Origin of the sequence: Sphingomonas sp. Leaf407 (genome assembly GCF_001425385.1) — a bacterium.
Taxonomy (GTDB): Bacteria; Pseudomonadota; Alphaproteobacteria; order Sphingomonadales; family Sphingomonadaceae; genus Sphingomonas.
This window is the reverse complement of the sequence record NZ_LMQO01000002.1, coordinates 1-56,435: the sequence shown is the minus strand read 5'-3', so window position 1 is coordinate 56,435 and position 56,435 is coordinate 1. Positions and strand designations below refer to the sequence as shown.

The 56,435-nt window shown below is 68.4% G+C and carries 51 protein-coding genes, 2 tRNA genes and 2 pseudogenes (1 of these 55 running past the window's edge); 29 read left to right on the top strand and 26 right to left on the bottom strand.

Going from position 1 to position 56,435, the window contains the following annotated elements; translation table 11 throughout:
* Positions 1-708: the 3' portion of a TonB-dependent receptor plug domain-containing protein gene (locus ASG37_RS06775; RefSeq protein ID WP_082448055.1), read on the top strand. Its footprint begins 2,166 nt before the window's first position; 708 of the gene's 2,874 nt are visible here — the last part of the coding sequence; the start codon falls outside the window, past its left edge; the stop codon is at positions 706-708.
* 244 nt (positions 709-952) lie between these two features.
* Here ASG37_RS06775 and ASG37_RS17625 read toward each other — a convergent pair.
* Together ASG37_RS17625 and ASG37_RS06765 are read right to left on the bottom strand one after the other, a co-directional pair.
* A pseudogene (locus ASG37_RS17625) lies at positions 953-1,039 on the bottom strand (ATPase); the annotation flags it as partial.
* Positions 1,040-1,367: 328 nt separating this feature from the next.
* A tRNA-Ser gene (locus ASG37_RS06765) sits at positions 1,368-1,458 on the bottom strand.
* A gap of 90 nt (positions 1,459-1,548) precedes the next feature.
* On the opposite strand from ASG37_RS06765, the gene ASG37_RS06760 reads away from it, so the two are divergent.
* On the top strand, positions 1,549-2,406 hold the full coding sequence (locus ASG37_RS06760) for a peptidylprolyl isomerase (RefSeq protein WP_082448052.1): 858 nt from the start codon (positions 1,549-1,551) through the stop codon (positions 2,404-2,406).
* 71 nt (positions 2,407-2,477) lie between these two features.
* On the opposite strand, the gene ASG37_RS06755 is transcribed toward ASG37_RS06760, so the two are convergent.
* The 6 genes from ASG37_RS06755 to sdhC form a co-directional block, all read right to left on the bottom strand.
* Entirely contained in the window at positions 2,478-3,122 is a 645-nt protein-coding gene (locus ASG37_RS06755; RefSeq protein ID WP_055757516.1) for an NTP transferase domain-containing protein, read from the bottom strand.
* Entirely contained in the window at positions 3,112-4,023 is a 912-nt protein-coding gene (locus ASG37_RS06750) for an XdhC family protein (protein ID WP_055757514.1), read from the bottom strand. Before ASG37_RS06750 ends, ASG37_RS06755 begins: the two co-directional genes overlap by 11 nt.
* 66 nt (positions 4,024-4,089) lie before the next feature.
* Complete coding sequence (locus ASG37_RS06745) at positions 4,090-4,659, bottom strand: ATP-dependent Clp protease proteolytic subunit (protein WP_055757512.1); 570 nt, start codon at positions 4,657-4,659, stop codon at positions 4,090-4,092.
* A 407-nt stretch (positions 4,660-5,066) separates the two neighbouring features.
* A complete protein-coding gene (gene sdhA / locus ASG37_RS06740; RefSeq protein ID WP_055757509.1) occupies positions 5,067-6,872 on the bottom strand; it encodes a succinate dehydrogenase flavoprotein subunit in 1,806 nt (601 codons plus the stop codon).
* Entirely contained in the window at positions 6,872-7,258 is a 387-nt protein-coding gene (gene sdhD, locus ASG37_RS06735; protein ID WP_055757507.1) for a succinate dehydrogenase, hydrophobic membrane anchor protein, read from the bottom strand. The genes sdhA and sdhD overlap by 1 nt, the downstream gene beginning before the upstream one ends.
* Complete coding sequence (gene sdhC, locus ASG37_RS06730) at positions 7,258-7,668, bottom strand: succinate dehydrogenase, cytochrome b556 subunit (RefSeq protein WP_055757506.1); 411 nt, start codon at positions 7,666-7,668, stop codon at positions 7,258-7,260. The genes sdhD and sdhC overlap by 1 nt, the downstream gene beginning before the upstream one ends.
* A gap of 273 nt (positions 7,669-7,941) precedes the next feature.
* On the opposite strand from sdhC, the gene ASG37_RS06725 reads away from it, so the two are divergent.
* From ASG37_RS06725 to ASG37_RS06715, 3 genes are all read left to right on the top strand, one after another.
* Positions 7,942-9,258: a methyl-accepting chemotaxis protein gene (locus tag ASG37_RS06725; protein WP_235525133.1), complete on the top strand. Its 1,317-nt coding sequence runs from the start codon at positions 7,942-7,944 to the stop codon at positions 9,256-9,258.
* Between the two features lie 240 nt (positions 9,259-9,498).
* Positions 9,499-10,194 (top strand): SDR family NAD(P)-dependent oxidoreductase, encoded by a 696-nt coding sequence (locus tag ASG37_RS06720; protein WP_055757502.1) that lies wholly within the window; start codon positions 9,499-9,501, stop codon positions 10,192-10,194.
* The gene (locus tag ASG37_RS06715) at positions 10,191-11,126 is read left to right on the top strand and encodes a 50S ribosomal protein L11 methyltransferase (RefSeq protein WP_055757501.1); all 936 of its coding nucleotides are present in this window, start codon (positions 10,191-10,193) and stop codon (positions 11,124-11,126) included. Before ASG37_RS06720 ends, ASG37_RS06715 begins: the two co-directional genes overlap by 4 nt.
* Positions 11,127-11,432: 306 nt before the next feature.
* Here the strand turns inward: ASG37_RS06715 and phhA are convergent, their stop codons facing one another.
* On the bottom strand, positions 11,433-12,302 hold the full coding sequence (gene phhA, locus ASG37_RS06710; protein WP_055757498.1) for a phenylalanine 4-monooxygenase: 870 nt from the start codon (positions 12,300-12,302) through the stop codon (positions 11,433-11,435).
* 21 nt (positions 12,303-12,323) lie between these two features.
* Between phhA and ASG37_RS06705 the strand changes: the two genes are divergently transcribed.
* Positions 12,324-12,980, top strand: coding sequence for a TIGR02117 family protein (locus tag ASG37_RS06705; protein WP_235525132.1), 657 nt, complete (start codon positions 12,324-12,326; stop codon positions 12,978-12,980).
* Entirely contained in the window at positions 12,971-13,726 is a 756-nt protein-coding gene (locus tag ASG37_RS06700; RefSeq protein ID WP_055757494.1) for a hypothetical protein, read from the top strand. Before ASG37_RS06705 ends, ASG37_RS06700 begins: the two co-directional genes overlap by 10 nt.
* A gap of 526 nt (positions 13,727-14,252) precedes the next feature.
* On the opposite strand, the gene ASG37_RS06695 is transcribed toward ASG37_RS06700, so the two are convergent.
* The gene (locus ASG37_RS06695) at positions 14,253-14,498 is read right to left on the bottom strand and encodes a hypothetical protein (RefSeq protein ID WP_055757492.1); all 246 of its coding nucleotides are present in this window, start codon (positions 14,496-14,498) and stop codon (positions 14,253-14,255) included.
* A 14-nt stretch (positions 14,499-14,512) separates the two neighbouring features.
* The gene (locus ASG37_RS06690) at positions 14,513-15,538 is read right to left on the bottom strand and encodes a glycerophosphodiester phosphodiesterase (protein WP_235525131.1); all 1,026 of its coding nucleotides are present in this window, start codon (positions 15,536-15,538) and stop codon (positions 14,513-14,515) included.
* A gap of 74 nt (positions 15,539-15,612) precedes the next feature.
* Between ASG37_RS06690 and ASG37_RS06685 the strand changes: the two genes are divergently transcribed.
* The 5 genes from ASG37_RS06685 (at position 15,613) to zapE (ending at position 21,428) form a co-directional block, all read left to right on the top strand.
* Positions 15,613-16,134 carry a 2Fe-2S iron-sulfur cluster-binding protein gene (locus ASG37_RS06685; RefSeq protein WP_055757490.1) on the top strand — a complete coding sequence of 174 codons (522 nt, stop codon included), beginning with the start codon at positions 15,613-15,615 and terminating at the stop codon, positions 16,132-16,134.
* A complete protein-coding gene (locus ASG37_RS06680) occupies positions 16,131-17,108 on the top strand; it encodes an FAD binding domain-containing protein (RefSeq protein ID WP_055757488.1) in 978 nt (325 codons plus the stop codon). Before ASG37_RS06685 ends, ASG37_RS06680 begins: the two co-directional genes overlap by 4 nt.
* The gene (locus ASG37_RS06675) at positions 17,105-19,324 is read left to right on the top strand and encodes a xanthine dehydrogenase family protein molybdopterin-binding subunit (protein ID WP_055757486.1); all 2,220 of its coding nucleotides are present in this window, start codon (positions 17,105-17,107) and stop codon (positions 19,322-19,324) included. The genes ASG37_RS06680 and ASG37_RS06675 overlap by 4 nt, the downstream gene beginning before the upstream one ends.
* A 144-nt stretch (positions 19,325-19,468) precedes the next feature.
* A complete protein-coding gene (locus tag ASG37_RS06670) occupies positions 19,469-20,248 on the top strand; it encodes a succinate dehydrogenase iron-sulfur subunit (protein ID WP_055757485.1) in 780 nt (259 codons plus the stop codon).
* A gap of 73 nt (positions 20,249-20,321) precedes the next feature.
* Positions 20,322-21,428 (top strand): cell division protein ZapE, encoded by a 1,107-nt coding sequence (zapE, locus tag ASG37_RS06665; RefSeq protein ID WP_055757482.1) that lies wholly within the window; start codon positions 20,322-20,324, stop codon positions 21,426-21,428.
* A 121-nt stretch (positions 21,429-21,549) separates the two neighbouring features.
* Here the strand turns inward: zapE and hrpB are convergent, their stop codons facing one another.
* The 3 genes from hrpB to ASG37_RS06650 form a co-directional block, all read right to left on the bottom strand.
* Entirely contained in the window at positions 21,550-23,982 is a 2,433-nt protein-coding gene (gene hrpB, locus ASG37_RS06660; RefSeq protein WP_055757481.1) for an ATP-dependent helicase HrpB, read from the bottom strand.
* A 230-nt stretch (positions 23,983-24,212) separates the two neighbouring features.
* Positions 24,213-25,007 (bottom strand): aldo/keto reductase, encoded by a 795-nt coding sequence (locus ASG37_RS06655; protein WP_055757479.1) that lies wholly within the window; start codon positions 25,005-25,007, stop codon positions 24,213-24,215.
* 149 nt (positions 25,008-25,156) lie between these two features.
* Complete coding sequence (locus tag ASG37_RS06650; protein WP_055757477.1) at positions 25,157-27,523, bottom strand: FtsK/SpoIIIE family DNA translocase; 2,367 nt, start codon at positions 27,521-27,523, stop codon at positions 25,157-25,159.
* A gap of 134 nt (positions 27,524-27,657) precedes the next feature.
* Here ASG37_RS06650 and ASG37_RS06645 point away from each other — a divergent pair, with 134 nt between their 5' ends.
* Complete coding sequence (locus ASG37_RS06645; protein WP_055757475.1) at positions 27,658-28,875, top strand: UbiH/UbiF/VisC/COQ6 family ubiquinone biosynthesis hydroxylase; 1,218 nt, start codon at positions 27,658-27,660, stop codon at positions 28,873-28,875.
* Here the strand turns inward: ASG37_RS06645 and ASG37_RS06640 are convergent.
* The gene (locus ASG37_RS06640; RefSeq protein WP_055757474.1) at positions 28,872-29,645 is read right to left on the bottom strand and encodes a crotonase/enoyl-CoA hydratase family protein; all 774 of its coding nucleotides are present in this window, start codon (positions 29,643-29,645) and stop codon (positions 28,872-28,874) included. The genes ASG37_RS06645 and ASG37_RS06640 overlap by 4 nt on opposite strands.
* 201 nt (positions 29,646-29,846) lie before the next feature.
* Between ASG37_RS06640 and ASG37_RS06635 the strand changes: the two genes are divergently transcribed.
* Positions 29,847-32,645 (top strand): hypothetical protein, encoded by a 2,799-nt coding sequence (locus tag ASG37_RS06635; RefSeq protein ID WP_082448050.1) that lies wholly within the window; start codon positions 29,847-29,849, stop codon positions 32,643-32,645.
* 146 nt (positions 32,646-32,791) lie between these two features.
* Here ASG37_RS06635 and ASG37_RS06630 read toward each other — a convergent pair whose 3' ends face one another.
* Positions 32,792-33,631 carry a zinc-ribbon domain-containing protein gene (locus tag ASG37_RS06630; protein ID WP_082448170.1) on the bottom strand — a complete coding sequence of 280 codons (840 nt, stop codon included), beginning with the start codon at positions 33,629-33,631 and terminating at the stop codon, positions 32,792-32,794.
* 191 nt (positions 33,632-33,822) lie between these two features.
* On the opposite strand from ASG37_RS06630, the gene ftsE reads away from it, so the two are divergent.
* From ftsE to ASG37_RS06610, 4 genes are read left to right on the top strand one after another with little or no spacing between them, the layout of a single operon-like run.
* Positions 33,823-34,527 (top strand): cell division ATP-binding protein FtsE, encoded by a 705-nt coding sequence (gene ftsE / locus ASG37_RS06625; RefSeq protein ID WP_055757470.1) that lies wholly within the window; start codon positions 33,823-33,825, stop codon positions 34,525-34,527.
* Positions 34,524-35,408 carry a cell division protein FtsX gene (locus tag ASG37_RS06620; protein WP_055757468.1) on the top strand — a complete coding sequence of 295 codons (885 nt, stop codon included), beginning with the start codon at positions 34,524-34,526 and terminating at the stop codon, positions 35,406-35,408. The genes ftsE and ASG37_RS06620 overlap by 4 nt, the downstream gene beginning before the upstream one ends.
* Positions 35,405-35,944, top strand: coding sequence for a YdcF family protein (locus ASG37_RS06615; protein ID WP_055757467.1), 540 nt, complete (start codon positions 35,405-35,407; stop codon positions 35,942-35,944). Before ASG37_RS06620 ends, ASG37_RS06615 begins: the two co-directional genes overlap by 4 nt.
* Positions 35,941-36,651 (top strand): lysophospholipid acyltransferase family protein, encoded by a 711-nt coding sequence (locus tag ASG37_RS06610; protein ID WP_055757465.1) that lies wholly within the window; start codon positions 35,941-35,943, stop codon positions 36,649-36,651. Before ASG37_RS06615 ends, ASG37_RS06610 begins: the two co-directional genes overlap by 4 nt.
* Before the next feature lie 189 nt (positions 36,652-36,840).
* Here the strand turns inward: ASG37_RS06610 and ASG37_RS06605 are convergent, their stop codons facing one another.
* Entirely contained in the window at positions 36,841-38,931 is a 2,091-nt protein-coding gene (locus ASG37_RS06605; protein ID WP_055757463.1) for a malate synthase G, read from the bottom strand.
* Positions 38,932-39,039: 108 nt separating this feature from the next.
* Here ASG37_RS06605 and ASG37_RS06600 point away from each other — a divergent pair, with 108 nt between their 5' ends.
* From ASG37_RS06600 to ASG37_RS06585, 4 genes are all read left to right on the top strand, one after another.
* Positions 39,040-39,966 carry a LysR family transcriptional regulator gene (locus tag ASG37_RS06600; RefSeq protein ID WP_055757461.1) on the top strand — a complete coding sequence of 309 codons (927 nt, stop codon included), beginning with the start codon at positions 39,040-39,042 and terminating at the stop codon, positions 39,964-39,966.
* A gap of 23 nt (positions 39,967-39,989) precedes the next feature.
* Entirely contained in the window at positions 39,990-41,057 is a 1,068-nt protein-coding gene (hppD, locus tag ASG37_RS06595; protein ID WP_055757459.1) for a 4-hydroxyphenylpyruvate dioxygenase, read from the top strand.
* Positions 41,058-41,238: 181 nt separating this feature from the next.
* A complete protein-coding gene (gene hmgA / locus ASG37_RS06590) occupies positions 41,239-42,522 on the top strand; it encodes a homogentisate 1,2-dioxygenase (protein WP_055757457.1) in 1,284 nt (427 codons plus the stop codon).
* Positions 42,519-42,878, top strand: coding sequence for a Rieske (2Fe-2S) protein (locus ASG37_RS06585; protein WP_055757455.1), 360 nt, complete (start codon positions 42,519-42,521; stop codon positions 42,876-42,878). The genes hmgA and ASG37_RS06585 overlap by 4 nt, the downstream gene beginning before the upstream one ends.
* 218 nt (positions 42,879-43,096) lie before the next feature.
* Here ASG37_RS06585 and ASG37_RS06580 read toward each other — a convergent pair whose 3' ends face one another.
* Positions 43,097-44,134 carry a patatin-like phospholipase family protein gene (locus tag ASG37_RS06580; protein WP_055757454.1) on the bottom strand — a complete coding sequence of 346 codons (1,038 nt, stop codon included), beginning with the start codon at positions 44,132-44,134 and terminating at the stop codon, positions 43,097-43,099.
* Between the two features lie 197 nt (positions 44,135-44,331).
* On the opposite strand from ASG37_RS06580, the gene ASG37_RS06575 reads away from it, so the two are divergent.
* A complete protein-coding gene (locus ASG37_RS06575) occupies positions 44,332-44,949 on the top strand; it encodes a YbhB/YbcL family Raf kinase inhibitor-like protein (RefSeq protein WP_055757452.1) in 618 nt (205 codons plus the stop codon).
* Positions 44,950-45,276: 327 nt separating this feature from the next.
* Here the strand turns inward: ASG37_RS06575 and pdeM are convergent, their stop codons facing one another.
* Together pdeM and ASG37_RS06565 are read right to left on the bottom strand one after the other, a co-directional pair.
* Positions 45,277-45,939, bottom strand: coding sequence for a ligase-associated DNA damage response endonuclease PdeM (gene pdeM, locus ASG37_RS06570; RefSeq protein WP_055757450.1), 663 nt, complete (start codon positions 45,937-45,939; stop codon positions 45,277-45,279).
* Between the two features lie 329 nt (positions 45,940-46,268).
* Entirely contained in the window at positions 46,269-48,713 is a 2,445-nt protein-coding gene (locus ASG37_RS06565; RefSeq protein ID WP_082448048.1) for a ligase-associated DNA damage response DEXH box helicase, read from the bottom strand.
* Between the two features lie 73 nt (positions 48,714-48,786).
* Between ASG37_RS06565 and ASG37_RS06560 the strand changes: the two genes are divergently transcribed.
* Entirely contained in the window at positions 48,787-49,269 is a 483-nt protein-coding gene (locus ASG37_RS06560; protein WP_055757448.1) for a hypothetical protein, read from the top strand.
* Positions 49,270-49,307: 38 nt separating this feature from the next.
* Positions 49,308-50,645, top strand: coding sequence for an oligosaccharide flippase family protein (locus tag ASG37_RS06555; protein ID WP_082448046.1), 1,338 nt, complete (start codon positions 49,308-49,310; stop codon positions 50,643-50,645).
* Between the two features lie 98 nt (positions 50,646-50,743).
* Here the strand turns inward: ASG37_RS06555 and ASG37_RS17620 are convergent, their stop codons facing one another.
* Both ASG37_RS17620 and ASG37_RS06550 read right to left on the bottom strand, forming a co-directional pair.
* Positions 50,744-50,887: a hypothetical protein gene (locus tag ASG37_RS17620; RefSeq protein WP_156349057.1), complete on the bottom strand. Its 144-nt coding sequence runs from the start codon at positions 50,885-50,887 to the stop codon at positions 50,744-50,746.
* Between the two features lie 182 nt (positions 50,888-51,069).
* A tRNA-Gly gene (locus tag ASG37_RS06550) sits at positions 51,070-51,144 on the bottom strand.
* 151 nt (positions 51,145-51,295) lie between these two features.
* Between ASG37_RS06550 and ASG37_RS06545 the strand changes: the two genes are divergently transcribed.
* Genes ASG37_RS06545 through ASG37_RS06530 form a run of 4 tightly spaced genes read left to right on the top strand, consistent with a single transcriptional unit; the run spans position 51,296 to position 53,412 of the window.
* Positions 51,296-52,204: a tetratricopeptide repeat protein gene (locus ASG37_RS06545; protein WP_414887937.1), complete on the top strand. Its 909-nt coding sequence runs from the start codon at positions 51,296-51,298 to the stop codon at positions 52,202-52,204.
* Positions 52,201-52,818 (top strand): LON peptidase substrate-binding domain-containing protein, encoded by a 618-nt coding sequence (locus tag ASG37_RS06540; RefSeq protein WP_055757443.1) that lies wholly within the window; start codon positions 52,201-52,203, stop codon positions 52,816-52,818. Before ASG37_RS06545 ends, ASG37_RS06540 begins: the two co-directional genes overlap by 4 nt.
* A gap of 13 nt (positions 52,819-52,831) precedes the next feature.
* Positions 52,832-52,999 (top strand): Trm112 family protein, encoded by a 168-nt coding sequence (locus ASG37_RS06535; protein WP_082448044.1) that lies wholly within the window; start codon positions 52,832-52,834, stop codon positions 52,997-52,999.
* Complete coding sequence (locus ASG37_RS06530; protein ID WP_055757439.1) at positions 52,996-53,412, top strand: hypothetical protein; 417 nt, start codon at positions 52,996-52,998, stop codon at positions 53,410-53,412. The genes ASG37_RS06535 and ASG37_RS06530 overlap by 4 nt, the downstream gene beginning before the upstream one ends.
* Here ASG37_RS06530 and ASG37_RS06525 read toward each other — a convergent pair.
* The 4 genes and pseudogenes from ASG37_RS06525 to ASG37_RS06510 all read right to left on the bottom strand — a co-directional run.
* A complete protein-coding gene (locus ASG37_RS06525) occupies positions 53,407-54,012 on the bottom strand; it encodes a hypothetical protein (RefSeq protein ID WP_055757437.1) in 606 nt (201 codons plus the stop codon). The two genes, ASG37_RS06530 and ASG37_RS06525, sit on opposite strands and share 6 nt — an antisense overlap.
* A gap of 428 nt (positions 54,013-54,440) precedes the next feature.
* Positions 54,441-55,685, bottom strand: coding sequence for a dicarboxylate/amino acid:cation symporter (locus ASG37_RS06520; protein WP_055757435.1), 1,245 nt, complete (start codon positions 55,683-55,685; stop codon positions 54,441-54,443).
* Between the two features lie 119 nt (positions 55,686-55,804).
* Entirely contained in the window at positions 55,805-56,227 is a 423-nt protein-coding gene (gene ribH / locus ASG37_RS06515) for a 6,7-dimethyl-8-ribityllumazine synthase (RefSeq protein WP_055757433.1), read from the bottom strand.
* Position 56,228: 1 nt separating this feature from the next.
* Positions 56,229-56,435 (bottom strand): annotated as a pseudogene (locus ASG37_RS06510) (3,4-dihydroxy-2-butanone-4-phosphate synthase); the annotation flags it as partial.

Sequence of the window (56,435 nt, the reverse complement as noted above, 5' to 3'; positions counted from 1 at the left end):
TCGCTGACGGTCGATTATTTCAACATCGACCTGCGCGATTCGATCGACGCCTTCCCGGCACAGACGCTCATCAACAAATGCGTCGACCAGCCGACGCTCACCAACATCTTCTGTCCGCTGATCCAGCGCGATGCCAACAACAACCTGTTGTCGGTCATCACCCAGAAGCTGAACCTCGCCAAATATCTGACGCGCGGCATCGATCTCGGTCTGCAATATGCCACGTCGCTCGACCGGCTCGGCATCGCCGGCGTGTCGGGCAGGCTGTCGGTCGATGCGAACTATACCCGGCTGCTCAAGCGCGAATACACGCTCGATCCGACCGATCCGACGACGACCACCGAATATCGCGGCGTGTTCGGATCGCCGACGTGGAAGGGCGTGGTCCGTACCGCCTATACCGCCGACACCTGGGGCGCGAACTGGACGCTGCGGCATTTCTCGCCGATGCGCGCCAGCAGCGCGATCACCGAAGAGACGCATGAGCAGGTCTATACGCCCGACGTGTTCTACAACGACTTCTCGGCATGGGTCCGGCTGTTGCGGGGCGTCGACCTGTCGGGCGGCCTGAACAACGCCTTCGACCGCAAGCCGCCGCGTATTCCCGGTGCCGAAGCGGGCGGCGCGAACTTCGAACTGGGGTATCAGGCCGGCGTCTACGACGTGATCGGTCGCACCTTCTTCGTCGGTGCGCGGATCCATTACTGACCTGACGGCGGCGGACCGGTTCCGCCGCCGCCGGTGCAGGCCGTCATGGGACGGCGGCCTGCATCGTCGGTTTCCCTCTGCCCTGTCCCGATGCGTGGAGCGGTGCGTCGCTTCGCATCACCCCCGCCACCGCCAGCGCCTGCCGGAAGGCGTCGGGAATGGCGAAGCGATAGCAGGCGAGCGTCTGCGCGAGCCGTTCGGGACGGTCGATTCCCGACAGGACACTGGCGACGCAGGGATGCGCCAGCGGAAAGAGCGGTTGTCCGCCCGAGCGTGCGAATGGCAGATAGCCGAACTCGTCGAGGACCACGACCTTGAGCCGGGATAGCCGGGCCGCAAGCGCACCAGTCTCGCCGAGGCGGATCAGGGACCAGCCTCCGCCAATCCATCTGCTCCACTCATCAGCGGGAGGTTGGCGCATGGCCACCAACGCTACCGCTGCGCCCAACGACGCCGGGCCGAATGGCCGCTGCCGTTTCCCCAGCGGTCGATCGCGCTCGCCACGTGGCAACAACAACGAACAGAAGCATGGCCGCTATTCGATGTTGCGATCGAGCTTGTACGGCAGGCAAGCCAACGCACGATGTAGGGATAAACGTGGGAGCGGATAGCTCGCACTGACAAAAATCAAGCAATTGCAGCGCTTTACAGCACGGTCTTGGCGGAGCGGGAGGGATTCGAACCCTCGATACGGTTTTGCCGTATACTCACTTTCCAGGCGAGCGCCTTCGACCACTCGGCCACCGCTCCGCATTGCCGGAAGAATGGCTCCCTAGGGGGCTTGGCCGCGTCGTGCAAGGGCGGTTGATGGGCGCGCGTCGCCATGGCAGGATCGGCCCCATGTCAGCCCTGCTCGCTCTCGCCGCCCTGCTTCAGGCCGCCCCTGCCGCCCCCGCCCCCACCCCGGCCGATCCGGTCGCGGCCGACTGGCGGGCGATCCCCGACGACGAACTGCTGGTGATGACGCTGGCGGGCGACCGGCGGATCGTGATCCGCCTCGCCCCGCGCTATGCGCCGGTGCATATCGCCAACGTGCGCCGGCTGGCCGCCGCGCATTGGTGGGACGGCACCTCGGTCTATCGCATCCAGGACAATTACGTCGCGCAATGGGGCGACGTGACCGAAAAAAAGCCGTTGCCCACCGGCGTTGTCGCCAATCCCCCGGCCGAATATGACAGCGCCCGCTACGACGCGGTGACGGCCATGACCCGGCGCGATCCCTATGCGGCGAAAAGCGGCCATAGCGCCGACGGATGGCCGGTGGCGGGCGACGGACAGCGCGGCTGGCTGGCGCATTGCTACGGCATGGTCGGTGTCGGGCGCGACATGGCGCCCAGCACCGGCAGCGGCGCGGAACTTTATGCGGTGATCGGCCATGCGCCGCGTGCGCTCGACCGCAACGTCGCGCTGATCGGGCGGGTGGTGGAGGGGATGGAATATCTTTCCTCGCTGCCACGCGGCACCGGCACGATGGGCTTCTACGCGCCCGACCAGACCCCGACGCCGATCGTCTCGATCCGCCTGGCGAGCGATCTGCCCGCCGCCGCACGGCCGCGCTTCGAATATCGCGCCGCCGACAATGCCCGCTATGCGCGCTGGATACAGGGGCGCGAGAACCGCGAGCCGCCGTTCTTCATGGTGCCCGCCGGCGGGGCCGACATCTGCAACGCGATGCCGCCGGTCCGCCGGGTGCCGTAACGGGCGATCCAGAATATCTGGATCGGATCGGAGCGGGCCGGCACCGTATCCGCGCGAGCGGATCAAACGCCCTACCGCAACTGCTCGTCGCGCCACCATGGCTCGGCACGCGGCAGGGTGATCGCATCGTGCTCGCCCGGCGCTTCGGCGATAGCGCGCAGCCGGTCGAGGTCCTCGGGCGTGTCGATGTCGATCAGCTCGGCCGGCGCGGTTACGACATGCCGCCCGGCCCGCACCAGATCGCGCGCGCCGGCATCGCCCTCCAGCGATTCGAGAAAGTCGAACCGCCCCTTGCCGAACACGGCGGGCGGGCACGGCTTCACCCCGTCGCTCGACGCCACCACCGCATCGTCGCCGATCGCGCCGTCGAGCAGGCGATAGACATGCGCGGCGGTGATGCGCGGCATGTCGGCCAGTGCGATCACTACCCCCTGCGCGCCCAGCTCGCGCGCGCGCCTGAGGCCCAGCTTCACCGATCGCGACATGCCCGCCGCCGGGTCCTCGTTCACGATCACCTCGAACCCGCGCGAGCCGAAGTCGAGGCTCGTCCCGTCGATCACTGCGATTCGGCCGAGGAACGGCATCGCCTCCAGCGCGGTGACGACATGGAACGCGACCGGCTTGTGGAGGAACGGTTGCGCCAGCTTGTCGGCATCGCCGAACCGCCGCGATCGCCCGGCGGCCAGCAGGATCAGGGCGGTGTCCTCAGCGCGCATGAAAGCTCCTCACCATGGCCGCCGCGATCGACAGCGCGATCTCGGCCGGGCCGATCGCCCCAATATCCAGTCCCACCGGGCCGTCGATCCGCGCCAGATCGTCCGGGCCGATCCCCGCCGCCGCCAGCCGTTCGATCCGCGCGGCATGGCTGCGCCGCGACCCCAGCGCGCCGACATAGCCGGTCGGGGCCTTGAGCGCCGCGACCAGCGCCGGATCGTCGATCTTGATGTCGTGGCTGAGCGTCACCACCGCGCTCGCCGCATCGGGGCGGAGCGCCGCCAGCGCCTCGTCGGGCCAGCGATCGTCGAGCGTGACGCCGGGAAAGCGCTCTTCCGTCAGGAAGCGTGCGCGCGGATCGATGAGCGTCGTCGCGACACCCAGCTCACGCGCCAGCCCGCACAGCGTCTGCGCGATCTGCACCGCGCCGACGATCAGCAACCGGCGCGGCGGGTCATAGCGGTTGACGAACGCCCCGGCCGCGCCCTGCGTGGTCACACCGCTCGACAGGTCGGTCGACAGATCGATCGCCTGGCCGTCCGCCCGCGCCGCCTCGACCGCTTCGAACAGCGCCGGATCGAAGCCGTGCGGCGAAACCGGCTGGACCATCACCTCGATCTCGCCCCCGCACGGCAGGCCGACCTCCCATGCGGCAGCATCGGCGACACCATAGCCTTTGACGACGAACGGCGCGCCGGCGATCACTTCGGCAGCGGTGGCGAGAATGTCGCTCTCGACACAGCCGCCCGATACCGATCCCTCGAACCGCCCGTCGCCATGCACCAGCATATGGCTGCCACGCGGGCGCGGCGCCGATCCCCAGGTCGAGGTGACGGTCGCGATCGCAAGCGGTGCCCCGGCCCAGCTACGGGCGGCGGCGAGAACGGAGTCATTGTCGGCCATAGAATTCCCGGAAACGGCGGATCGGGGCATAACGCATCGGCGGCCTGCCACGATCCGCCACCGGCATCAGATCACGTCGAGCACCAGCCCGCGCGCCTTGGCTTCCTCGGCATCGATGTACCAGTTCGACGGCGCCTTCTCGACCAGCTCCTCGAACGGCACCTGCGATCCCGCCACGATCGCGCGGAAGCCCTCTTCCTCGATCAGAATCGAATGCTCGATCTCGTGCAGCTTGGCCTTCAGCGTGGCCGAGAGCGTCTTGAGCGGCCCCGACAGTTCGATCGTGCTGCTCATCTGCCGCTCGTGCAGCATCAGCCGGGTGTGCTTGGTCAGGAAGCGCTTGTCGACCGGGAACGCCGACATGAACGTCGACCCCGCCGAATAGACCGCGACCTTGCCCAGAAACAGCGCCTCGCGCTCGGTATAGTCGCGCAGCAGGCGAATATCGTCGCCCATCGCCCGCGCGACCTCCGGGTCGCCGCCCAGCGTCGAGATCGACACGACCAGCGGCCCGTCGGTCGGCGCGTCGAGCACCTGTTGGCGGAAGCTGTCGTACATCGCATGATCGACCGGGCCGGCAAGATGAACGTGCGGGCGGGCAAGTAGCGGATAGTCGTTGATCGTGGTGGTGGTCATGGTGGGCGTCCCCCTTCGCGTGAAAGTCTGCGGCGGAACCGGGGGATGGGGGTAAGGTTCCGATTTATGGTGTCGCGTTGGTAGATTTGTTTCACGCGAGGGCGCGAAGAAGGCAGGATAGGTTCACGCGGAGGCGCGGAGACGCGGAGAGATCACGTTCGTGGCCTCGCCTCGTGCCGGGCCGGATCGCCTTTCTATGGAATGCCTTCCCAACATGCTCCCCTCCCTGACAACCCCGGCCCCTCCCTTGTCAGGGAGGGGGGTGCCACGAACGCACCTGCTCCGCGCCTCCGCGCCTCCGCGCGAACCCAACTTCCTTTTTCTTCACAGCCATCGCGCACAAACGAAAAAAGGGCGACCGGTCCAACAACCGATCGCCCTTTCGACAAGCCCCAGGAAAACCCGGATCAGTACACCCGCTTCTTCGGCTTGATATACTCCGCCTCGTCGGTGAGCGTATAGTCGTGCACCGGGCGATAATCGATCGCCGTGGTGCCCGTCTTGCCGCCCCAGCCGTCGAACGTCGCGATGGTGTGCTTCATCCAGTTCGCGTCGTCGCGATCGGGGAAGTCCTCGTTCACATGCGCGCCGCGGCTTTCCTTGCGGTTCTGCGCCGACTTGATCGTCACCACCGCCTGCGACAGCAGATTGTCGAGTTCGAGCGTCTCGATCAGGTCGGTGTTCCACACCAGCGACCGGTCGGTGACGTTCACATCGGCCATCGAGCGATAGATGCCGTCCATCAGCTCGACGCCCTCGTTCAGCAGCGCGTCGTCGCGGAACACGGCGCAATGCTTCTGCATCGTCTTCTGCATCGCAAGGCGGATCTTGGCGGTCGGCGTCGATCCGCTGGCGTTGCGGAACTTGTCAAGTCGCGCCAGCGCCAGATCGGCCGAACCCTCGGGCAGCGGCTTGTGCGGCGTGCCGGGCTTCAACGTCTCCTTGAGGCGCAGGCCGGTCGCGCGGCCGAACACCACCAGATCGATCAGCGAGTTGGACCCCAGACGGTTGGCGCCATGAACCGACACGCAGGCGGCTTCGCCGACCGCGAACAGCCCCGGCACGACCGCGTCGGCATCGTCGCCACGCCGGGTGACGACCTCGCCGTGATAGTTACACGGGATGCCGCCCATGTTGTAATGGACCGTCGGCGTCACCGGCAGCGGCTGGCGGGTCAGGTCGACGCCGGCAAAGATCTTGCCGGTTTCGGTGATGCCCGGCAGGCGCTCGGCCAGCACCTTGGGATCGATATGGTCGAGGTGCAGGAAGATATGATCGCCGTCCTTGCCGACGCCGCGCCCTTCGCGCATCTCCATCGCCATCGACCGGCTGACGACGTCGCGCGACGCGAGGTCCTTGGCCGAGGGGGCGTAGCGTTCCATGAACCGCTCGCCGTCCTTGTTGGTCAGATAGCCGCCCTCGCCGCGCGCGCCCTCGGTGATGAGGACGCCTGCGCCATAGATGCCGGTCGGGTGGAACTGCACGAATTCCATGTCCTGCAGCGGCAGGCCGGCGCGCAGCACCATGCCGCCGCCGTCGCCGGTGCAGCTATGCGCCGAGGTGGCGGAATAATAGCAGCGGCCATAGCCGCCGGTCGCCAGCACCACCGAATGGGCGCGGAAGCGGTGGATCGATCCGTCCTCCATGCACAAAGCGATGACGCCGCGGCACACGCCGTCCTCCATGATGAGGTCGAGCGCGAAATATTCGATGAAGAAGTCGGCGTCATACTTCAGCGACTGCTGGTACAGCGCGTGGAGCATGGCGTGGCCGGTACGGTCGGCGGCAGCGCAGGTGCGCTGCACCGGGGGGCCTTCGCCCATGTTCTGCATATGGCCGCCGAACGGACGCTGGTAGATCGTCCCGTCCTCGTTGCGGCTGAACGGCACGCCGGCATGTTCCAGCTCGATGACCGCCGCCGGTGCCTCGCGCACCATATATTCGATCGCGTCCTGATCGCCCAGCCAGTCCGATCCCTTGACGGTATCGTACATGTGCCACGACCAGTGATCGGGCGAATTGTTGCCGAGGCTGGCGGCGATGCCGCCCTGCGCCGCGACGGTGTGGCTGCGGGTCGGGAAGACCTTGGTGATGCACGCGGTCTTCAGGCCCGCCTCGGCGATGCCCATGGTGGCGCGCAGGCCCGATCCGCCTGCCCCCACGACCACCGCGTCATAGGTGTGGTCGATGATCTTGTAAGCGTCGGTGGCCATTATGCGGGCGTCCCGGTGAAAGCGATCTTGAGGATCGAGAAGACGGCGAGCAGCCAGGCCGCGCCATAGACGAAGTTCAGCGCGATCATCAGCACGACCTTGGTCTCGTCATGCTGGTAATCCTCGATCACCGTCTGGAGCCCCAGCTTGGCGTGATAGACGACCGAGGTGACGAGCAGCAGCAGCGGCACCGCGCCCCATGCCGATCCGACCCAGTCGACCATCGTCTTGTAGTCGTGGCCCGGCAGCAGCGCGAGGCTGAGGATCAGCCACGTCATCAGCAGCAGGTTGGCGCCGGCGGTCAGCCGTTGCTGCCAGAAATGATGCGCGCCGGTCTTGGCCGACCCCAGGCCGCGAACGCGACCGATGCTCGTACCATTGCCCATTACTGCTTCCCCACGATCAGCCACGCCCACAGCAGGACGGTGGCCGCGACGCCGAACACGATCGTCGCGATGGCGCTCTGCCGGTTGCCCTTCAATTCGAAATTCGCGCCGACATCCATGAAGAAGTGACGCACGCCGTTGCCGACATGCTGGAACAGCGCATAGCTCAGCCCGATGCCGAACAGATAGCCGACCGGGGCGAGCGGCCCGGTGAACCACGACAGGAAGCGCGCATAGCTCTCCTCGCCGCCCGACAGCGCCGCCAGCCACCACACGAACAGCGCAAGGCCAACGGTGCCCATCGCCACGCCGGTCGCGCGGTGCAGGATCGACACCAGCATGTTCGGACCCCAGCGCCAGACCTGAAGATGGGGCGAGGTGGGACGGTTCTTGGGGCGGACGGTTGCCAAATTCGGATTCCTTTGGCTCGGGGCCTTGAAATATTGTGGCCTATCTACGCACCCGCGTCCCCGATGCAAGGGTCGTTGCGCGAGTCCGGTACTCTATGGACTGCTCCGGCAACGCCCGATCAGCGCGGTGCCGGCCCGCTCGAGGCAAGCGACGCAACGCGCTGTTAACCCTTCCGGCGGTACTCCGGCAAGGAGCAGATGTCCCACGGTTGCGTGGGCGGGCACAGGGGATCAGGACAGGTGGCGACCAGACAGCTTCCGGCAGCCGAAAGCGTGAGCGGGACGATCGACCTGCAGGAACGCCTGCGCATCTTCAACATCAGCGAGGACGACGTGCTCGGCTCGCGCGCGCTGTGGAGCGTCATCGAACCCGAAGCGCGCAGCATCGCCACCAGCCATTTCGATCAGGCGCAGCGCGTCGGCGCGCTGCCCAGCCTGCACACCGACTTCGACCGCATGGTGCAGCTCGGCGTGAACTATCTGCGCAACCGCTTCACCGACCTGACCGGCATCGCCTGGGTCCAGTCGATCGAGCGTACCATCGCCACCGCCTTCTCGCGCGACGTGTCGCTCACCGCCGTCCTGTCGATGACCGATGCCGGGGCGCGCGCCACCTTCGACGTGCTGCGCCGGGCGATCACCGACGAGGAAACCTTCCGCGAGGCGGCCGAACTGCTCTTCCGCCTGCGCTCGATCGAGATCGATATTTTCGTCTCGCTCTACAACGCCTATTTCCAGCATGATCTCCAGGTCGGGCGCGACCGGCTGGCGCATGAATTCCGCGACAACATCGGTGCGACGGTCGAACGCGCCAGTTCGGAAAGCGATTCGCTGCGCGTCCATGCCGGGCGCACTTCGGCCAGCGCGCGCGGGATGCTCGGCAAGGCATCCGAAGTCGCCGCCGCCGCCGAACAGTCGGCGGTCGCGATGCGCGAGGCGGCGGCGACCTCCGCCGGCCTGATCCGCGCGATCGAGGACGCGCGCACCGAGGTCGAGGCGGCCGCCGAGATCGCCACCCGCGCCTCGAAACAGGCGGGCACCGCCGTCGGCATGTCCGAAACCCTGTCCGATCACGCCAAGTCGATCGAATCGATCCTGGGCCTGATCCGCGACATCGCCGGGCAGACCAACCTGCTGGCGCTCAACGCCACGATCGAGGCGGCGCGCGCGGGCGATGCCGGCCGCGGCTTCGCGGTGGTGGCGCAGGAGGTGAAGAGCCTCGCCAGCCAGACCGCGCGCGCGACCGACGACATCGCCGCCAAGATCGCCGCGATCCAGGCCGCGACCCGCTCGACCGTGGAGACCAACGCCTCGATCCGCGCGACCGTGACCGAGGTGCAGGAAAGCGCGATCCGCATCCGCCACGCGATGGAAGTACAGGCGCAGACCGTCACCGCGATCACCGCCGCCGTCGACGAAACCGCGCTTGCCGCCGATTCGATGTCCTCGACGATCGCCGCGATCCGCGAGGACACCGAAACCGTCGCCTCCGAAATCGACCGGGTGGGCGACGGCTTCACCTCGCTCGACCAGGAACTGGGCGCACTGAAATCGAGCGCGGTCGACTTCATCGGCAAGGTAGCGGCGTAAGGCGCGACCCTCCTCCCGGCAAAGGCGGGGATGGGGGATGTGATCGACGCGACACCTGTACCACTATCGTCACCCCGGACCTGTTCCGGGGTCCACGGTTCCACCGGCGATGTCGCTTGCGCCTTCTTGGGTATCGTGCGCGGCGAAGTGGACCCCGGAACAAGTCCGGGGTGACGACAAGGTCGCAGAACCGCACTCTCCGGTTCCAAGCCCTGCGGTTTCCCCCTACACCCCCGCCCCATGGCCAACATCCTCCTCACCGGCGGGTCGCGCGGGATCGGCGCGGCGATCGCGGACACGCTCCGCCCCGACCACGCGCTCGCCGTCCAGTCGACCAGCGGGCCGCTCGCCGCCGACTTCGCCGATCCCGCCGCCCCCGCCGACCTCTGGGCGCGCGCGCTCGACGCCCTCGACGGGCGGATCGACGTACTCGTCAACAACGCCGGCGTGTTCGACGCCAACCCGCTCGACCTGCACCATGCCGACTGGGTCGCCGGCTGGGAGCGCACCATGCGCATCAACCTCACCGCCGCCGCCGAACTGAGCCGCCTCGCCGTCACCCACTGGCAGGACACCGGCACCCCCGGCCGCATCGTCAACATCGCCAGCCGCGCGGCGCATCGCGGCGACAGTCCGGCGCACTGGCATTATGCCGCGTCCAAGGCCGGCATGGTCGCGATGACCAAGACCATCGCCCGCGCCTATGCCAAGGACGGCATCCTCGCCTTCGCCATCTGCCCCGGCTTCACCATGACCGGCATGGCCGAGGATTATCTGGCAAGTCGTGGCGGCGACAAGCTGCTCGCCGACATTCCGCTCGGCCGCGTCGCCATGCCGGACGAGGTCGCCGCCATCGCCCGCTTCTGCGCGACGGACGCCCCGCCGTCGATGACCGGCGCGGTGCTCGACGTGAACGGCGCGAGCTACGTGCGATGAGCTGGAAACTCACCCTTCCCTGCACCCGCGCCGAGGCCGAGGCGATCGACGCCGCCGACGATTACGGGATCGACCCCGCGCCCGTGCTGATGACCACCGAAACGGTCGAGGACGATACCGAAACGTGGCGGCTCGACGCCTATTTCGAGGGCTGGCCCGACGCGCAGGCGGTCGCCGCCATCGTCGCACTGGTGCCGAGCGCCGCCGATGCGGTGCCGACGCTCACCGAACTGGGTGACGAGGACTGGGTGACGATGAGCCAGGCGGGGCTCGAACCGCTCCACGTCGGCCGCTTCTTCGTTCACACCGCCGCGTGGGACGGCGATCACCCGGCGGGCACCCGGCCGTTCCTGATCGACGCCGGCCGCGCGTTCGGCACCGGCCATCACGAAACGACCAGCGGCTGCCTCGCCATGCTCGATTCGCTGGCGGACCGCTTGTTCGCCAACGTCATCGATCTAGGCACCGGCACCGGCCTGCTCGCCTTCGCCGCGCGCGAATTGTGGCCGCAGGCACGGGTGATCGCGACCGACATCGATCCGGTGGCGATCGACGTCACCGCCGCAAACGCCGCGCTGAACCGCTCCGAGCGCGTCGAGCTGATCGTTGCCGACGGCGCACTGGCGCAAGCGATCACCGACGCCGCGCCCTACGACCTGCTGATCGCCAACATCCTCGCCGGTCCGCTGATCTCGATGGCCCCCGAAGTCGCCGCCATCGCCGCGCCCGGCGCGACGATCGTGCTGGCCGGCCTGCTGGAGACCCAGCGCGACGCGGTCGTCGCCGCCTATGCCGCCTGCGGCACGGTGCTGGAAGAGGTCGACCGCCGCGGCGACTGGAGCGTGCTGCGCCTCACCGCCGGCCGGGAACGCTACATCCCCACCGCCCCGATCGACCCCAAGGGCCGCGACGGCTGGGCACTGGACCTGTGATTCCTCCCCTCCCTGACAAGGGAAGGGTCGGGGGTGGGTCGGCCCGCGAGGGACGGTTCCGCCAGCCCCAAGCCGACCCACCCCCAGCCCCTCCCTGTCAGGGAGGAGAGCGCGCAATTGGCCGACCCACCCGACCCAAATCGTCGCTCCCGCGCAGGCGGGAGCCCATACACGCCGACGTCGTGGCAAGAAGCGCAACCGCTGCGTCTATGGATTCCCGCCTGCGCGGGAATGACGAGGGGACATAGAGCAGGCACACAACGACTGCCGCACACCCCTCCGCGTCTCCGCGCCTCCGCGTGAACCCTACCCGACCTTCCCCAACGCATAGGCCTGCGATCCCCGCGTCAAGACCACATCCTCGGGCAACACCGCATCCACCGCCACCGCTGGCGCATGCCCGATCGCGGCATAGACCGGCGCGAAATCGGTCTCGATCGTCAACCGCAGCAATTCCTCGAACGAGGGGATGACGAAATAGGTCTGCTGGAAATCGTCGATCCGATAGTCGGTGCGCATCACTCGCGCGAGATCGAGCATCACCCGGTTGGGGCTGGCATCCTCCAGCGAGAAGCGCGTTTCCGACGCGCTCGACACAATGCCCGCGCCATAGATGCGCAACTCGCCCTCTTCCTGCACCAGCCCGAATTCGACCGTGTACCAGTACAGCCGCGCCAGTTGCTTGAGCGACCCCAGCTCCAGCGCGCGCAGGCCCCCCCGGCCATAGGCGGCGAGGTAATCGGCGAACACCGGATCGGCCAGCATCGGCACATGACCGAACACGTCGTGAAAGACGTCGGGTTCCTGCAGATAGTCCAACTGATCGGGCCGGCGGATGAAATTGCCCGCGACGAAGCGGCGGTTGGCCATATGGGTGAAGAACACGTCGTCGGGCACCAGCCCGGGCACCGCCACCACCCGCCATCCGGTCAGCGCCTCCAGCCGGTCGGACAATTCCTCGAAATCGGGAATCCCCGATTCTGAAAGCTTCAGCGCATCCAGCCCGCGCAGGAACGCCGCCGAGGCGCGACCGGGCAGCAACGCCATCTGCCGCGCATACAGCGTGTCCCATGTCGCATGATCCTGCGCGCTATAGGCGTCCCACCCCTGCGGGATGGTCCAGTCGGCGTTGGCGCCCTCGGGCGGGCGGTCGAGTACATGGGTTTCGCTTGCCATTCCCGCATTGTAGCATGCGCCATGACGATACGGAAACTGCTGCGCCGGAGTTCGGGTATGCTCGGCGGCCTGTTGCTCCTCCCCGGCCTCTACCTGCTCGCCGGGCTGGCGGGCGGCGCGATTCCCGCCGGCGGCACCACCCCGGCGCGCGGCATCCGCATCTATGTCGAGGATAACGGCATCCACACCGGCATCGTCGTGCCCGCGCGCATCGGCGACGTGAATTTCGATGATCTGGTACGGCCGGGCGACTTCGCCGATTCGCGCCATGCCGGCCACGCATGGCGCTCGTTCGGCTGGGGCGAGCGCGGTTTCTATCTCGGCACGCCGACATGGGCCGATGTGAAGCCCGCCACCATCCTCGCCGCCGCGCTCGGCAGCAACGCGGTGGTGATGCACGTTGACGCCCTGCCCGATCCCGCCGGACAGCGCGGCGTCTATCCGCTCACCCTGTCGCCCGGCCAGTACCGCCGCCTCGCCGCGCACATCCGCGCCAGCTTCGCGCCGGGCCATGCGCCGATCGCCGGCTATGGCCCGTCCGACGCCTTCTATCCCGCGCGCGGCCGCTACAGCGCCGTCACGACCTGCAATAGCTGGACCGGCGCGGCGCTGCGCGCGGCGGGCGTGCCGATGGGGGCATGGACGCCGTTTCCGGTGACGGTTACGGCATGGCTGTGATCCATGGGCCGCCCTCGCTCCGGCAGTTCCTTGCCGAAACGCCCCGCGCCGCATGGGCACTGGCGGGCACCCCGTTCCGGTGGAGCGCCGCGCTGGACGGTGCGCCGCGCGGCGACGGCGGTCCGGTGCTGCTCCTGCCCGGCCTGTTCAACAGCGACCGGTCGATGCTGCTGATGGGCCGCTTCCTGCGCAGCCTCGGCCATGCCCCGCATGGCTGGAGACTGGGCCGCAACTTCGGCCAGCGCAGCATCGGCGCGGATGGCGCGGCCCTGTTCGCGCGGATCGACCATCTGGCGCAGGCGAGCGGCCGCCCGGTCGCGCTGGTCGGGGTCAGCATGGGCGGCATCATGGCCCGCCTCGCCGCGCATCGCGTGCCCGCGTCGGTCGAACAGGTCGTCACCGTCGCCAGCCCCTATGCCGGCCCGGCGCGCGCCACCCGGGTGTGGCGGCTCTACGAATGGATCAGCGGCGAATCGGTCGACGATCCCGCGCTCCTCGCGCTCGCCGACGAGGTCCGCCGCCCCCTGCCCGTCCCCGCCACCGCGATCTGGAGCGCCAGCGATGGCCTCGTCAACGGCCTGTGCTGCCATGTCGCGGGCGAGCCCGACTGCCACGCGGTCCATGTGCCGAGCAGCCATTACGGCGTCCAGACCCGCCCCGCGATCCTACGCGCGGTGGCGCAGGCGCTGGCGGCGAACTGTCCTACAGCGGCGACATCGGGCAGGGTGGCGGGAACGGCGGGCTGAACCCCGCCGCGCTCCTTGGACATCGTCGATGGTCGTACCCGCGAATGGTTCGCAACAACTGTGCTGTTAGTGTAAACTTTGTAAACTTTGGGGGGAATTGCCGACCCGCAAAGACCTGCCCCGCCGCAACGCGCCCGACCCCACCCATTCGTCATTCCGGCGAAGGCCGGAATCCATATACGCTGACGATGCGGCTCCTGACCGGGAGCCGTTCCGAGTCCCACAAGCCCCGCCACGGGCAAAGCCCACGTCGTCGGACGGCGCTTTCCGCGCCGCCGGCCGGGCGCGCCTGATGCGACGCGGTGCTGCTTCGCTGCACCTCGCCCGGCGCGCCATCGTCATTCCGGCGAAGGCCGGAATCCATACACGCCGACGGTAGCGGCTCCTGCACTGGCAGCCGTTCCACCCCCCCCAAGCCCCGCCACGGGCAAAGCCCGTGCCGTCGAACGGCGCTGCCAGCGCCGCCGGCGGGGCGCGCCTTTATGCGGCTTGGCGTAGCTTCGCTACGCCTTTGCCCGGCGCGCCGCTAATCCCTGTCCCGGCGCGCCTCCGCCCGGCGCTCTGCCTCACGCCGCCGCATCTCCCGCCCCTCGCGCGCTTCCTTCTTGCGCATCTTGCGGCCGTAGTTGCGGTCGGCCTCCGACTGGCTAGTTGTGGTCCAGTCGACCACCTGTGCCCCCGCGCGCACCGGCGCGGTCGCCACATTCCATACCGTGCTGACGCAGCCCCCGGTCAGGGGGGCCAGCATCAACACCATCCACGCCGCTCGCATGCTCCGGGAAATCCTCAATAGGGTTTGTCGCGTACCTGCGCCCCGATTAGCGGAAAATCGGTGAAGAAACCATCGACGCCCGCCGCCACCGCATCGGCGATCTCCTGCCCGACCCGACCCTGCGCCGCCGGACCACCCTCGACCCGGTAGCGTTCGGGCAGGAACACATTCTCCGCGCGATACGTCCACGGATGCACCCGCAGCCCGGCACGATGCGCGTCATGGATCAGCGGCTTGCCATCGGCGACCATCGACTTGTTCGGCCCGATCCCCCACGCATAGCCCGCGACGGCCTTCAGCCCCGCCGGGCTCGCCATCGCCGCATAGCTCGCCACCGCGCGGTCGGCCGGGCCGCCGCTGGCATCCATCAACTGGATCAGCCGGATGCCCGTCAGCTTCTTGAGCGCCTTGAGGTTGTTCACCTCGAACGACTGGATGAAGACCGGTGCCTCCGCCGAATCCCATCCCGCCGCCTTCAGATCGGCGACCAGCCGTGCCTCCATCGGATGGCCGATCGACGCGAAATAGGTCGGATGCTTCGTCTCGGGATAGATGCCGATCGTCCGCCCGGTCGCCGCCGAGGCCCGCCTGGCCAGCGCGATCACCTCGGCCAGCGTCGGCACGCCGTCCTGCCCATCATAGGCGGTGTTGCCGGGGCGCAGCTTCGGTAGCCGCTCCTTCGCCCGCAACGTCCGCAGCTCGGCCAGCGTGAAATCCTCGGTGAACCAGCCGGTCATCGCCTGCCCGTCGATCGTCTTGGTCGTCCGCCGCGCGGCGAATTCGGGGTGATCGGCGACGTCGGTCGTCTCCGAAATCTCGTTCTCGTGCCGCGCGACGAACACGTTATCTTTCGTCAGCACCAGATCGGGTTCGATGAAATCCGCTCCCTGCTCGATCGCGAGTTGATACGCGGCGAGCGTATGTTCGGGCCGCGATCCGCTCGCCCCACGGTGAGCGATGACGATCGGCGGCGACAGGGGACGTTCCTCGTTCACGGCAGTTCCTCCGGCCAGCGCCATCACCAGCATCAACCCCAACATCTGCGATCCTTTCGCAACAGGAAACCCTTTGCGTTCGGGACGTTGCCCGTTCCTACCCTCGGAGCACCGCCCCCATGCACTTCACCATCAACGGCCAGCCCCATCAGGCGGAGGTCGACATCCGCACCTCGCTGCTCGATCTGCTGCGCGAACATCTGTCGCTGACCGGCAGCAAGAAGGGATGCGATCATGGCCAGTGCGGTGCCTGTACCGTGTTGGTGAACGGCCGCCGTATCAATAGCTGCCTGACCCTCGCCGTGATGCATCAGGATGACGAGATCGTGACGATCGAGGGATTGGGCACCCCCGGCGACCTTCATCCGCTGCAGGACGCCTTCGTCCGCCACGACGGGTTCCAGTGCGGCTATTGCACGCCGGGGCAGATTTGTTCGGCGGTCGGCATGCTCGACGAAGTGGCGAAGGGCTGGCCAAGCCACGTCAGCGCCGACCTGTCCGATCCCGAGTTCACCGACGCGGAAATCCGCGAACGGATGAGCGGCAACCTGTGCCGCTGTTCGGCCTATCCCAATATCGTCGACGCGATCCGCGAAGTCGCCGACGCGAACCAGCCCGCCCATGCGGAGGCAGCGGAATGAAATCGTTCGACTATGCCAAGGCCGACAGCGCCGAAACCGCCGTTGCTGAGGCCGCCCACCCCGACACCCGCTTCATCGCCGGCGGCACCAATTTGCTCGACCTGATGAAATTGCAGGTCGAAACCCCCGCGCGCCTCGTCGACATCAGCCGCCTGCCGCTGTCCGACATCGAGGAAACCGACGACGGCGGCCTGAGGATCGGCGCGCTGGTCCCCAATTCCGACCTCGCCGCCGACCCCAAGGTTCGCGACCGCTACGAGGTGCTGAGCCGCGCGCTCCTCGCCGGTGCCTCGGGCCAGCTCCGCAACAAGGCGTCGACCGGTGGCAATTTACTCCAGCGCACCCGCTGCTATTATTTCTACGAGACGGCGTCGCGCTGCAACAAGCGCGTGCCCGGCTCTGGCTGCGACGCGCAGGAAGGCTTCAACCGCATCCTCGCCGTCCTCGGCACGTCCGACCACTGCATCGCCACCCACCCCAGCGACATGGCCGTCGCGATGCGCGCGCTGGATGCCACGATCATTACCCTCGGCGGTGACGGCGAGCGGCGGCGGGTCCCGATCGGCGACTTCTACCGCCTGCCCGGCGACCGCCCCGATGTGGAAACGGTGCTGAAACCGGGCGAACTCATCACCCATATCGAACTGCCCCCCGCCCCGGCGGGCCGCCAGACCTATCGCAAGGTCCGCGACCGCGCCTCCTATGCCTTCGCCTTGGTGTCGGTCGCCGGCATTGTCGCCGTAGAGGACGGCACGATCACCTCGGCGCACCTCGCCTTCGGTGGTCTGGGGCCAATGCCGTGGCGCGATGCCGCGGTCGAATCGGCGCTGGTCGGCAATGCTCCCTCCGACGCGCTGTTCGGGCAGGCCGCCGACATCCTGCTGCGCGACGCCCGGGGCTTCGGCAGCAACGACTTCAAGATTCCGCTGGCGCGCCGCACGCTGATCGCCACGCTCAGGGAGCTGACCGCATGACCACCAACGCGCTCCAGATGGACAAGCCCGTCGAACACAGCCTGCTCGACGACGGCGTGCAGGGCATCATCGGCAAGGGGCTGGTGCGGGTCGACGGTCCGCTCAAGGTCGCGGGACAGGCGACCTATGCCGCCGAATACGACATCCCGAACCTCGCCCACGGCTTCCTCGTCCGCGCAACCTTCGCGGCGGGCAAGATCACCGCGATCGATGCCGAGGGGGCCAAGGCGCTGCCCGGCGTGATCGACGTGGTGGTCGATCTAAAGACCTTCATCCGCAACCCGCAGCAGGGCGGCGAAACGAACGCCCCGACGCAGGGCGTGGCCGACGTCGCCTATTTCGGCGAGCCGGTCGCGATCGTCGTCGCCGAGAGTTTCGAGGTGGCACGCGACGCGGCGGCGCTGGTCGTGGTCCGCTTCGAGCCCGCAACGGGAGTCTATACCTTCGACGACCATCTCGACAGCGCGGCCAAGCCGCCGCCGGGGTCGATGCCGCCCTATCACGAACAGGGCGATCTCGACCGTGCGATGGCCGGTGCGGCCTTCACCGTCGACGACGTCTGGCGCACCCCGTCGCAGAATTCGGCAGCGATGGAGCCGCATGCTTCGATCGCGGTATGGGACGACGACGGACTGACGCTGTACGGCTCGCTCCAGATGCCGTCATCCGACAAGCAACAGCTCGCCAAGGCGCTGGGCGAACGTCAGTCGAAGGTCCGCATCGTCGCGCGCTACATCGGCGGCGGCTTCGGCTCGAAGCTCGGCATTGCGCCGGATGCGGTCGCGACCGCTATCGCCGCCAAGGCGGTCGGCCGTCCGGTCAAGACGGTGATGACCCGCCAGCAGGTGTTCGAGGCGACGCTCCGCCGCTCGAACACGCAGCAGCGCCTGCGCCTCGCCGCCGATGCGGACGGCACGCTGACCGGGATCGGCCACGAAACCCTGTGTTCCAACCTGCCGGGCGAAGGCTATTTCGAACCCGCCGGACAGGCGACCTCGTTCCTCTACGGCGGCGAAAACCGGGTCATCACCCATGATCTGGTCGAACTGAACCAGACGCTGTCGGGGTCGATGCGCGCGCCGGGCGAGGCGGTCGGCCTCCTCGCGCTCGAAAACGCGATGGATGAACTGGCGGAACTCGTCGCGCTCGATCCGGTCGAACTGCGCCGCCGCAACGATCCCGACCGCGATCCGCAAAAGGACATTCCCTATTCGTCGCGCGCGCTCACCCGCTGTCTCGATGAAGGGGCCAGGGCGTTCGGCTGGGAGACACGCAACCGGACGCCGGGCGGCAGGCGCGAGGGCGACTGGCTGATCGGTCAGGGCATGGCGTCGACCACCCGCGCCAACATGCTGCAACCCTCTGAAGCGGCGGTGTCGCTCGGGGCCGACGGGCGTGCGCTGGTCGAAACCGACATGACCGACATCGGCACCGGCACCTACACCATTCTCGCCCAGATCGCGGGCGAGATGCTCGGGCTGCCGGTCGAGCGGGTCGACGTGCATCTGGGCGATACGAAGTCGCCACCGGGCGCGGGGTCGGGCGGATCATGGGGCGCGGGCAGCGCCGGATCGTCGGTCTATCTGGCGTGCGAGAGCCTGCGCCAGCAACTGGCGAAGGTGATGGAGGCAGACCCCGCCGACCTGACGCTCAAGGATGGCCATGCGACCGCCGGCAACCGCCGGGTGCCGCTTACCGACCTGATCGGCGACGGCCTGACCGCCACCGGGTCGATCAAGCCGGGCAAACAGGAAAAGCTGACCTCGCAGGCCAGCTATGGCGCGCATTTCTGCGAAGTGAAGGTCCATGCCGTGACCGGCGAGGTGCGCGTCACCCGCTGGCACGCGACCTTCGCCGCCGGGCGCATCCTCAACCAGCAGACCGCCCGGTCGCAGTGCATCGGCGGCATCGTGTTCGGCATCGGCACCGCGCTGACCGAAGATCTGGTCCATGACGACCGCGACGGGCGGATCGTCAACCACGACCTCGCCGAATATCATGTCCCGGTCCACGCCGACGTTCCGGCGATGGACATCGTGTTCCTCGACGAACGCGATATCCATGCCAACCCGCTCCATGCCAAGGGGATCGGCGAACTGGGCATCGGCGGAGCGGGCGCGGCGGTGACGAACGCGATCTACAACGCGACCGGCATACGGGTGCGCGACTATCCCGCGACGCTCGACAAGCTGCTCGAAGGATTGCCGGTAATGTGAAGGGTCGTGCGGTGCCGGCCCGCCCCGGCACCGCACGAACACAGCGCGTTTTTCCCTTGTTCGCATTTGCGGCAGCACTACCTGTCATGTATCTGACGCGCATATCGGGCGGAGCATCGCCCCCAAGCTGACCGAGCGAGCACCATGGCCGAATTCCGTTTGCCCAAGAACAGCCGCATCCAGAAGGGCACGACCCACACGTCGGCGACGAAGGGCCGGATCAAGAAGTTCAAGGTCTATCGCTACGACCCGGATTCGGGCCAGAACCCGCGCTACGACGATTTCGAGATCGATCTCGACGAATGCGGCCCGATGGTGCTCGACGCGCTCATCAAGATGAAGTCGGAGCAGGACCCCTCGCTCACCTTCCGTCGTTCGTGCCGCGAAGGCATTTGCGGATCCTGCTCGATGAACATCGACGGACGCAACGGCCTCGCCTGCACCACCGCGATCGAGGACATCAAGGGCGACATTCGCATCACGCCGTTGCCGCACATGGAAGTCATCAAGGACCTCGTCCCCGATTTCACCCATTTCTACGCGCAATATGCCTCAATCAAGCCGTGGCTCCAGACGGTGACGCCCGAACCCGCCGGCAAGGAACGGCTCCAGTCGCCTGACGATCGCGCGAAGCTCGACGGGCTGTACGAGTGCATCCTGTGCGCCTGCTGCTCGACCTCGTGCCCCAGCTACTGGTGGAACAGCGACAAGTTCCTGGGTCCCGCAATTCTGTTGCAGGCCTATCGCTGGCTGGCCGACAGCCGCGACGAGATGACCGGCGAGCGGCTTGACGAATTGGAAGATCCGTTCCGCCTCTATCGCTGCCACACGATCATGAACTGCGCCAACGTCTGCCCCAAGGGGCTGAACCCGGCCAAGGCGATTGCCGAAATCAAGAAGATGGAAGTCGAACGCGCCATCTGATCCGGCGCCCCATCGGGTTCGAGCCTGCCCGAAGCCCGTTTTCGACCGGCTCGAACCCTTGGTGGATTGATCGTTGCAGACCGTTCTTGCCCGTTACGACTCGCTGGTGGCCAGCGGTGAACTCCGCCCCGACCCCGAACAGCGCGCCGCCGCCGAACGATTGTCGCGGCTCGCCGGCCAGATCGATACCCCGCCCAAGCGCGGCCTGTTCGCCCGGCTGACCGGCAGCGGCGCGCCGGCCCCGCGCGGCGTGTATCTGTGGGGCGGGGTCGGGCGCGGCAAGTCGATGCTGATGGACCTGTTCTACGACTGCGTCGCCGAACCGGCCAAACGCCGCGTCCATTTCCACGCCTTCATGATCGAGGTCCACAGCCGCCTTGCCGTCGAACGCGCCAAGGAAGCGGGCAACCCGGTGCCCCCGGTCGCCGAGGCACTGGCCAAGGATCTGAAGCTCCTCGCCTTCGACGAGATGGTCATCAACAACACCGCCGACGCAATGGTGCTGTCGCGACTGTTCACCGAGATGATGACCCACGGCGTAACGGTGGTCGCGACCTCCAACCGTCCGCCGGCCGATCTCTACAAGGACGGGTTGCAGCGCGACAGCTTCCTGCCGTTCATCAAGCTGCTCGAGGCGAACCTTGACGTGCTGCCACTCAACGGTCCGGTCGATTACCGCCGCGACCGGCTGGGCGCGGTCGATACGTGGCTGGTGCCGAACGGCCCGGCCGCTACGAGCACGCTGTCCGCCGCCTTCTTCCGCCTGACCGACCATGCCGTCGAAGACCGCGATCATGTGCCGTCGTGCGACCTCGACGTCGGTGGCCGCACGCTGCACGTTCCCAAGGCGCTGAAAGGCGTCGCCGTGTTCAGCTTCAAGCGGCTGTGCGGCGAGGCACGCGGCGCGCCCGATTATCTGGCGGTCGCGCGGACGTTCCACACCGTCATCCTCGTCGGCATCCCGGTTCTGGGACCGGACAACCGCAACGAGGCGGCACGGTTCGTGACGCTGATCGACGCGCTCTACGAATATAAGGTCAAGCTGCTGGCGGCGGCGGATGCCCGGCCGGGCGATCTCTACCCGCGCGGCGACGGCCGGTTCGAATTCGACCGCACGATCAGCCGGCTGGAGGAAATGCGCTCCGACGACTATCTCGCGCAGGGCCACGGCACGGACTGAGCTACCGCCGGCCTGCGCTCCGCTTCCCCATCACGTCACCCCAGCGCAGGCTGGGGTCTCCGCGAGGCGCGTGCTGCGGTATCCACGAGAAAGACCCCGGCCTTCGCCGGGATGACGGGGTTCATCCCCGCCGCGCGTCCGCCTTCTTGGTGCGCAATGTCGCCGACGCCGCCGCCGGATCATCGGGCCATGGATGGCGCGGATAGCGGCCGCGCATCTCCTTCGACACCTCGCGCCAGCTTCCCGCCCAGAACCCGGGCAGGTCGCGCGTCGTCTGGATCGGCCGTCCGGCGGGCGAGGTCAGGCTCAAGGTCAGCGGCACCCCGGCGACCATCGGATGGGTGGCCAGCCCGAACAGCGCCTGCACGCGCAGCTCGACCCGTGGCCCCCCTTCGGCGGCATAGTCGATCGCGTGGGTCGAACCGGCGGGACTCTCGAACCGGGCAGGCGCGAGGCGGCGCACCTGCTGCATCCAGTCCCAGCCCGCCTGCCCCTCCAGCGCATCGTGCAACGCCGCCGGATCGACCACGTCGAGCCGGCGCTTGCCCGCCAGCAACGGCGGCAACCAGTCGTCGAGCGTGGCGAGCAATGCGCCATCGCCCAGCGGATCGTCGTCGCCCCGCATCGCCGCGACGAACGCCGATCGCCGCCGCAGCGCCTCCGCTCCCCCAGCCCAAGACAATAACGAAAGGTCGCGCCGTACCCCTTCGAGCAATGCATCGGCGATCTCCTCGCGCGAGGCGGCGGCGTCCGGCCCCGACGACAGCCGTACCGCCCCCAGCCGCCGTTCGCGCAGCGCGGTGATCGCCCCGGTCGCGGGATCGAAGGTCACGCTGCGCCGGGTCACGATCGCCTCGCCGAACAGCGCCTCGACACTCGCCGGCTCGATCGCCACCGCCGACAGGATGCGCGCGCCCGCCGCCTGCCCCTGCGTCTCCGCCACCGCCAGCCATTCGCTCGATCCGAAGCCGCCGCCCTCCAGCCGGAAACCGCGCCCGCCGACCGACGCCCAGCGCTCGCCCGCCGCGTCGCGCCGCTTGGCGATTCGGTCGGGAAAGGCCAGCGCGACGCTGCGCGCCAGCGCATCGGCCGGCGAATCGTCGCGCCCCGCCACCAATCGCCGCCACCGGTCGGCCAGCCGCCGCGCGCCATCGGCGCGTTGCCCGCGCTCGGACAGCCAGCGGCGACGGCGCGGGTCGAGATCAATGTCGTTGCCGCCCAGACCGCGTTCGCCGAGCAGCACCGCGACCTCGGCGGCGACACCGGCGAACCCGCCCTCCCCGGCGCGGATCAACATATGCCCGAGCCGCGGATTGAGCGGCAGCGCGGCGATAGCGAGGCCATGCGGCGTCGGCCGTCCATCGCTATCGATCGCACCGAGCGTGGTCAGCCGCGCGCGCGCCTCCTCGACCGCCGCCGCGCTGGGCGGGTCGAGCCAGCGCAGGCTCGTCGGATCGCCCACCCCCCATTTGCCGCATTCGAGCACCAGCGCCGACAGATCGGCCTCCAGTATCTCGGGCGGATCGAAGCGCGGCAGCCCGGCGGTGGCGGCGGCTTCCCACAGGCGATAGGCGACCCCCGGCCCCTGCCGTGCCGCGCGCCCGGCACGCTGCGTCACCGCCGCCTGGCTCACACGCTCGGTGGTGAGGCGGGTCATCCCCGCCGCCCGGTCGTAACGCGGTCGCCGCGCCAGCCCCGAATCGACCACTACCCGGATCCCGTCGAGCGTCAGCGAGGTTTCGGCGATGCTGGTCGCCAGCACGATCTTGCGCCGCCCTTCCGGGTCGGGCGCGATCGCCGCGCGCTGTTCGGCGGGCAGCAGCGTGCCGTGCAGCCGGTGCAGCACCACGCCCTCGGGCACGACCAGCCGCTGCGCGGTGCGTTCGATCTCGGCGACCCCGGGCAGGAAGGCGAGGATGCCACCATCGTTTTCCCTGAGCGCAAGGCGGATCGTGGCCGCCACCGCATCCTCGATCCGGCTTTCGGCATTGCGGCCCAGATGCCGCAGCTCCAGCGGATAGCTGCGCCCCTCGCTCTCGATCACTGGTGCATCGTCCATCAACGCGGCGAAACGATCACCGTCGAGCGTCGCCGACATGGCGAGGATGCGCAGATCGGGCCGCAACGCGGCTTGCGCATCGAGCGCGAGTGCCAGGCCGAAATCGCTGTCGAGGCTGCGTTCGTGAACCTCGTCGAACAGCACCGCCGACACCCCGGCCAGCTCGGGATCGGCCTGGATCCGCGCGACGAAGATGCCCTCGGTCATCACCGTCACCCGCGTCGACGCCGACCGCTTGCTGTCCATTCGCGTGGCATAGCCGAAGGTCCGGCCGACGCCCTCGCCGGCGGTCGCCGCCATGCGTTCGGCGGCGGCGCGCGCGGCGATCCGACGCGGCGACAGCAACAGGATTTCGCCGCCGACCCATGGTTCGGCGAGCAGCGCGGGCGCGACCGCCGTCGTCTTGCCCGCGCCGGGCGGTGCGACGAGCACGGCAGACGAGCGGGCACGCAAGACGGTCAGCAGATCGGGGAGGACGGCATGGATCGGAAGCATCGCAGCGACCTCTAGGGCGGATCGACATTCAACGAAATGCCGTCCCAATCTGCTCCCCTCCCTGACAAGGGAGGGGTTGGGGGTGGGTTGGCCGGTTGTGGAGCGCGTACGTTTCCTTAGCAGCCGACCCACCCCCGGCCCCTCCCTTCTCAGGGAGGGGAGGCGCCTGAGCCGCCGTCCGGCTGAATGTCGATGGGTCCTCGCAATCCTTCCCCACTACCGGAAATGGCTTACAGCGTGTCGGGATCGGGGCCGAGGCGGCCGTCCGCACGGTCGAGCGCATCGATCGCGGCGACCTGTTCGCCCGACAATGTGACCGACTGCGCCGCCAGATTCTCCTCGATCCGCGCGCGCGACGATGCCTTGGGAATCACACCCAAACCGGCCTGCAAATGCCATGCGAGGATCACCTGCGCCGGGGTCGCGCCGATGTCGCGGGCGATGCCGGCGATCACCGGATCGGCGAGCAGCTTGCCCTGCCCCAGCGGCGACCAGCTCTGCGTCACGATGCCGAGCCGTTCGTGCGCGGCGCGTGCCTTACGCTGCTGAAAGGTCGGATGCAGCTCGATCTGGTTGAGCGCCGGCACCACACCCGTCGCATCGGCGATCCGGTCGAGATGCTCGGGCGAGAAGTTCGACACGCCGATCGAGCCGACCCGGCCGTCCTTCTGCAACGCCACCAGCGCGCGCCACGTATCGACATAGCGGTCCTGCGACGGCATCGGCCAGTGGATCAGGAACAGGTCGATCCTGGGCAGGTTGGCGACACTGGCGTCGAACGCGCGCAGCGCCTCGTCATAACCCATCGCGTCGCGCCACAATTTGGTGGTGACGAACGCATCGGTCCCGCCGGTCGCCGCGCCAACCCCGGCTTCGTTTCCATAGAAAGCAGCGGTATCGACCAGCCGATAGCCGGCATCCAACGCCTCGCGCGACAGGCGTTCGGCGTCCTCGGGCGGGACCAGATAAGTGCCGAAACCGATCGCGGGGATGGTGCGGCCGTCGTTCAACGTCAGGTCGGTCATTCGGAAATCCTTCGTTCACGCGCCTGCTACATCGGCGCTTGGTTCGCGATGAAAAGCATGGCCGGACTGTTATACCGGCTGCGGGACACGACATCGGTCGCCGGGCTCATAACCCGGTACGTCATGGACGTGTAAGAGGGGGTCGTGTCCTACCCCGCCGGGCGACCGTCGGCATCCATCAGCACCTCGCGCCGGCCGACATGGTCGGGACGCGAGACGAGGCCCTCCTTCTCCATCCGTTCGATGAGGCGCGCGGCGGAGTTGTAGCCGACGCGCAACTGGCGTTGCAGCCAGCTCGTCGACGCCTTCTGGCTTTCGGCGACCAACTGGCACGCCTGACGGAAGATCTGGTCCTCGGGGGAATCATTGCCGGTGGGCGCGCCGTCGAGGCTGAAGCCGGCATCGCCTTCGGGTTCGTTGACCACCGCGTCGATATAGTCGGGCGCGCCTTGGCTCCGCCAGAAATCGGACACCGCCTGCACCTCGTCGTCGCTGACGAACGGCCCGTGGACGCGGGCCAGCGCCTTGCCGCCGGGCATGTAGAGCATGTCGCCACGCCCGAGCAGTTGCTCGGCCCCCTGTTCGCCGAGGATGGTGCGCGAATCAATCTTGCTGGTGACGTGGAAGCTGATCCGCGTCGGCAGGTTCGCCTTGATGACGCCGGTGATGACGTCGACCGAGGGGCGCTGCGTCGCCATGATGAGGTGGATGCCCGCCGCGCGCGCCTTTTGCGCGAGGCGCTGGATCAGGAATTCCACCTCCTTGCCCGCCGTCATCATCAGGTCGGCGAGTTCGTCGACGATCACCACGATCTGCGGCAGCGGGGCGAGGTCGAGCGTCTCCTCCTCATACACCGGCGTGCCGTTTTCGGCGTCGTAGCCGGTTTGTACCTTGCGACCGAGCTTCTGCCCCTTGGCGGTCGCCGCGCGGACCTTTTCGTTGAAGCTGGCGAGGCTGCGGACGTTGATCGACGCCATCATGCGATAGCGGTCCTCCATCTGCTCGACCGCCCATTTGAGCGCGCGGACCGCCTTTGGCGGATCGGTCACGACGTCCGCCAGCAGATGGGGGATGCCGCGATACATGCTGAGTTCGAGCATCTTGGGATCGATCATTATCATGCGGCACTGGTCCGGCGTCAGCCGGTAGAGCAGCGACAGGATCATGCAGTTAAGGCCCACCGACTTGCCAGAGCCAGTGGTGCCCGCGACCAGCAGGTGCGGCATGGGGGCAAGGTCGGCGACCACCGGATCGCCGGCGATATTCTTGCCGAGCACGATGGGGAGCTGCGCATTCTGGTCGGCGAACGCCTGGCTCGCCATCAGTTCGTGGAGGTTGACCGTCTCGCGCTTCTGGTTGGGCAGTTCGATGCCGATGACGGTACGCCCCGGAATCGTCGCGACGCGCGCCGAGATGGCGGACATGTTGCGCGCGATGTCATCGGCCAGCTGGATCACCCGGCTGGCCTTGATGCCCGGTGCCGGTTCCAGTTCGTACATGGTGACGACCGGGCCGGGCGAGACCTTCACGATCTGCCCCTTCACGTTGAAGTCGTCGAGCACGCTTTCGAGCAGCCGCGAGTTGCGCTCCAGCGCCTGTTTGTCGATCGTCGGCCCGCTCGACGCGGGCGCGCGCGAGAGCAGGTCGAGCGACGGAAGCGCGAAATTGTCGCGGCCTTCGCTGCTCGCGGGTTTCGGCGCGCTGGCCAGCGCAGGCGATGCCTTACGGTCGGCGATCACCGGCGGCGGGCGGCGATCGGCCTCGGCACGCTGGCGCGGCGGTACGGCGGCGGGAACGTCATCGTCGTCCTCGTCCGACAGCGGATCGCCGACGAAGGGTGCTACAGGGGCCATGTCGAACGGTGCATCGTCGGCGGCGGCATCGCGGGTGGCGGCGACCGCCCTGGCGCGACGTTCGAACCTGGGCAGGCGGAAGGTGCCATCGGGAATCTCGATCGTCAGCCCCTTGGCCCAGCGCCAGATACCGAACACGCCGCACAGCAGCGCCACGACGCGGATCAGCCACAGCTCGGCGACGGGCTGGCCGATCAGATGGATCAGCCCCTGCACGGCGGTGGCGATGCTCCAGCCGATCACCCCGCCATAGCCCGCCGGCAGCGTCAGGATCGCGTCGCCCGACACGAAGGCGAGCGTGGTGCCCATCGCCAGCACCCCGACCACGCAGTCGCGGATCATGTACTTCCACGGCCCCACCGCCACGTCGCGCCACAACCGCACGCTGACGATCAGCGCCAGCGGCAACAGCAACGCCACCGGCACGCCGAACAGCATCAGCAACAGGTCGGCGACCATCGCGCCGGGCGCGCCCAGCTTGTTGGCGATCGGGCCGCCCGCCGCCGTGCTGAGCGACGGGTCGGCGGGCGAATAGCCGAGCAGCGCCAGCACGATCAGCAGCACGCCGACGAACAACAACGTCGCCCCGATCAACGCGCCGCTGCGCTTCGCCCCCGCCTTCATCGCCTCGCGCCACAACAGCGGCTGCGCGTTGGTCGCCATTCGTTCGATTCCTGTTCGATAAGGCGATCGGTTTGCGCCGGGGTGTACCGCGTCGTCAAGGCGGCGTTGCGGCGGGTGGCCGCAACCCCTAGATCGGGCGTCATCCAACGACTTCGCAGGAACGGACGGACTTCATGGCACAGGCGGACGTCATCATCCTGGGGGGCGGGCTGGTCGGCAGCACGTTGGGCGTATCGCTCGGCGTTCACGGCATTTCGTCGATCATCCTCGATCCGGTCGATCCGGCGGTGACGCTGGCCCCGGGGTTCGACGGCCGCGCCTCGGCGATCGCCAGCGCGACGCACCGGATGTTCGACGCGATCGGCATCACGCCGGGGTTGGGGGCAGAGGGCTGCCCGATCGCCGCGATCCGCGCGACGGATGGCTTGGCACCGGGCAAGCTCGACTTCATCCCCGATGCCGCCGACGATCCGGTAGGGGTGATGTACGAGAACAAGCGCCTGCGCCGCGCGATCTACGACGCCGCCGTCGCCAGCCCCCATCTCGACCTGCGTTACCGCGACCGTGCGCTCGACGTGCAGCGCGGCGCGACCGGCGTGACGGTGACGACCGCCGGCGGCGATACGCTCACCGCGCCGCTGCTGATCGCCGCCGAGGGGCGCAATTCGCCGACGCGGGAAAGCGCGGGCATTCGCGTGGCCAAATGGTCGTACGATCATGCCGCGATCATCACCACGCTCGGCCACGCCGAACCGCACGAGAATATCGCCTACGAGATCTTCTACCCGGCAGGCCCGTTCGCGATCCTGCCGTTGAACGACGACGCGCACGGCCACCGCTCGGCGATCGTGTGGACGGTCGATGCGAAGGACCGCGACGCCATGCTCAAGCTGTCAAACCGCGCCTTTCTTGCCGAAGCGTCGAAGAAAATGGGCGGGTTCCTCGGGACCCTGTCGAACCTGTCGGCGCGCTCCAGCTATCCATTGGGCTTCCACCATGCCGCGCGGATCACGGCGGACCGGCTGGTACTGGTCGGCGATGCCGCGCACGGCATCCACCCGATCGCCGGACAGGGGTTGAACCTCGGCCTGCGCGACGTCGCGGCGCTGACCGAGGTGCTGGTCGACGGCAAACGCACCGGGCTCGACCTCGGCGATCCCTATCTGCTCGAGCGCTACCAGCGCTGGCGGGGTCTCGACACCTTCGCGGTGGCGCTGGCGACCGATGGCCTCACCCGGCTGTTCGGCATCCCCGGCAAGGCGGCGAGCGCGGTGCGCCGCTTCGGCCTGTCAGCGGTCGATTCGATCCCCCCGCTGAAAGCCGCGTTCATGGCCGAAGCGCGCGGCGAAACCGGCAAGCTGCCCAAGCTGCTTCAGGGCATAACCGCCTAACCCCCGAAAATCGCCGCGCGTCCTTCCAGCCCGGCGCGCACCGCCTCGCGATGTTCCGCGCCCTGCAGCAGCGCCTGTTGCTCGCGCCGTTCGGCGGCGAGGATCGCGGTGGCATCGGCATCATCGGCCAGATTGGCCAGCCGCTTGGCGGCGCGGACCGCCGCTGGGCTGCGACCAGCGATGGCGCGGGCCAGCGCGCGGGCGGCGGTCAGCGGATCGTCGACCACCTGCGTAACGAACCCCGCCGCGCATGCCTCCGCCGCATCGAACGTCCGCGCGGTATAGGCCAGCTCGCGCAACACATCGCCGCGCACCCCGCGCCACAGCGCGAAACCGGCCATGTCGGCGACCAGCCCCCATCGTGCCTCGAGGATCGCGAAGCGGGTGGCGGTATGGGCGATGCGGACGTCGGCCCCGGCGGCGATCTGCAACCCGCCGCCCAGCGCTTCGCCGTGCAGCGCCGCGATCACCGGCATCGGCAAGGTGCGCCAGCCCCACGCCACCTGCTGCACCCGGTTGGCCGGCCCGTACGCGACATCGCCCAGATCGAGGTCGCCCGCCCCCGCCGCCATGCTGGCAAGGTCGAGGCCCGCGCAGAACCCCGCCCCCTCGCCGGCAAGGATCACGCAGCGCGCGTCCAACCCCTCAAGTGTCGCGATGGTATCGATCAGCGCGTCGAACATCGCTGGATCGATCGCGTTGCGCTTGTCGGGCCGGTTCAGCCGCACCTCGGCGATCCCGTCCGCGATCGCCATCGTCACCCGCTGCATCGTCCCGCTCCTTTTGCCCGGACGATAGCTGCACCGGCCCGGCTTCGCCACATTGCACGCGACGAGGGAACCGGCGGCGGCCACCGCTCGCTTGGGGGCCGGGGCGACACGATGCGGCACCACCGGAATTTTCGGATGCCATGCGATATTCGTGCGACAATTGAACGATAGCAGCCGGATGCCGCGTTGAACGGCGGAACGATGCACAAGGGGAAGAAGCGCATGGCGCGGTGGAAACTGGCGATACTGGCATTGGGAGCGGCCCCGGGCGTTCTGGCGGCACAGGCCCCCGTGGCCCAGACGCCGCCCGCCCCCGCCACCCCGGCGGCGACCGAACCCACGGCAGCGGCGGCGGAAACCGAAAGCGATGCCGAGGAGATCGTCGTCACCGGCCGCCCGCCCCCCGGATCGGTGCCCGGCGACATCAAGCCCGAACTGCAACTGTCGCCGGCCGACATCCGCAGCTACGGCACCAATTCGATCACCGAACTGCTGAGCGAACTCGCCCCGCAGATCCAGTCGGTGCGCGGTGGCGAACCGGTGATCCTCATCAACGGCCGGCGATCGGCGGGTTTCCGCGAGATCGGCGACTTCCCGCCCGAAGCGTTGCTGCGCGTCGACATCCTGCCCGAGGAAGTCGCGCTCAAATTCGGCTATCGCGCCGATCAGAAGGTCATCAACTTCGTCCTGCGCCCACGCTTCCGCAGCTATACCAACGAACTGGAGGGCAGCGCGCCGACGCAAGGCGGGTCGAGCAATTTCGAGGCCGAAGGCGGCCTCGTCCGCGTCGACCGCGACAAGCGCTTCAACCTGAACCTTCAGGCGGAGACGACCTCCAACCTGCTGGAGAGCGAACGCGGCATCCTGCCCAACGCCACGGCCACGCCGTTCGACCTGACCGGCAACGTCACTTCGACCGTGACGGGCGCGGCGATCGATCCGGCGCTCGGCACCGCGACGATCGCGGGCGTGCCGGCGGGCAGCCCGACACTGGCCGGCTTTGCCGCCGGAGCGGGCATTCCGAACGTCACCGACACCACGCCGTTCCGCACGTTGCAGGGACAGAGCGACCGTTTCTCGGCGAACGCGGTGTACAGCCGCAACGTGTTCGGCAACGTCGCGGCAACGGTCAACGGCCGCGTCGAGCACAACCGCAGCGAATCGCTGCTGGGGTTGCCGAGCCTCACGCTGACGCTGCCCGGTGTCTCGTCCTTCTCGCCGTTCGACAAGGACGTGCGCGTGCTGCGCTATGCCGACACCGATCCGCTGCGCCGCACTGCCGCGACCACGACCGCCAATCTCGGCGTGGTGCTGAACGGCGACATCGGCCGGTGGCGCTGGACGGTGAACGGCAGCTACGACCGCACCGAAAGCGACACGCGGACCGAACGCGGCGTCGATGCGAGCGCATTGCAGGCAGGCGTGCTAGCCGGCACCGCCAGCCCGTTCGGCGATTTGGGCAGCTTCATCCGCACCACCGATCGCGCGAAGTCGACCTCGAGCGCGGGCGCGATCGAGGGGCTGGTGTCGGGATCGCCGTTCGCGCTGCCCGCCGGAGAGGCGAACGCCACCATCCGGCTGGCCGGGCGGACGACCGATTTCAGCAGCCGCTCGCAGCGTTCGGGGATCGACGGCAGCACCGATCTCGGCCGCGATGCGGGGTCGGTGCGCGCCAATCTCGACCTGCCGATCGCCAATGCGCAGCGCGACGTGCTGGGCTTCCTCGGCCGACTGTCGCTGAACGGCAATGTCGAGCTGGAGCAACTGTCGGACTTCGGCACGCTCACCACCTATGGCTATGGCGTCAACTGGCAGCCGATCACCGCCGTGCGGATCATCGCCAACTTCACGACCGAGGAAAACGCGCCGAGCCAGCAGCAGCTCGGCAACCCCACCGTCGTCACCCCGTTCGCGCGCGTGTTCGATTATGTCCGGGGGCAGAGCGTCGACGTGACCACTGTCTCTGGCGGCAATGCGGCGCTGCTCGCCGAAACCAACAAGAGCTTCAAGCTGGGCCTGAACGTCAAGCCGTGGAGCGAGCGCAACCTGACGTTCCAGGCGGACTATCTGTCCGAACGCGCGGAAAATTCGATCGCGGGCTTCCCGGCGATCACCGCCGAAATCCAGAATGCGTTCCCCGACCGGTTCGTGCGCGATGCCGACGGCACGTTGATCCGGCTCGACAGCCGGGCGGTGAACTTCGCCCGGACCGAGAACAGCCAGCTTCGCTATGGTCTCAATTTCTTCCAGCGGATCACCACCGCGCGTTCGCGCGCCGAAGCGGCACAGCGGCAGGCGCGGATGGAAGCACGCCGCGCCGCACGCGAGGCGGCCGAAGCGGCGCGCCCGACCAGCGACGCGCCACCGCCACCACCGCCGGGGGACGGCCCGCGCGAGGGCGGACGCGGCTTCGGCGAAGGACCGGGCGGTCCCGGCGGCGGACGTGGCGGCTTCGGCGGCCCCGGTGGCGGGCGCGGCTTTGGTGGCCCCGGTGGTCCGGGCGGCGGCGGTGGCGGCGGCGGGTTGCAGGCCAGCCTCTACCACACGGTCGTGTTCACCAACACGGTCCTGATCCGTGCCGGACTGCCAGAGCTGGACCTGCTGAACGGATCGGCCATCGACGACAATGGCGGCACGGCGCGCCACCGGGTCCAGTTCAATGGCGGCTATACCCGTGACGGGTTCGGCGCGCGGCTGGGCGTCGACTGGCGCGAGGGGACACAGGTGAACGGCGGAACGACCGGCGGGCAGCCGCTCGACTTCGGCAGCCTCACCCGCGTCAACCTGCGCCTGTTCGTCAATCCCGGCGAGCAGCCGTCATGGGTGCGCAACAACCGCTGGCTGCGCGGCAGCCGGATCAGCCTCAATGTCGACAATCTGTTCAACACCCGCCAGCGCGTGACCGATGCCGGCGGCGAGGTGCCGTTCCGCTTCCAGCCGGGGTTCGTCGACCCGCTCGGCCGGGTGGTGCGTGTCACGTTCCGCAAACTGTTCTTCTAGGCGGTATCGACCTTCACGCGCATGTCGTCACCCTGGACCTGTTCCGGGGTGACGAAAGAAACGCTCGCTTCGACCAAGAAAAATGCCGATCACGCCCAAGGGTGCCGTACGGAAACCCGCCGAAGCGCGATCCCCGGAACGACCCGTCAAATCCCCGAGGCGAAGCTCAGTTCGAGCTTCTTGCTGTTCGCCGGCACGTCGAGCGCGGCGCTGTTGAACGCCAGGCTGCCGCTCGGCCCGATCACGCGGACCTGCGGCTTGATCGTCCAGCTATAGACCATCTTGCCGCCCTCGTCCTTCAGCACGGCGCGGATGTCGGGAATGCGGTGGCGCGCGTTGGTCGGGTTGAGGATACGGCCCGATACCGCGAATAGCTCGTTGCCGCTCGACAGCAGCCGACGTTCGGGTTCGCCGATCGACAGCGTCAGCGGCATGTCGCTCGGCCCGATCGGCAGGCCGAACTGCTGCGCGATGCCGGGCGTGCCGGTGTAGAGAATGCCGCCGACCGCCGCGAGCATCGCGACGCCCGCCGCCACCGCGATCGCGGTCTGGCGGCGCGCCGGATTGCGACGCGGCGCGAAGCGTGCCGGGGGCGTTTGCCGCACCCCGTCGGGCACCGCCGCCTGCGGCGGCTGTTCCGATGCGGGATCGACATACCGGCGCAGCGCATCCTCGCCGGTGCGCGGCCGGACCGCGGCGGCGCGCGGGGCCGGCGCGGGGCGCGCGACCGGATCGGGCGTCCGCGACTCGTGACGCGGTTCATGGCGCGACTCGCGCAAGGGGGCGGGCGCATCGGCCTGGGCAAGCGCGGTGCGCGGTGCCGGCGGCTCGATCGCGGCCGCCGGCACGCTGCCCAGATCGAGCATCGCCGGCGGCTGGAACCAGCTATGCCGGCACCCCGCGCAACGGACGGTGCGCCCCGCCGGTCCGATCGCCGAATCGGCGACCAGATAGCGCATATGGCATTGCGTACATTCGAGGATCATCGTCCCCTGCCCCCTGCTGAACCCCGCGCGCGAACCTTGCGCGTGCGCCCGGAACAGCGACAAGCCCTACCGGATTCTTGCAATTAAACTACGGCGTCATGGCAGGCGATGGCAAGGCACGATTGCACGCGGCTTGAGGCGCGCCGTCCCATGTGCGATTGGCGACCACGCGGCGAAATCCAAGGGCGAACGTGGCCAGTATCGTTCAGTTCGAGAATGTCGGTCTACGCTATGGCGAGGGAGCCGAGACGCTCAGCGACCTGAGCTTCTCGCTCGCCGAAGGGTCGTTCCATTTCCTGCTCGGCCCCTCGGGCGCGGGCAAGACCTCGCTGCTGCGCCTGCTCTATCTGGCACAGCGGCCCAGCCGGGGCATCATCCGCCTGTTCGGCGAGGATATGGTGCTGGCCCCGCGCGGACGGATGCCGGGGTTCCGCCGGCGGATCGGCGTGGTGTTCCAGGACTTCCGGCTGGTGCCGCACCTCTCGACGCGCGACAATATCGCGCTGCCCTTGCGCGTCGCCGGCATCGCCGAGGCGGACATCGCCGGGCCGGTGGGAGAGATGCTCGGCTGGATCGGGCTCGCCGACCGGGCCGATGCCCGCCCCGCGACGCTGTCGGGCGGCGAGCAGCAGCGGGTGGCGATCGCCCGCGCGGTCATCAACCGGCCCGAAATCCTGATCGCCGACGAACCGACCGGCAACGTCGATCCCGAAATGGGCGAACGGCTGCTCAAGCTGTTCGAATCGCTCAATCGCCTCGGTACCACCGTCGTCATGGCGACGCACGACTATCATCTGCTGCCGCGCGTGCCGCAGGCGCGGCTGATGCGGCTGGACAAGGGGCGGCTGGCCGATCCCACCGGCACGCTGCGCCACCCGCCCGAGCCGGCACGATGAACGCGGCGACCCGTGCGGGCCAACCGCTGCTCGACGATGCGCAGGGGCGCCGGGCGATGGTGTGGATCATGGCGATCATGATCTTCCTGACCACGCTCGCCGCCGCACTGGGCCTCGCGATGCAGGGCGCGGGCGCGGCGCTCGACCGGCAGCTCGCCGCGCGGCTGACGGTGCAGGTGATCGAGGGCGATGCCGCCACCCGCGACCGTGCGGTGGCAGCGCTTCTCCCCCGCCTGCGCGCCGCGCCGCAGGTGGCAGCGGCGGTCGAGGTCGACCGGGCACGGCTCGCGCAACTGCTCGAACCATGGCTGGGCGAAGCGGGGCTCGACGCCGACCTGCCGATGCCGGCGATGATCGACGTCGATCTGCGACAGGGCGACGCCGCGACGGTCGCCGGGGTAGAGGCGCTGGCGCGGGGCGTGGCCCCCAACGTCCGGGTCGATCGCCATGCGACGTGGCTGGCCCCGGTGCGGGCGTTCGTCGGGCTGCTCGGGTGGACCGCGCTCGGGCTGGTGGTGGTGATGGCCAGCGCCACCGCCGCCGTCGTGCTGCTGGCGGCGCGCGCGGGGCTGGACACGCATCGCGGAACGATCGACATCCTGCATATGCTCGGCTCCACCGACCTCCAGATCACCCGCCTCTTCCAACGGCGGATCGCGCACGATACGCTGACCGGCGGGTTGATCGGCGTGCTGTCGGGCGGGCTGGTCGCGGCGTTCCTCGGCAGCCGCCTGTCGAGCCTCGAGTCGCAACTGGCCGGTGGCGTCACGCTCGATATTGCCGACTGGCTGGCGATCGTGGCGCTGCCGTTCGTCTTTACCGGCCTCGCGATGCTCGCCGCGCGGTTCGCGGTGCTCCGCCGGCTGGCGCGCGTGCTGTGATCGGGCGGGTCGCCTCGCTGCTGCTGCTGGCCTATGCGCTGGGCTTCGCGATCTTTTCGGTGACGCTGCCGCAGCCGGTCGTGGCGGGGGTGCGGACCGATGGCATCGTCGTGCCGACCGGCGCTCCGGGGCGGATCGAGCGCGGACTGGCGCTGATCGAACAGGGCAGCGCGAAACGGATGCTCGTCACCGGCGTCGATCCCGATGTCCGGCCGATGGAACTGGCGGCGGTGGTCAAGGGGCCGAAGCGGCTGTTCCGCTGCTGCGTCGATCTGGGCCACGAAGCGGTCGACACCCGTTCGAACGCCGACGAGACGGCGGACTGGGTGCGGCGCAACCGCTACCGGTCGGTCCGGTTGGTCACGTCGAACTGGCACATGGCGCGTGCGGCGATGGAACTGCGCCATGCGCTGGGCAATTCGGTACGGGTGGTGCGCGACCCGGTGGCGGGGCATCCCGGCTTCGGGCTGTTGTTCGGCGAATATAACAAATATCTGGTGCGGGGGGTCGTGATGCGGCTGGGGATCGACCTGTGATCGCGTGGGTTCGGACGTGGCTGTTCCGTATCGTCTTCTACACCGTGTCGGCGCCGATCGTGGTCAGCGCGCCGCTCTCCGCCCGCTTTGGGCACCGGGCGATGCTCCGCCACGCCCATGTGTGGATCGCGACGCACCGCTTCCTCGCGCGCTGGTTGCTGGGGGTGAAGGTACGGATCGAAGGGACGGCACCGGCGGGCCCCTATCTGTTCGCGGTCAAGCATCAGTCGATGTTCGAGACGCTGGAAATGGCGCAGCGGATCGACGGCCCGCTGATCGTATTGAAGCGCGAACTGGCCGACATGCCGTTCTGGGGCCGCGCGGCACGGGCCTATGGTGCGATCCCGGTCGACCGCGATGCCTCGGCCAAGGCGCTGCGCTCGATGCTGCGCGAAGCGGCGGTGGCGCGCGCGCAGAACCGGCCGGTGCTGATCTTTCCCGAAGGCACGCGGGTGGCGGTGGGCAACGCACCGCCGCTGCGATCGGGGTTCGCCGGGCTGTACAAGGCGCTGGGCATGCCGGTGGTCCCGGTCGCGCTCGACAGCGGCCGCTGCATGCGGCGCAAGGGAGCGGCGCGACCGGGGACGATCACCATCCGCTTCCTCGACCCGATCCCCGCCGGCCTGCCGCGCGACGAGATCGAGGCGCGCGTCCACGCCGCGATCAACGCGCTGGAACCCGCCGCCGGCGGCGTAGCGGCGGGCTAGGACCGATCGACGTTCAGCCAGACCGCGGCTCCTGCATCTCCCCTCCCTGACAAGGGAGGGGTTGGGGGTGGGTAGGCCGGTTTTGGAGCGCTTACGTTTCCTCTCGGGCCGACCCACCCCCGCCCCCTCCCTTGTCAGGGAGGGGAGCAGATTGGGACGGCATTTCGTTGAATGTCGATCCGGCCCGGGCTACCCCGCCTTCGCCCGCGCGCGCCACGCATGGAGCAGCGGCTCGGTATAGCCGCTGGGCTGATCCAACCCCTCGAACACCAGCGCGCGGGCGGCGCGGATCGCCGGGCCGTCGCTGCCCGTCAGCGGGCGATAGGCGGGATCGGCGGCATTCTGCGCATCGACCTTGGCCGCCATCCGCGCGAACGCCGCATCGACATCGGCGGCGGTGCAGACGCCGTGGAGCAGCCAGTTGGCGACATGCTGCGACGAGATGCGCAGCGTCGCGCGGTCCTCCATCAACCCGACATCGTGGATGTCGGGCACCTTGGAACAACCGATCCCCTGATCGATCCAGCGCACGACGTAGCCGAGGATGCCCTGGATATTATTGTCGAGTTCGCGCGCGACCGCCTGCGCTTCCCAGTTGCGGCCACTCGCGACCGGCACCCGCAACAGGTCAGCGATCGGCGCGACCGGTTCGGCGCTCCGCCCACGCTGTTGCTGCGCAACATCGACCGCATGATAGTGCAGCACGTGCAGCGTCGCGGCGGTGGGCGACGGGACCCATGCGGTGCTCGCGCCGCTGCGGGGATGGGCGATCTTCTGCGCCAGCATGTCGGCCATCCGGTCGGGCGCGGCCCACATTCCCTTGCCGATCTGTGCGCGTCCGCCCAGCCCGCAGGCGAGGCCGATCTGGACATTGCGGTCCTCATAGGCCGCGATCCACGGCGTCGCCTTCATCTCTCCCTTGGGGATCATCGGCCCGGCGCGCATCGCGCTGTGCAGTTCGTCGCCGGTGCGGTCGAGGAAGCCGGTATTGATGAACACGATGCGGTGGCGCACCGCATGGATGCACGCGGCAAGATTGGCCGAGGTGCGGCGTTCCTCGTCCATCACCCCGATCTTGATCGTATGGCGCGGCAGCGCGAGCAAATCCTCGACCGCGTCGAACAGCCTGTTCGTAAAGGCGACTTCGTCCGGCCCGTGCTGCTTGGGCTTGACGATATAGATCGATCCGGCGCGGCTGTTGGCACGCGGCCCGTTCACGTCATGCAGCGCGATCAGGCTGGTGACGATCGCGTCGAGGATGCCTTCGGGCGCTTCGCTCCCATCGGCAAGGCGCAGCGCGGGCGTGGTCATCAGATGGCCGACGTTGCGCACGAACAGCAGCGACCGGCCGGGCAGCGTGATGCCGCCACCGTCGCGCGGGACATAGCGCCGATCCTCGGCTAGACGGCGCTCGACCGATTCGCCGCCCTTGGCGAAGCGCGCGGTCAGCGTGCCCTGCATCAGCCCCAGCCAGTTGGCATAGGCGGCGACCTTGTCCGCCGCATCGACCGCCGCGACCGAATCCTCCAGATCGCAGATGGTCGTCAGCGCCGATTCGAGCAGGACATCGGCCAGCCCCGCCGGATCAGCGCGTCCGATCGGGTGCGTGTGGTCGATCACCAGTTCGATGTGCAGCCCATGGTGGCGCAGCAGCAGATTGTCGCCCGACCGTCCGATCCACTGATCGGGATCGGCCAGCGCCGGATCGCCGCCCCGCCAGTCGCGCCAGCTCCCGTCGGCCAGCGGCACCGCGTCGTCGAGGAACGCCTTGGCGCGGGCGATCACCTGCGCGCCACGCGCCGCGTCATAGCCGCCGGGGGCGGGCGTGCCGGGAAGCGCGTCGGTGCCGTAGAGCGCATCGTAGAGACTGCCCCAGCGCGCGTTCGCCGCATTGAGCAGGAAGCGCGCGTTGAGGATGGGTACGACCAGTTGCGGCCCGGCGAGCGATGCGATCTCGGCGTCGACGTTCGCCGGATCGATGGTGAACGGCGCGGGTTCGGCGACGATATAGCCGATCGCGCGCAAGAACGCCTCCTGTTCGGCCGGGTCGATCGGCTGTCCGGCGCAGGCGGCGAACCAGCCGTCGAGTTCCGCCTGCAACGCATCGCGCCGGGCGAGCAACGCGCGGTTGTCGGGTACGAACCGGGCGAGGATCGCGGCGACGCCGTCCCAGAAGGCGGCGCGATCGATGGCGGTGCCGGGCAGCGCCTGCTCCTCGACAAAGGTCGCGAGGTCGGTCGCGACCTGAAGGCCGGCCCGCTCGACATAGGTTTGCGCCATTACCGCTTCCTTTCGCCCAACATCATTATCTTGAGCGACGACATAGCCCCTCGCCTTTCCCATCGGTAGCGGCGATGATCGCAGCACAGCCGTTCGCTGGAGGAACGAATGACGCTCGACCCCGATCACGCGCTGTTCGTCGCGATCGTCGATGCCGGCAGCATCGCCGCCGCCGGGCGGGCGCATGGCCTGTCCCCCGCCGCCGTCTCGAAACGGCTGGCGCGGCTGGAGGCGCGGCTGGGCGCAAGACTGGTCGAACGGACGACGCGGCGGCTGCACCCGACCGCCGCCGGCGCGCAACTCCATGCCGATCTGACGCACATCCTCGCGGCGGTGGCGGCGGCGGAGGCGCGGGTTGGCGGGGCGGCGGCGGTGCCTTCCGGCCGGTTGCGGGTGGCGGCGCCGACGTCGTTCGGGCGGCTGCACATTGCGCCGCATCTGGGCGACTTTCTTGGCCACCACCCGGCGATCGCGTTCGAGCTGCTGCTGTCCGACGCCTATGTCGATCTGGCGGCCGAGCGGATCGATTGCGCGATCCGCATCACCGATCGCGTACCGCCGGGCCTCACCGCACGGCGGCTGGCGACCAACCGGCGGGTGGTGTGCGCCAGCCCGGCCTATCTCGCCGCGGCGGGCGTGCCGGCGACGCCCGACGATCTTGCGCGCCACCGGCTGCTCGCCGCCGACGGGCAATTGCCGTGGCGGTTGCTGACGCCGGGACGCCGCGCGCTGATCGAGGGGGCAAGCGCGGTGCGAGCCAATTCGAGCGAGGTCGTGCGCGAACTGGCGCTGGGCGGGGTCGGCGTGGCGCTGCGCTCGCTGTGGGATGTGGGCGAGCTGTTGCGCGACGGTCGACTGGTCCGGGTATTGCCGGCGTGGGAGGGGCCGCATGACCTTGGCATCCTCGCGATCCACGGGCCGCAACCGAGCGCCGCCGTGACCGCGTTCGTCGATCACCTTGCCACACGGCTGCATGCGGCGTCGTGGGAAGCGCTTGACTTCATGGCAGGAGAGGCGCAGCATCGTAACAATTGATACCAGATTGAGAGGATGCGACGATGGAGCATATGGACGTCAATCCGATGGGCCTCGACGGGTTCGAGTTCTGCGAATTCTCCGCACCGGACGTCGAACGCATGGGTCGGCAGCTCGAACAATTCGGCTTCGTCGCCGCATCGCACCATCCGACACGCGATGTCGTGCGCTACAAGCAGGGGCGGATCAACCTGCTGCTCAACCGCATTGCCGATGGTCATGCTGCACAATTTGCTGCGCAGCATGGACCGTCGGCAGCGGGGATGGCGTTCCGGGTCGCCGATGCCCGGGCGGCATTCGACGCGGCGATCGCACGCGGCGCGAAGCCCGCTGACGCATCGCACGGCGCGCTTGGCGAAGGCTATGCGCTGGAAGGGATCGGCGGCTCGCTGCTCTATCTGGTCGACCGCCACGGCGATGCCGGATCGCTCTACGACGACTGGGAACAAGTGCCCGGCGCGGCGGAAGCCGAGGCGGAGAACAATGTCGGCCTCGATCTGCTCGACCACCTGACCCATAACGTCAAGCGTGGGCAGATGCGGACGTGGTCGACCTTCTACAACCAGATCTTCGGGTTCGAGGAACAGAAGTATTTCGACATCAAGGGCAAGGCGACCGGCCTGTTCAGCCAGGCGATGATCGCGCCGGACAAGGCGATCCGCATCCCACTGAACGAAAGCCAGGACGACAAGAGCCAGATCGAGGAATTCATCCGCGACTATAATGGCGAAGGCATTCAGCACCTTGCCTTCACCACCGCCGACATCTTCGAGACGGTCGAGAAGCTGCGCGCGCGCGGCGTGAAGCTACAGGACACGATCGAAACCTATTACGAACTGGTCGACAAGCGCGTGCCGGGCCATGGCGAGGACCTCGAACGGCTGCGGCGCAACCGCATCCTGATCGACGGCAATGTTGGCGACGAAGGGTTGCTGCTGCAAATCTTCACCGAACCGATGTTCGGGCCGATCTTCTTCGAGATCATCCAGCGCAAGGGCAACGAGGGGTTCGGCAACGGCAATTTCCAGGCGCTGTATGAGTCGATTGAACTGGATCAAATTCGGCGGGGGGTCATCACCGTCGACGCTTGACCAAAGACCGAAGCGTCAGCTTCGGTCGCGGTGCAGCGCGTAGGCGCTGCCGTCGACCGGCCAGCGCAGCGGAGCCGGGCCACAAGGCGCGGTTCCGCCGCGACTGACGGCCCGGCGGGCGGCAAACGCCAACCGTCACCCCGGCGAACGCCGGGATGACGAACAGGTATTGGAGAGCGACATGACCTACCACCCCGGCTTCGCCAACCATGTCGCCACCGAAGCCGTCGCCGGCGCGCTCCCGATCGGCCGCAACAGTCCGCAGCATGCTCCCTTCGGCCTGTACGCCGAACAATTGTCGGGCACCGCGTTCACCGCGCCGCGACACGAGAACCGGCGAAGCTGGCTCTACCGCCTGCGCCCCACCGCCAACCACGGCGCGTTCATTCCCTACACCGGCGCAGCACATCTCAAGTCAGCGCCGATCGACGGCCCGCCGCCCAGCCCCAACCGGATGCGCTGGGACCCGCTGCCGCTGCCGGGCGAACCGACCGACTGGGTCGACGGCCTCGTCACCTATGGCGCGACCGGGGATGTCGCCGCGCAGAGCGGGGTCGGCATCCACCTCTATGCCGCGACCCGCGACATGGACCGCGCGTTCTTCTCGGCCGATGGCGAGTTGCTGATCGTGCCGCAGCACGGCCGCCTCGCGATCGATACCGAACTGGGCCGGATCGACATCGCCCCGCTCCAGATCGCGCTGATCCCGCGCGGGCTGCGCTTTCGGATCAAACTCCCCGACGGCCAGGCACGCGGCTATGTCTGCGAGAATTACGGCAGCCTGTTCCGCCTGCCCGATCTCGGGCCGATCGGCGCCAACGGCCTCGCCAATCCGCGCGATTTCGAGGTGCCCGCCGCGTGGTTCGAGGACCGCGATACCCCTTGCGAGGTCATCCAGAAATTCCAGGGTGGCCTGTGGACCACAACGCTCGACCATTCGCCGTTCGACGTGGTGGCGTGGCACGGCAATCTGGCACCTTGCCGCTATGACCTGACGCGCTTCAACACGATCAACACCGTGTCGTTCGACCATCCCGACCCGTCGATCTTCACCGTGCTGACAAGCCCAAGCGACACGCCCGGCACCGCCAATTGCGACTTCGTGATCTTTCCGCCGCGCTGGATGGTGGCGGAGGACAGCTTTCGCCCGCCATGGTTCCACCGCAACGTGATGAGCGAGTTCATGGGGCTGGTGACGGGGGCCTATGACGCGAAGGAAGGCGGCTTCGCGCCGGGCGGCGCGTCGCTCCACAACCAGATGAACGGCCATGGCCCCGATCAGGCGAGCTATGAAAAGGCGGTCGCCGCCGACCTCAAGCCGCACCGCATCGCCGACACCATGGCCTTCATGTTCGAGACGCGCCACGTCGTTCGCCCGACCCCCTGGGCGATGGCGACGCCGACGATGCAGCTCGACTATGACGATGTCTGGACCGGATTCGCCAAGGCGAAGCTGCCGGGATGAGCGACGAACGGGTGTTCGCGACGCCGGCCGGGGTGACGCTCGGGCCGCTGGGTGACGTCGCCGAGGGCACGGCACGCAACTATGTCCTGCAACTGCGTGCCGGGCGGTTCCACGGCTTCGTGGTGCGCACCGGCGACGGCGTCGTCGGCTATGTCGATCGCTGCCCGCACATGGGCCTGCCGCTCGCGCAGAAACTCGACGGCTATCTGACGCCCGACGGATCGGCGATCATCTGCGGCTGGCACGCCGCGCTGTTCGACATCGCCAGCGGCGCGTGCCTCGGCGGCCCCTGCCCCGGCCAGTCGCTGACCCCGTGGCCGGTGACGGTTCGCGATGGGGCGATCGTCACCGCCTGAGACAGATTTCACGCGAAGGCACGAAGAAGATTTGGTTCGCGCGGAGGCGCGGAGAGGTTGCGGCGCACGATCGTCTCGCGCCGAATGGCGCTGCTCCCCGCCGCATCGTGGGATAGGAGCGACGCTGCCGCGTCCGAACCCCCTCCGCGCCTCCGCGCCTCCGCGCCTCTGCGCGAAAAACCCCCTTCTTCTCCGCGCCTCCGCGTGAACCAACCCCCTCAAGCCGCCACCGCCTCGGGCAATGCGGTGAGCGTCGACGCCCGCCCGAACGACCCGGCGTTGTCGCGCAACCACGCATCCGCCGTCGCCCGGCCGAGATCGCGCAGCGCCTCCAGTTGCGACCAGCGCGTGTCACTCTTGCCCGACGGCCCCCGTTCGGCCAGCGCGTGCGGCGCTTCCATCAGGTGCAGGTTGGTGTCGGCCAGCGCGGTGAACTTGTCGGTGATCGGCGGCGCCTGCCGCGCGATCGCCTGCACCTCGGTCAACGCCTTCAGGTCGCGCAACAGACAGGCGTTGAAGCCGATGTCGCTCATCCGCGTCATCACCTCGACCAGTGTGTCGGGGGTTTCCTTCGTCAGAAACGGCGTGATCTGCACGATCAGCAGGTCGCTCTGGCCATGCCCATCGAAGATCAGCGGTTCGAGGGCGGGGTTGGCGGAAAAACCGCCGTCCCAGTAGCATTCCCCCTCGATCTCGACCGGCCCGAACAATTCGGGCAGGCAGGCCGAAGCCATCAGCGAATCGAGCGTGATCTCGCCGCCCTTGAACAACCGTGCGGCACCGCTCGACACCCTGGTCGCGGCGATGTGCAGCGGCACCGCCTGCGGCGCGGCGAGGGTGCTCAGGTCGATGCTGTCGGCCACGACGCCCCGCAGCGCGCGCATGTCGCGCAAATCGGGCGACAGCGGCGCGACATAGCGGCCGAACAATTTGCTCAGCTCGATCGAGCGGCGCAGCACCGGCTCGAACAACGGCCCCGCCCAATACATGTCGAAATCGAACGCCCTGAGCGGCGAGCGCCGCGACACGCCGCGCCACAGCCGTTCGAGCGCCGCCTTCGCCCCCGGCCGCCCGCCTTCCACCAAGCCGCTGACCAGCGCCGCGCCGTTCAGCGCGCCCGCCGAGGCTCCACTGACCGTGACGATCGGCAAATCCTCGTCGAGCAGCCGGTCGAGCACGCCCCAGCCATAGGCACCATGCGCTCCACCGCCCTGCAACGCGAGCGAGAGGCGCGGACGATCGTCGATATGGGTCATGATCGGAATTCCTGGGGGACGAGGGGGTTGCCGGCTCTCCCGATCGGTCGGCGATCCTGTGTCGCCTTGGCCGGGGAAACGGGCGACCGGCCGATTGGATGCAGCCGCCATCGCCGCATTTTGGCGAGGATATGACGGACCCCGCCGCCGCTTCGCCGGTTATCCCTCCATACATCACGGCTGCAGGGAGATGCGCGATGCTCGAACACGTACCGGCATGGCTCGGGGCATTGCTGCGCGGCGTCCGCGCCGGGGCCTCCAAGCTGACGATCGTCGATCCCGCGCTCGGCAGTTTCGACAGCCTCGATCTGTCGAGCCTCGCCTTCGCCGACGGACAGCGGCTGCCCGAACGCTTCACCGCCGATGGCGAAGGACTGTCGCCGCCGCTCCACTGGCGTGGGGTGCCGGCGGGCACGCGGCGGCTGGCGCTGATCGTCGAGGACCCCGATGCGCCCGCGCCGCAACCGCTGGTTCATGCGATCCTGTGGGACTTGCCGCCGGAGGACGAGCAATTGCCCGAAGGCGACATCCGCCCCGATGGCGATGGCGAAGCGGGACACGGCGATGTCGGCCGCAACAGCTATCTGCGCGAAGGCTGGCTGCCGCCCGACCCGCCGACCGGCCACGGCGAGCATCGCTATGCGTTCCAGCTCTTCGCGCTGGGCGACGGTCCCGACCTCGATCCCAACCCGGGCCGCAGCGCGCTGGTCGAGGCGATGGCCGGGCGGGTGCTGGCGGCGGGGCTGTTGACCGGCACCTATTCGCGCGGGGAACCCGCCGATGTCGGACCGGTGGGCGCGCCGGCTCCGGTTTGATCCGACTGGCTCGAACCAGGGCCGATCGACATTCAGCATTTCCGGCCATTCTTCGTCATTTCCGGCCGACACAACCGCCTCTTTCGTCACCCCGGACTCGTTCCGGGGTCCACCGCTCGGCAATCGGTACGCCCTGAGCCTTGATCGACCGCATTTGCGGCCAGGTAGACCCCGGAACAAGTCCGGGGTGACGACGCGCGACTGAATGTCGATCGACCCCAGGCGTCATCCCAGCGAAGGCTGGGATCTTCGGCTGTAGCGCGCGACAGGTGCCACGGGACGCGCCGAGCTGCACCGGGGCGACGCTCCATGCAAATGGATCAACCGCTACGCCGCCAGCCGGAACCGCAGCAACCGGTCGTCGAGCGCGATCAGCGCCTCGGCGGCCGTGCCCACCGCACGGACGATCTCCGGGTGGCGGGCGTCGAGCCCGCCGGTCAGCGATCCGAAGGCGGGCAAGATCAGCTTGCTATCGGTCGCGACGAAGCAGCGCCGCGATACCGACTTGCCGCGCACCTGTACCCTGAGCTTGGGGTGGAAATGCCCCGACAATTCGGGGCGCGTTTCCCCGCGCTCGGCCTCGTGGCGCAGCACCAGCCCGTCGACCTCGGCCTCGGCCACCACCCGTCCGCCGCAGTGGTCGGCGACGACCGGATCATGGTTGCCGGTGATCCACGTCCATTCGGCCCCGCCGGTCAACGCGCGCAGCCGCGCCCGCGCTTCCCCGGACAACCGGTCGCACCCGGCGCTGTCGTGGAAACTGTCGCCCAGACACCAGATTTCGCGCGGGTCCGTCCGCGCGACCAGCGCCTCGATCCCGGCCAGCGTTTCCAGCGTGTCATAGGGCGGCAGCATCTGCCCGAACTGCGCGAACCAGCTCGCCTTCTCGAAATGCAGATCGGCGAGCAGCAGCGCGCGCCGCGCAGGCCAGTACAGCGCCCCTTCGCGCAGGGCGGAAAATTCATGTCCGGCGAACGAAAGACGAACCATCGGTGGCGCTATGCCGCTCGTCGTGATTCGCATCAAGCCGCGCAGCCGTAACGGTCAAATTGATTCATGCGAAGGCGCGAAGGCACGAAGAAGAGATTTCGCGCAGAGGCGCGGAGGCGCGGAGGGGTTCCGCTTGCGGCAACATCACCCGCGCAAGCGGCCTCTTTCCATCGGAGCAGCCAGCACAACGTCTCCCGGTCGCGCAACGTCGCCCCGAACGCACCCCCTCTGCGCCTCTGCGCGAAAAATCCTTCTGTTCTTCTACTCCGCGTCTCCGCGCCTTCGCGTGAACCAACCTCCTTCTTCCGACCGACCGACCGACCGACCGATCAATCCAGCGTCATCGCCTCCGCCGCCAGTGCCTCGGCCTCGGCCAAAAGCGCATCCTCCGCCGAAGACCCCTGCTCCATCCGCTCGCGCCCGATCAGCACCAGCACCGGCACCGCCAGCGGGCTGATCCGGTCGAGTGCCACATGCCGCATCCGCGCCTGCGCCGTCTCCAGCAGCGTCGCCAGCCGCCCGACATCGGTCATCCGCGCCCGCGCATCGTCCCACGCCGCCTGCAACAGCAGATGCCCCGGCTCGTACTTGCGCAGCACGTCGTAGATCAGGTCGGTCGAGAACGTCACCTGCTTGCCAGTCTTGCGCTTGCCCGGATGCTGGCGTTCGACCAGCCCGCCGATCACCGCCACTTCGCGGAACGCCCGTTTCAGCAGCGCCGATTGCTGCACCCAGTCGACGAACTCATGCTCCAATATGTCGGGCGAAAACAGCGCCTGCGGATCGGGGATCGGCTCCAGCCCATAGCAGGACAGCGCATAGTCGTTCGCCACGAAGCCGATGGGTTTCAGCCCCATCGCCTCCATCCGCCGCGTGACGAGCATGCCGAGCGACTGGTGCGCGTTCCACCCCTCGAAGCTGTAGGCGACCATGTAATGCCGCCCTTCGCGCGGGAACGTCTCGACCAGCAGCTCTTGGGCGCCCGGCAGCACCGACCGTCGCGCCTGTATCTCCAGCCATTCGCGCACGTCGTCGGGGAAGCGATGCCACTGACCCGGCGAGGCAAGAAACCCGCGCACCCGATCGGCAAGGCTGGTCGACAGCGCCATGCGCGTGCCGCCATATTTGGGAATCCGCGCCGGCCGGCTCGACGCCCGCACCACCAGATCGGTCAACTCGATCTTCTCGACCTCAAGACTCATGCCCGCGAAGAAAAACGTATCGCCCGGCGTGAGTGTCGAGGCGAAATATTCCTCGACCGTGCCCAGCCGCCGGCCATTCTTGAACCGCACGTCCAATGTCGGCGCATCGACGATGATCCCGGCGTTCAGCCGATGCTGCGCAACAAACGCGGGTTTGGTGACATGCCACAGCCCGTCGTCGCCCAGCCGCAGCCGCTTGAACCGGTCATAGGCCTTCAGCGCATAGCCACCCTCGGCGATATAATGCAGCACCCGGTCGAACGTGTCGCTATCCAGCGCCGAATAGGGCAGCGCGCTGCGCACCTCGTCCAGCATGTCGGCGGTGGCGAACGGCGCGGCACAGGCGCAGCCCATCAGATGCTGTGCCAGCACGTCGAGCGCGCCGGGGCGGAACCGGTCGGGGTCGAGTTCCCCCGCCTCCACCGCATCCAGTGCCGCCTGCGCTTCGAGAAACTCGAAACGGTTGCCCGGCACCAGCAACGCCTTCGACACCTCGTCCAGCCGGTGGTTGGCGCGGCCGATGCGTTGCAGCAGCCGCGACGATCCCTTGGGCGCACCCATCTGGATGACGCAGTCGACATCGCCCCAGTCGACCCCCAGATCGAGGCTGGCGGTCGCGACCAGCGCGCGCAACCTGCCATCGGCCATCGCCTGTTCGACCTTGCGCCGCGCCTCGCGGTCGAGGCTGCCGTGATGCACACCGATCGGCAGTTGCCTGTCGTTCGCCTTCCACAAATCCTGAAAGATCAGTTCGGCAAGGCTGCGGGTGTTGCAGAAAACGATGGTCGTGCGATGCGCCTCGATCTGCTGCATCACCTGGGCTGCGGCATAGCGCCCCGAATGGCCCGACCACGGCACCCGGTCGGTCGGCAGCAGGATGCGGATGTCGGGATCGGCCCCGGCCTCGCCCTCGACCAATGTTACCGTGTCGATGTCGCCGTCGGGGGCCAGCCACGCGCGATAGCCATCGGGATCGGCGACCGTCGCCGACAGCGCCACCCGCCTGAGGCCGGGTGCCAGCCGCTGCAACCGCGCGAGCCCGAGCGCCAGCAGGTCGCCCCGCTTGTCGGTAGCAAAGGCATGGACCTCGTCGATCACGATCGTCCGCAGACCGGCGAACAGCGTCGGCGCATCGGGATAGGATAGCAGCAGGCTGAGCGACTCGGGCGTCGTCAGCAGGATATGCGGCGGTTTGGCTCGCTGGCGCGCCTTGCGATCGGACGGAGTGTCACCGGTACGCGTCTCGACCCGGATCGGCAGTCCCATCTCGGCGATGGGGGTCAGCAGGTTGCGCTGCACGTCGACCGCCAGCGCTTTCAGCGGCGAGATATACAGCGTGTGCAGCCCGTCGCGCGGCGCCGCGATCAACTCGGTCAGCGTCGGCAGGAACCCGGCCAGCGTCTTGCCCGCGCCGGTCGCCGCGACCAGCAGCGCATGGCTACCCGCCTGCGCCGCCGCCAGCATGTCGATCTGGTGCCGCCTCGGCCGCCACCCACGCGCGGCGAACCAGTCGGCAAGCGGGGCGGGAAGGGGTTCGCTCACCCCGACGCATGTAGGATGCCCGCCGCCCATCCGAAAGCGCCGCGCTGGCAAGGGGGTGGCGGATGTGCGACTCTCGCGGCCGACGCCCTTGGGGAAACCGCCGATGCTCACGACCCTCGCCCTGTTGCTCGCCGCGCCGCAGGCAGCCGCCCCCTGCCCGGCGACCCCGGCCCCGCTGCCGGCGGAATTGCGGAGCTGGACCCGCCCGACCGCCGTGACCGCGGGAGGCGACGCCGCCCGCGCCACACCCATCCTTCCGGGCGAAACGGTCCGCGCGACGCTGCTGCCGCGATCCGGGGTGCGCTTCGCGTTCCTTCCCCCGAACGGTGCCGGCCATGCCGGGCTGTTCGGGATCACGGTGGAGCGGGCGGGCCGCTATCAAGTCGCGCTCGGCGATCGCGCATGGATCGACATGATCCGCGACGGCGCGCCGCTGCCGTCGGTCGCCCACGGCCACGGCCTTGCCTGTTCGGGCATCGCCAAGCTGGTGGAGTTCGATCTTCGCCCCGGCCGCTATCTCGTCCAGATCACGGGTTCGGCCACCCGCGAGATCACCCTCCTCGCCACGCCGGTCGCGACCCGCTAAGCAACCGCCCTTTCCCCGACAGGACCACCGACCCGACGATGAACGGCACCTCCTCTTCGATCAGGGCCAAGTCGTTCTGGACGATGGGCACCTATGTCGCCTCGACCGCGCTGCGCTTCGGCGGCAACATCATCCTGTCGCGCGTGCTGGGGCCGGAGATCATGGGCGTGGCGGTAATCGCGCAGGCGATCCGCAACGGCTGCGAACTGCTGTCCGACTTCGGCTTCGAACAGAATGTCGTGCGCAGCCCGAACGGCGAGGACGGCGGCTTCCTCGACACCATCTGGACGATGCAGATCCTGCGCGGCGCGATCGTCTCGCTCGCCTGTCTCGCCCTCGCACCGCTGCTCGCGCGTTCCTACGGCATCGACGTCGCGCTGATGATCGCGCTCAGCGCAGCGCCGCTCCTCACCTCGCTGACGTCGACCGCGCCCTACACCATGGCGCGCCAGTTGGAGGTGAAGCGCCGCAACCTGTTCGAACTGGGCAGCGAGGCGGCGGGCCTCGCCATCACCGTCGCACTGGCGGTGACGCTGCGGAGCGCGTGGGCGCCGATCCTCGCGATCCTGCTGTCGTTCGCGCTGCGCTCGGCGCTCACCTACCCGCTGCTCCACCGCCGGCCCACGCTGCGGTTCGACCGCGCCCATGTTCGTGAGATCGTTCATTACAGCAAATGGATCATGCTCTCCTCGCTCGCCTTCTATGCCGCGATCTATATCGACCGGCTGTATCTGGGCGCGGTGGTGACGCTGGCGATGCTCGGCATCTATGGCCTTGCCCGCTCGATCGGCGACCTGCCCAATACGGTTGCCGGGCGGCTGGGGTTTCAGGTCGTCTTTCCCTTCGTCGCCCACAACGACGGCGGATTCGCGCCGGGCAGCACCGCGCGACGCGAACTGGGCCGCACCCGCGCGCACTTCCTGATCCTCGTCCTGATCGGCGTCGCCACCGTCATGGCATGGGCCGACATGGCGGTGCTGGCACTCTACGGCGCGCGCTTCGCGGCGGCGGGGTGGATGGTGTGCGTGCTGCTCGCTGGAAGCTGGATCGCGGTCCTCGCCTCGCTCGGTGAAGCGACCGTGTTCGGTGGCGGCAAGCCGAGCAACGTCAGCACCGCCAACCTGTTGCGCTTCGCGGTGATGGGCGCGGTGCTGCCGCTGGGTTTCCATTGGGGCGGCATGCCGGGCGCGCTGCTGGCGCTCCCGGCGAGCGAGCTGGTGCGCTATCTCTCGCTGCTGCGCGCGCAATATCGCATCGGCGTCGCCTTCGTCGCGCAGGACGTGGCGCTCAGCCTCGCCTTTGCCGCCTTGTTCGGCGGCTGGATCGCGCTGCGCCTCGCGCTCGGGCTGGGCGTGCCATGGGCGTTGATGGGGTAAGGCGGTTCGCCCTGGTTTGGTGCTGGCCCGCTTCCCACGGATTCCCACCACCCAATCGAGGCACGCGGCCGCGCGATTGCCCGTACTGCCCTACCCCCTTACCCCGGCGCATCGTCGTGCGAATCGAAATGCCGCCGCCACTGCGCGATGCCCGCCGCCGTCTGATCGTCGATCTGCACACCGCGCGGCCCCTGCCGCACGAACACATGGGTGACGAGCAATAACGAAGCCGTACCGGGCATGGCGTCCTGATCCACGAGGGGCGAGCGGAAGGCCGCTGTCGCATCTGGTGGGGCGGAGCGCAATCGGGGGGAGCACGCGGGGCACGACATGGCAAAGCCATATCGTCAGTCGACGCTCTGCGTCGCTGGCCGGGCGTGTTGCTTTGTCGCTAGATAGCTGCCGCTATCTTGCGGCAACACGCTGGAGCGGGCGAAGGGATTCGAACCCTCGACCCCAACCTTGGCAAGGTTGTGCTCTACCCCTGAGCTACGCCCGCTCTGGCGTCTGTCCGAACCGGCGAACCGGCTGGGGTGAGGCGGGCTATTAGCCGGGGGTTTGGGGTCGCGCAACCCTAAAAAGAAACTCTTTTGCATGTCCCGCGTCATGCCCACATAGGGGCGCTCCCCAACGGACAAAGGAATCGACGCTTGGCCACGCTTGGATTGACCGCCCCGGAGAAGGAAGCCGTGGAGGCGTTCCGCCGCGATGTCGTCGAACCGTCGATGACGCAGCTCGTCGTCATCGATTTCTGGGCCGAATGGTGCGGCCCGTGCAAGGCGCTGACCCCGATCCTCGAAAAAGTCACCGCCGACTATGCCGACAGGGGCGTGGTGCTTGCCAAGATCGATACCGACAAAAACCAGTTCATCGCCGCCCAATTCCAAATCCGCTCGATCCCGACGGTCTATGCGATGTTCCAGGGGCAGTTGGTCGCCGATCTGACGCAGGCACGCACCGAAAGCCAGCTTCGCCAGATGCTCGACCAGTTGCTGCAGCAGTTGCCGGTCGAGCCGGCCGAGCCCGCCGGGCCCGACATCGAACCGCTGGTGGCGATGGGCGAACAGGCGCTGGGCGAGGGCGACGCGATGCGCGCGCTGTCGATCTTCGAACAGGTCGCCGAAATCGCGCCGACCCATCCGCAGGTGCTGATCGGCCGCATCCGCGCGCTGCTGGCGCTGGGCGACCATGACACCGCGCAGACCGCGCTCGACGTGCTGCCGCCCGAGGTCGCCAGACTCCCCGCCGTGGATCAGGTGCGCGCCACCCTCGCGCTTGCCCGCGACGCGCAGCCGGTCGACGATCTGGCGGGCCTCAAGGGCGAGGTCGCCGCGCAGCCGGACGATCACGACGCGCGCTTCCGCCTTGCCGGCGCGCTGATGGCGGCGGGCGACCGCGACGGCAGCGCCGAGCAGCTTCTGGCGATCGTCGCCGCCGACCGGAGCTGGAACGAGGACGCCGCGCGCCAGCAACTGCTCAAACTGTTCGAGGCGGTCGGGCTGGAAGACCCATGGGTGTCGCAGCAGCGCCGCAAATTGTCCGCGATCCTGTTCGGATGAGCGCGCGCGTCTCGATCTTTCCGTTGAGCGGGGCGTTGCTGTTTCCCAACATGCACCTGCCGCTGCACATCTTCGAGCCGCGCTACCGGGCGATGGTGTCCGATTCGCTCGCCCGCGACCGGCGGATCGGCATGATCCAGCCGCGTCCGGCGGGCGGTGAGGGCGACCGCGTGCCGCTGTTCGACATCGGCTGCGTCGGGCAGATCATTGACGTCGAGGCGCAGGCCGACGGCCGCTACGACATCGTGTTGCAGGGCGTCACCCGCTTTCGCATCCTGCGCGAACTGGACGTCACCACCGCCTTCCGTCAGGTCGAGGCAGAGCTGCTGCCGGCCGAGGCGGACGCGACGCTGGCGCTCGCCGAGCGGGCCTCGCTCGAACTGGAATCGCGCCGCTTCGCCGATGCGCAGGGCTATGCGGTCGACTGGGATTCGGTCGCCCGGCTCGACGACGAGAGCCTCGTCAACGGCATCGCCCAGATCGCGCCGTTCGACGTCGCCGCCAAACAGGCGCTGCTCGAAGTGGACCGCCTGTCCGACCGCGCCGAGCTGATCGTGCAACTGATGCAGTTCTTTGGCCGCCACGGCGACGAGGATGAGGCGACGCTGCAATGAGCGGGCACCTGCGATGACGCTCGACCCGTGGCTCCTCTCGATCCTCGTCTGTCCAGTGACGCGCACGCCGCTGGAGCACGACGTCGCGGCGAACGAACTGGTCAGCCGCGCAGGCGGTTTCGCCTATCCGGTCCGGGGCGGCGTGCCCGTCCTGATCGTGGAGGAGGCGCGCGCGCTGTGAGCCATGACCTGACCGGCAAGTGGAGCGGGATCTTCAACTATCCCCACACCCATCCCCCGACCGCGTTCGAAGCCGACCTCGCCGATCTCGGCGGGTCGATCGTCGGCACGGTGCATGAGCCGGACCTGTTCTCGGTGCCGCCCGGCGCGCTGATCGCCGCCGCGATCGACGGCCACTGCGAGGGTGCGAAGGTCGCGTTCAGCAAATTCTACGACGAGAGCGAGGGCTATGCCGACATGGTCGTCTATGCCGGGGCGCTGAGCGACGACGGCTGCGAGATCAGCGGCCGCTGGGACATTCCCGGCGTGTGGTCGGGCACCTTCCTGATGATCCGCCCCACGGCGGTCGTCCCGGCCGGGGAAGTCGCCGGCGAGGCGGTCGCCGACCTGCCGCCGGACGGCACGGCCTCATAACAGATAGACGACGACGTACCGCGCGACGAGCGCGACCATGACGATCCGCGCGGCCCGCTCGCCGCGCACGCGCATCGCCGCCGCCATCAATGCGACGAGGACCACCGTCAGCACGATCGGCAGCCAGCGCAGCAGATGCACCGCCAGCACCGGCTCGCTGGCATACCACGCCAACTGGCACGCCAGCAGCACCGCCAGCACCCCGATCACGATCCGGCGGACGCGAAAGAAATGCTGGTCGAAGTCGGTCGTCTCGTCGCTGTCGCTCGGAAACGCCAGCCGCGCCGCGAGGTAATAGGCACCGGCGAAGCTCGTCACCGCCATCAACGCCTTGCCCGACACGCCCACCACGTCGCGCACCGTCCATGCCGCCTGCCAGAACGACAACAGGTCGAGCAGCACGAAGATACCCAGCAGCGGCGTCAGCCAGCCGATCCGCACCACGCTGCCCGGCCGCAACCGCCGCTCGATCGCCCGCGCGAACCCGCCGAGCACCTCGGCGATCGACAGCCCGAGCAGCAACCCGAACAACGCGAAGATGAATTCGAAATCCGACATGGCGCCCCCCGACGTCCGCTCGATCGTGAACGGTAGCACCATGACGGCAGGCGCGACAACGGCCGGCCTGTCCTACACCCGGGGGCGCTGCTAGGGTTGCGATGCCGGCCCGTGACGGGGATGCGGCCGTTCCTTGACAGTGCCGGACACGACGCTCGCGACGCTGTCGCAAGTGTAAACTTTGTAAACTTTGGCCATGGGGTGGACACCGGACCATGGCCGACAGGCACGGATAACGCCCTGCGACCGGAACCGTGCGGTCCCTGACCATGGCGCACGCAACACCGTCGCAAGTGTAAACTTTGGACCCACAGGGGACGCCCGGATGCCGATCCCGGCCTATCTGACCCACCGTTTCAACCGGGGGCGGCTCGCCGCTCCGCCCCGGCGGACCCGATCGACGTTCTCGATCAAGATCGAATGTCGGACATATTCCAAACGACAGGCATGAATGCCGTCATCTCGCGACCTTACGCCAAACTGTCACTTTCGCGCTCGAACCCGGCCGGCGTGACGGGTGCCACGGTCGCTGTCACGATCAGGTCGTAGGTGACGTTGGCGACGGTTCGCGCCATGTCGGGGATCACATCGACCGCAGCCAGGATGGGCAGCAACTCGATCGGCGCGCCCAGCGCAATGACCGTCGGCGCGGCGCTCGCATAGACGCTGATCGCGCCCGGAAGTCCAAGGATCATCAGGCTTGAGAGCACCGCCAGCGGTATCGCCATGGCGATCTGGACCGGCGACACCGTAACGCCGCCCATCCATGCCAGCGTCAACGCCACCAGCAGCGTGTTTGACGGTGCGGTGATCTTGAAGACCGCGACGGCGATCGGCAACGCGACCGACGCATCGCGATCACCGATGCCAAGCAAGCGCGCGCCGAGGACCATCGCAGGCAGGGTTGCGAGCGACGATTGCGTACTCGCCGCAATCACCTGGGCGGGTGCCGCAACCCGCGCGAAGCGCCAGAGCGGGACGCCGCTGGCGAAGCGTATCCATCCGTACCCGATGGCGATCAGCAGCACCGACAGCGCGAGCGAGGCGACGACATATTGCGCCAGAATGGTAAGCACGCTCACCCCTGCGGACGCCCCTACCGAAAAGGCGAGCGCGCCGATCCCCAGCGCGCCGACCCGCAGTACCCAGCCGATCACCATCACCATGGCGTCGGCCAGACCGTTGAGCGCCTGAACCAATGCCGCAGACCGCTCTTCCTCGATCCGGCCGACCGCAACGCCCAAGACCAGCGCGAAGATGACCAGCGGGACGATCGCGCCCGTCGCCGCCGACGCGACCGGATTGGTCGGGATCATCGCACGCACCGCCTCGACGGGTCCGGGCACGACCGGGGGCACCGCTGCGGGAAACATGGTGCGGAGCGCGACAATGCTGTCGTGCGGAATCGTGAACAGGTCGATCAGCAACGGGGCGACCAGCGCCGTGACGATCGCCGACAGGAAAAGCAGCCCGATCATCACGATCGCCAGCCGCCTGCCCAGATCGCCCCCTTCCTGCCCGGTCGCCGAACGCAGCCGGGCAACCCCGGTCACGACCAGCGCAAAGACCAGCGGGACGATCGTCATCCGCAGCAGATCGAGCCACAGTCCACCGATCAGACCGGCGACCGTCAGCGCGGCGGGGCGCTCGCCCGATACCGTCCCGGCGACGAAACCGCCGACGAGCGCAAGAATCAGCCACGCTGGCGCCGGCATCCGCCGTGCAGCAGCCAGAGATATTCTTACCATGATCGCCCCCCGATGGCGATCGTGGGTCTACCACCAGGCGTATGTCAACCGAAAGGGAGCGACCGATACGATCGGCTCGCCCGGAGCTATTCCGCGAACCGCTCGCGCAGCGCGAGCATGGCCAGCGCAGCCTTGGCCGCCTCGCCGCCCTTGTCCTTCTCGTCGCGCTTCGCCCGCGTCAGCGCCTGCGCCTCGTTCTCGACGGTCAGGATACCGTTGCCGACGGGGACGCCTTCAAGGCTCAGGTTCATGATCCCGCGCGCGCTCTCGTTCGACACGACCTCGAAATGATAGGTCTCGCCGCGGATGATGACGCCCAGCGCCACGAACGCATCATAGTGTTCGGACGCATCGGCGATCGCGATCGCGCCGGGCACTTCCAGCGCACCGGGCACGGTGATCGTCTCATGCTCATGCCCCGCCGCCTCGATCGCCGCGCGCGCGCCGTCGAGCAGCAGGTCGTTCAGATGGTCGTAAAACCGGGCCTCGACGATCAGGACCTTCGCCATGTCAATTCTCCGTGATCGGCCGTTCGCCGACGATTTTCAGGCCATAGCCATCGAGGCCGACCAGCGTGTGGTGGGTGTTGGTGAGCAGCACCATGTCCTCGACGCCCAGTTCGTTCAGGATCATCGCGCCGACGCCATAGTCGCGCAGTTCCTCCATGTCGGGCACCGGCGCGGCGGACGACCCACGCATGACCCGCCAGCGAATCGC

Excerpts from the sequence above, each read along its gene's own strand:
- ASG37_RS06645 (WP_055757475.1), top strand. The coding sequence starts at position 27,658 with ATGGCACAGGCGGACGTCATCATCCTGGGGGGCGGGCTGGTCGGCAGC.
- ASG37_RS06540 (WP_055757443.1), top strand. The coding sequence starts at position 52,201 with ATGAGCGCGCGCGTCTCGATCTTTCCGTTGAGCGGGGCGTTGCTGTTT.
- ASG37_RS06635 (WP_082448050.1), top strand. The coding sequence starts at position 29,847 with ATGCACAAGGGGAAGAAGCGCATGGCGCGGTGGAAACTGGCGATACTG.
- hppD (WP_055757459.1), top strand. The coding sequence starts at position 39,990 with ATGGAGCATATGGACGTCAATCCGATGGGCCTCGACGGGTTCGAGTTC.
- ASG37_RS06575 (WP_055757452.1), top strand. The coding sequence starts at position 44,332 with ATGCTCGAACACGTACCGGCATGGCTCGGGGCATTGCTGCGCGGCGTC.
- ASG37_RS06520 (WP_055757435.1), bottom strand. The coding sequence starts at position 55,685 with ATGCCGGCGCCAGCGTGGCTGATTCTTGCGCTCGTCGGCGGTTTCGTC.
- ASG37_RS06535 (WP_082448044.1), top strand. The coding sequence starts at position 52,832 with ATGACGCTCGACCCGTGGCTCCTCTCGATCCTCGTCTGTCCAGTGACG.
- ASG37_RS06755 (WP_055757516.1), bottom strand. The coding sequence starts at position 3,122 with ATGCGCGCTGAGGACACCGCCCTGATCCTGCTGGCCGCCGGGCGATCG.
- ASG37_RS06585 (WP_055757455.1), top strand. The coding sequence starts at position 42,519 with ATGAGCGACGAACGGGTGTTCGCGACGCCGGCCGGGGTGACGCTCGGG.
- sdhD (WP_055757507.1), bottom strand. The coding sequence starts at position 7,258 with ATGGGCAATGGTACGAGCATCGGTCGCGTTCGCGGCCTGGGGTCGGCC.
- ASG37_RS06720 (WP_055757502.1), top strand. The coding sequence starts at position 9,499 with ATGGCCAACATCCTCCTCACCGGCGGGTCGCGCGGGATCGGCGCGGCG.
- ASG37_RS06620 (WP_055757468.1), top strand. The coding sequence starts at position 34,524 with ATGAACGCGGCGACCCGTGCGGGCCAACCGCTGCTCGACGATGCGCAG.
- ASG37_RS06675 (WP_055757486.1), top strand. The coding sequence starts at position 17,105 with ATGACCACCAACGCGCTCCAGATGGACAAGCCCGTCGAACACAGCCTG.
- ASG37_RS06655 (WP_055757479.1), bottom strand. The coding sequence starts at position 25,007 with ATGACCGACCTGACGTTGAACGACGGCCGCACCATCCCCGCGATCGGT.
- ASG37_RS06690 (WP_235525131.1), bottom strand. The coding sequence starts at position 15,538 with ATGTTGGGGTTGATGCTGGTGATGGCGCTGGCCGGAGGAACTGCCGTG.
- ASG37_RS06670 (WP_055757485.1), top strand. The coding sequence starts at position 19,469 with ATGGCCGAATTCCGTTTGCCCAAGAACAGCCGCATCCAGAAGGGCACG.
- ASG37_RS06600 (WP_055757461.1), top strand. The coding sequence starts at position 39,040 with ATGACGCTCGACCCCGATCACGCGCTGTTCGTCGCGATCGTCGATGCC.
- ASG37_RS06525 (WP_055757437.1), bottom strand. The coding sequence starts at position 54,012 with ATGGTGCTACCGTTCACGATCGAGCGGACGTCGGGGGGCGCCATGTCG.
- ASG37_RS06580 (WP_055757454.1), bottom strand. The coding sequence starts at position 44,134 with ATGACCCATATCGACGATCGTCCGCGCCTCTCGCTCGCGTTGCAGGGC.
- phhA (WP_055757498.1), bottom strand. The coding sequence starts at position 12,302 with ATGGCAAGCGAAACCCATGTACTCGACCGCCCGCCCGAGGGCGCCAAC.
- ASG37_RS06750 (WP_055757514.1), bottom strand. The coding sequence starts at position 4,023 with ATGGCCGACAATGACTCCGTTCTCGCCGCCGCCCGTAGCTGGGCCGGG.
- ASG37_RS06700 (WP_055757494.1), top strand. The coding sequence starts at position 12,971 with ATGGCTGTGATCCATGGGCCGCCCTCGCTCCGGCAGTTCCTTGCCGAA.
- ASG37_RS06605 (WP_055757463.1), bottom strand. The coding sequence starts at position 38,931 with ATGGCGCAAACCTATGTCGAGCGGGCCGGCCTTCAGGTCGCGACCGAC.
- pdeM (WP_055757450.1), bottom strand. The coding sequence starts at position 45,939 with ATGGTTCGTCTTTCGTTCGCCGGACATGAATTTTCCGCCCTGCGCGAA.
- ASG37_RS06555 (WP_082448046.1), top strand. The coding sequence starts at position 49,308 with ATGAACGGCACCTCCTCTTCGATCAGGGCCAAGTCGTTCTGGACGATG.
- ASG37_RS06630 (WP_082448170.1), bottom strand. The coding sequence starts at position 33,631 with ATGATCCTCGAATGTACGCAATGCCATATGCGCTATCTGGTCGCCGAT.
- ribH (WP_055757433.1), bottom strand. The coding sequence starts at position 56,227 with ATGGCGAAGGTCCTGATCGTCGAGGCCCGGTTTTACGACCATCTGAAC.
- ASG37_RS06745 (WP_055757512.1), bottom strand. The coding sequence starts at position 4,659 with ATGACCACCACCACGATCAACGACTATCCGCTACTTGCCCGCCCGCAC.
- hrpB (WP_055757481.1), bottom strand. The coding sequence starts at position 23,982 with ATGCTTCCGATCCATGCCGTCCTCCCCGATCTGCTGACCGTCTTGCGT.
- hmgA (WP_055757457.1), top strand. The coding sequence starts at position 41,239 with ATGACCTACCACCCCGGCTTCGCCAACCATGTCGCCACCGAAGCCGTC.
- ASG37_RS17620 (WP_156349057.1), bottom strand. The coding sequence starts at position 50,887 with ATGCCCGGTACGGCTTCGTTATTGCTCGTCACCCATGTGTTCGTGCGG.
- sdhA (WP_055757509.1), bottom strand. The coding sequence starts at position 6,872 with ATGGCCACCGACGCTTACAAGATCATCGACCACACCTATGACGCGGTG.
- ASG37_RS06695 (WP_055757492.1), bottom strand. The coding sequence starts at position 14,498 with ATGCGAGCGGCGTGGATGGTGTTGATGCTGGCCCCCCTGACCGGGGGC.
- ASG37_RS06760 (WP_082448052.1), top strand. The coding sequence starts at position 1,549 with ATGTCAGCCCTGCTCGCTCTCGCCGCCCTGCTTCAGGCCGCCCCTGCC.
- ASG37_RS06680 (WP_055757488.1), top strand. The coding sequence starts at position 16,131 with ATGAAATCGTTCGACTATGCCAAGGCCGACAGCGCCGAAACCGCCGTT.
- ASG37_RS06640 (WP_055757474.1), bottom strand. The coding sequence starts at position 29,645 with ATGCAGCGGGTGACGATGGCGATCGCGGACGGGATCGCCGAGGTGCGG.
- ASG37_RS06565 (WP_082448048.1), bottom strand. The coding sequence starts at position 48,713 with ATGGGCGGCGGGCATCCTACATGCGTCGGGGTGAGCGAACCCCTTCCC.
- ASG37_RS06715 (WP_055757501.1), top strand. The coding sequence starts at position 10,191 with ATGAGCTGGAAACTCACCCTTCCCTGCACCCGCGCCGAGGCCGAGGCG.
- ASG37_RS06705 (WP_235525132.1), top strand. The coding sequence starts at position 12,324 with ATGACGATACGGAAACTGCTGCGCCGGAGTTCGGGTATGCTCGGCGGC.
- ASG37_RS06685 (WP_055757490.1), top strand. The coding sequence starts at position 15,613 with ATGCACTTCACCATCAACGGCCAGCCCCATCAGGCGGAGGTCGACATC.
- ASG37_RS06650 (WP_055757477.1), bottom strand. The coding sequence starts at position 27,523 with ATGGCGACCAACGCGCAGCCGCTGTTGTGGCGCGAGGCGATGAAGGCG.
- ASG37_RS06560 (WP_055757448.1), top strand. The coding sequence starts at position 48,787 with ATGCTCACGACCCTCGCCCTGTTGCTCGCCGCGCCGCAGGCAGCCGCC.